A 56514-nucleotide genomic window follows, 5' to 3' on the forward strand; every position below is an offset into this window, starting at 1 on the left:
TCGTCGATCTCGCGCTGGAGCGCGCCTTCGTCTATCGCGAGCACAAGGCCTCCGAGGTGATCGCGCTCGAAGGCGGCGATCTCGACCGCGAGAAGGAAGCCCGCTTCTCGATGCTGGAGAAGCTCGCCGACCACGACGATGCGCTGATGGAGCAGCTGCTCGAGGACATCCAGCCGCCGCGCGATGCCGTGTTCGACGATCTCGCCCGCGAATTGCGCGAGGGACTGATTTGCCCGGTGCTGTTAGGGTCTGCCTTGCGCGAGAACGGCGTGTTGCGCCTGATGAAGGCGCTGCGCCACGAGGCGCCCGGTGTCGCGGAGACCGCAAAACGTCTCGGCGTTCCCGAAACCAAGGATGCACTCGGCTACGTCTTCAAGACACTGCATTCGCAGCATGGCGGAAAGCTGTCGCTGACGCGGCTGCTCGCCGGCCATCTCGACGACGGCGCCACGCTGCAATCGTCCTCCGGCGGTGCAGGGCGCATCTCCGGCATCCTCGCCGTCAACGGCGCCTACGACACCAAGCGTGCCACCGCCGATCTCGGCGACACCGTGGCGCTCGCCAAGCTCGATCCCGTGAAGACCGGCGACACGGTCTCAAATGGCAAGACGCCGCCCGCGGCATTGATCGCAATCGAGCCGACGCCGCCGGTGCTCGCGATCTCGATCGCGGCGACCGATCGCAAGGATGACGTCAAGCTCGGCCAGGCGATGATGCGGCTGCACGAGGAGGATCCGTCGCTTGTCGTCGTGCAGAACGCCAAGACCCACGACACCGTGCTGTGGGGGCAGGGCGAGATGCATCTGCGCGTCGCCGGCGAGCGGCTGCGCGACCGCTTCGGCGTCAAGGTCACCTCGCATCCTCCCGCGATCGGCTATCAGGAGACCATCCGCAAGCCGATCACCCAGCGCGGACGCCACAAGAAGCAGTCCGGTGGCCATGGCCAGTTCGGCGACGTCGTGCTCGACATCAGGCCGTTGCCCCGCGGCGACGGCTTCAAGTTCGCCGAGACGGTGGTGGGGGGCGCGGTGCCGCGCAACTACATCCCGGCGGTGGAGGAAGGCGTCATTGATGGGCTGGCGCGCGGCCCGCTCGGTTTCCCCGTCACCGACGTGCAGGTGACACTGACCGACGGCTCCTATCACAGCGTCGATAGTTCCGACCTCGCCTTCCGCACGGCGGCGCGGATCGGCCTCAACGAGGGCCTGCCGCAATGTCAGCCGGTGCTGCTGGAGCCGATCCACGTGGTCGAGATCGTCTGCCCGACCGACGCCACGGCCAAGATCAACGCGATCCTGTCGGCGCGGCGCGGACAGATCCTCGGCTTCGATACGCGCGACGGCTGGAGCGGCTGGGACTGCGTCCGCGCCATGATGCCGGAAGCCGAGATCGGCGAACTGATCGTGGAGCTGCGCTCGGCCACCGCCGGCGCCGGCAGCTTCACGCGCCAGTTCGACCACATGGCCGAGGTCACCGGCCGCGCCGCCGACCAGATCATCGCCGCGCATCAGCACGCGGCGTGATACGTAAGTCTCCGCTCTCTCACTCCCTCTCCTCGTCCTTATGGGGAGAGGGTGGAGGGCTGTCTCTTCGCGTGCGGCGTTTCATGTAGGTCGCGCCCCATCCACACGTCATTGCGAGCGCAGTGAAGCAATTCAGAGTCGTTCCGCGGAGGGATTCTGGATCGCTTCGCAGAGCCTGTCATCGGGCCGCGCTTCGCGCGGACCCGTTGGCTCGCAATGACGGAGGACGCGCGAGCTCCTTGCGCTTATCCAAGAATGATGTATTTTACATCATTGTATATGTTCTGAACATCATTTATAAGTTCCAATACGTGAGGCCAAGGTGATCACGTCGTTCCAGATGCGGGCGGCCCGCGCGCTGCTCGGCATTGACCAGAAAACCCTGGCCGAGCTTGCCGGCGTTTCGCTGCCGACCATCCAGCGGATGGAGGCCTCTACCGGCAATGTTCGTGGCGTGGTCGAGACCCTGATCAAGGTGGTCGAGGCGTTCGACCGGGCCGGCGTCGAACTGATCGGCGAGCAGGCCCGCAGCGACAGCGGCGGGCGTGGCGTTCGCCTCAAGGAGCCGGGGCCGCCGCGCCGCATCTGAGCATGATCGCTACGGTGATCGTGCCCGGGCAGAATGAACTAGCGCATCGTCGTCGCACGCGCGCGGCACGATGCACCGGAGCATTGTGGGGCAATGACCATCACAAGTGATCAGGCGAGCCGGCTGCACCAGCTGCATCAGCCGACCTTTGCCGAACTGTATCTGCCGAAGCTCGTCACCGTCTGGCGTGAAGGCTACGGTCTCGCCGATTTCCGCGCCGACGTCTTTGCCGGCCTGACGGTTGCGATCGTTGCGCTGCCACTGTCGATGGCGATTGCGATCGCTTCGGGCGTGACGCCGGACCGCGGCCTCTACACGGCTGTGGCCGGCGGCTTCATCGCTTCCCTGCTCGGCGGCAGCCGGTTCCAGATCGGCGGACCTGCCGGTGCGTTCATCGTCTTGGTCGCAGCGACCGCAGAGCGTCACGGCGTCGACGGTGTCATCCTCGCGACCACGATGGCGGGCCTGTTTCTGATCGCCGCGGGCCTGTTGCGGGTCGGCACCTACATCAAGTTCATTCCCTATCCGGTGACGGTCGGCTTCACCGCCGGCATCGCCGTGATCATCTTCGCCAGCCAGCTCCGCGATCTCTCAGGAATCGCGCTCGCGGGAAGGGAGCCCAGCGAGTTCGTGCCGAAACTCCTCGCGCTCGCCCGCGGCCTCAACACCATCAATCCGTCCGCCGTCGCAGTCGCCATCGTCAGCATCGCCATCATCGCCGGCTTGCGCCGCTGGCGGCCGTCCTGGCCCGGCATTCTGATCGCGGTCGTGTTTGCGGCGGTCGCAAGCGGCATGCTGTCGCTCCCGGTCGAGACCATCGGCTCGCGCTTCGGCGGCATTCCGCGCGAGCTGCCCTCCCCAGTGCTGCCGGCGTTCTCGTTGGAGAAGGCACGGGCCGTGCTGCCGGATGCGATCGCCTTCGCGCTGCTGGCGGCCATCGAATCGCTGCTGTCGGCGGTGGTGGCTGACGGCATGACCGGCCGCCGTCACCGGTCCAATTGCGAGCTGGTGGCGCAAGGCGCGGCCAATATCGGCTCGGCGCTGTTCGGCGGCATCTGCGTCACCGGCCTGATCGCACGTACCGCCACCAACATCCGCGCCGGCGCGCGCGGGCCGCTCGCGGGCATGCTGCATTCGGTGTTCCTGCTGCTGTTCATGCTGATCGCGGCGCCGCTGGCGAGCTACATTCCGCTGGCCGCGCTCGCCTCGGTGCTGGTCGTGGTGGCCTGGACCATGGCGGAGAAGCAGGAGTTCGCCACGCTCTTGCGCTCGTCGTGGGGCGATGCCGTGGTGCTGCTCGCGACCTTCCTGCTCACGATCTTCCGCGATCTCACCGAAGGCATCCTGGTCGGCTTCGCGCTCGGCGCGGTGCTGTTCATCCACCGCATGGCCGAGATGACGGGCATCGAGGAGCGCACGCCGCTGGTGGCCGCCGATCGGGCCGATGACAGCAACGGTGCGCGCGTGCCCTACGACCCCGCGCTTGCGATCGACCGCGACGTGCTGGTGTATCGCATCACCGGCGCGTTCTTCTTCGGCGCAGCCTCGGCGATCGGCGGCGTGCTCGACGACATCGCCGACCGGCGCAAGGCCTTCGTGGTCGACTTCGCCGCGGTGCCGTTCCTGGATTCGACCGCGGCCAACGTGCTCGGCCGGGTCGCGGCCAAGGCGCACCGCCAGGGCATCAGGCTGTTCATCACGGGGGCCTCGCCCGCGGTCCGGCGCGCGCTGCTCACCCATGGCGTGAGCCCGCCGCGCGCGCGCTATCGCCAGAGCCTCGAGCGTGCCATCGCCGACATCAAGGGCCGAGCCGCCGATGAGACCGCTGCGAGCTGACGGCGCGCGCTTGACAGCGCGGGCGCGACGCGAAATGGATCGCCTCGGAAACGACCCGAGGGAAAGATGACCGCGCCAAGAACTCCCGCAGCCTGTCTGATCGGATGGCCGGCGGCGCATTCGCGCTCGCCGCTGATTCATCATTACTGGCTGCGCACGCTCGAAATCGAGGGCGGCTATGTCATCGAAGCGGTTCCGCCCGAGGACCTGCGCGATTTCGTGCTGCGGCTGTTGCTGCGCGGCTTCGTCGGTGCCAACGTCACCATCCCGCACAAGGAAGCCGTGCTGGCGCTGTCGACGCCCGATGCGCGCGCCAAGGCGGTCGGCGCCGCCAACACGCTGTGGTTCGCGGATGGCGAGCTGCGCGCGACCAACACCGACGTTGAAGGCTTCGTCAACAATCTCGACGCCAGCGCCTCCGGCTGGGATGCGGCTGAGGAAGCGCTGGTGCTGGGTGCCGGCGGCTCCGCGCGCGCGGTCGTGTTCGGCCTGCTCGAACGCGGCGTCAAGTGCGTGCATGTCGCCAATCGCACCGTCGCGCGGGCCGAGACGCTGGCAAAGCAGTTCGGACCGAACGTGCATCCCGTGACGTGGGACGCGATCGGCGACGTGCTGCCGCAGGCAAAACTTCTCGTGAACACGACATCGCTCGGCATGCACGGGCAGCCTTCACTCGATGTCGATGTCGCACGGCTGCCGCAAGCGGCGGTCGTCGCCGACCTCGTCTATGTTCCCCTGGTGACGCCGCTGCTCGCCGCAGCGAGGGCGCGAGGCCTGAAAACCGCCGACGGGCTCGGCATGCTGCTGCATCAGGCGGTGCGCGGCTTCGAACTGTGGTTCGGCCGCCGGCCTGAGGTCACGGCCGAGCTGCGCGCGTTGGTCGAGGCCGATCTCACGAAGTCTTGAGAGAATAGGGCGCGGCTCTTCGGAGTTCTCCATCCGTGGGGACAATCGGAGACCATCATGCCTGTTCAACGTGCAACTTTCACACGTCCGCTGATCGCCGTCGCGATGGTGGCCGTCTCGACCTACTGCGCCTTCGCCCAGAAGGCGCCGGTGCCGACGCGCGTGCGCGGCACCATCGAAAGCGTCAATGGCGACACCATGCAGGTCAAGTCGCGCAGCGGCGAGGAGGTCAAGCTTCACCTCGCCTCCGACGTGAACGTGTCGGGGATCACCAGGATTTCACTCGCCGACATCAAGCCGGGTTCGTTCATCGGGGCGACCACCGTGCCGGGACCGGACGGCAGCCAGAACGCCGTCGAGGTGCACGTGTTTCCGGAAAGCATGCGCGGCACCGGCGAGGGCTCTCGGCCGTGGGACCTCAAGCCCAACTCCAGCATGACCAATGCGACGGTGGCCGAGAGCGTCGTCGGCAATGACGGTCACACGCTGCTGGTCAAGTACAAGGACGGCGAGAAGAAGGTGTTCGTCGCCGACAACACGACGGTGGTGACATTCGTGCCCGGCGACAAATCCGACCTGAAGGCCGGCGCCAAGGTCATCGCCTTCATGAAGCAATTGCCGGACGGCTCGTTCGAGACCAACCGCGTCAGCGTCGGCCGCGACGGCCTGACGCCGCCGATGTGAGGGCGGGTGGTGTAGCGCGCAGTTGCCTCCACAATCTCCGCTGTCGTCCCGGATCAGCGCTCCGCTCCAGCTAACGCTGCGCGTTATCTGAAGCTGCGCTTGTCCGGGACGACAGTTATCAATGTGGCAGCGTCTCGCCAGGCGTCTCACACCGCAATGACATGATCATCGATCTCGTCGATCCGGTTGACGCCGCACAGGCCCATCGTCGTGAGCAGCTCCTTCTGGATGATCTCGATCGCCTTGGCGACGCCGGCCTGGCCGCCGGCACCTAAGCCATAGGCATAGGCGCGGCCGATCATGCAGGACTTTGCGCCGAGCGCCAGCGCGCGCATCACGTCCTGGCCGGAGCGAATGCCGCCGTCGAACATGATCTCCATCTTGTCACCGACCGCGTCGGCGATCTCGGGCAGCACCTCGATCGAGGACGGGGCGCCATCGAGCTGGCGGCCGCCATGATTGGAGACGACGAGCGCCTGCGCGCCGGTCTTGGCGGCTTCCTCGGCATCCTCGACGTCCAATATGCCCTTGATGATGAGCTTGCCTGGCCAGATGCTGCGGACCCACTCGACGTCCTTCCAGTTCAAGGAGGTATCGAACTGCGAGGCGGTCCACTCGGCGAGTCGGTTGAGATCCTCGGTGTTCTTCACGTGACCTGCGATGTTGCCGAAGGTGCGGCGCTTGCCCCGCAGCACGCCGGAGACCCAGGCCGGCTTGCTGGCGAAGTCCAGGAGCTTCGACAGCGACCACTCGGGCGGCACCGTCATGCCGTTCTTGATGTCGGCATGGCGCTGGCCGATCACCTGCAGGTCGACGGTGAGCACCAGCGCGCTGCACTTGGCGGCCATCGCGCGCTGGATCAGCTCCTTGATGAAGCCGCGGTCCTTCATCACGTAGAGCTGGAACCAGAACGGCTTCTCGACATTGGCGGCGATGTCCTCGATCGAGCAGATCGACATCGTCGACTGCGTGAACGGGATACCGGCGGCCTGGGCGGCACGGCAGGCATGGATCTCGCCGTCGCCGTGCTGCATGCCGAGCAGGCCGACCGGCGCGAGAATCAGCGGCATGGTCGAGGGCTCGCCGAGGATCGTGGTCGAGGTGTCGCGCTTGGAGACGTCGACGAGGATGCGCTGGCGGAACTTGATCGCCTGCATGTCCTCGCGATTGGCGCGCAGCGTTTCCTCGGCATAGGAGCCGCGGTCGCAATAGTCGAAGAACGCCTTCGGCACGCGGCGCTGATGCAGCGTGCGAAGATCGTCGATACAGGTGATGTGCTTCATGTCGTTTCCCCGGCCCGTCTGACGTGGAAGTTCTTGCATCGGAACATTTCGGGGTCATCTAGCATGGTTGGATGCACAGCCAAATCGTTTGCAGCACGTTTTCAAGGAGGGCGCCATGAAGCGGCCGCACGCTGGACCCTCGCCGGAAGAGATCAAGGAGAAGCATGATCTCGAGGAGGCGCTGGAAGAGGGACTGGAAGAGACCTTTCCGGGCTCCGACCCGGTCAATGTCACCCAGCCGGCGCCGAGCCGCGAGGACGGCCATGTGAAGCGCGCCGGGTAGCGCGGGTTCCAGCTGGCGCGGCGTTCCAGTATGAAATATAATGTTAACAAAGCGTTATTGAGCCGTTGCCGCGCCCGGTTCCGTAACGATTGATCATATTTTTTGAAGCCAAGTTAGCTACCATGGCATTATAAGACCCCCAGCACATCAGGGGATGCGGGGCCCGGTCGGGCAGCCCGTGGTTGTAAAGGGGATTCCCTGGTTGTTGCCTTGGGGGACGATATGAGCCGCAAATATTTCGGGACCGACGGGATCCGGGGCCGCGCCAACGGACTGATCACGCCGGAGCTCGCGCTCAAGGTCGGCCAGGCCGCAGGCCTTGCGTTTCAGCGCGGCGACCACCGCCACCGGGTCGTGATCGGCAAGGACACCCGTCTGTCCGGCTACATGATCGAATACGCGATGGTCGCAGGCTTCACCTCGGTCGGCATGGACGTGCTGCTGGTCGGCCCGATGCCGACGCCGGCGGTCGCGATGCTGACCAAGTCGATGCGCGCCGATCTCGGCGTGATGATTTCGGCCTCGCACAATCTGTTCGAGGATAACGGCATCAAGCTGTTCGGGCCGCAGGGCTTCAAGCTCTCCGATGATGTCGAGCGGCAGATCGAGCAGTTGCTCGACGAATCCCTCGACAAGCGGCTGGCGCAGAGCGCGAGCCTCGGCCGCGCGCGCCGTATCGACGGCGTGCACGACCGCTACATCGAATTCGCCAAGCGCACGCTGCCGCGCGATCTGTCGCTGGACGGCTTGCGCGTCGTGATCGATTGCGCCAATGGCGCGGCCTACAAGGTGGTGCCCGAAGCGCTGTGGGAGCTGGGTGCCGACGTGGTGCCGATCGGCGTCGAGCCCGACGGCTTCAACATCAACAAGGAATGCGGCTCGACCTCGCCGGAGGCGCTGTCGAAGAAGGTGCGCGAGATGCGCGCCGACATCGGCATCGCGCTCGACGGCGACGCCGATCGCGTCATCCTGGTCGACGAGCGCGGCCACATCGTCGACGGTGACCAGCTGCTCGCGGTGATCGCGCAGAGCTGGAAGGAAGACGGCCGGCTGTCGCGGCCGGGCATCGTCGCCACCGTGATGTCAAATCTCGGCCTCGAGCGCTTCCTGAACGGGCAGGGGCTCGAGCTCGTGCGCACGCCGGTCGGCGACCGCTACGTGCTCGAGCAGATGCTGAGCGGCGGCTACAATCTCGGCGGCGAGCAGTCCGGCCACATCATCCTGTCCGACTACGCCACCACCGGCGACGGTTTCGTTGCGGCCCTGCAGGTGCTGGCCGTGGTGCAGAAGCTGCGCCGGCCCGTGTCCGAGGTCTGTCACCGCTTCGATCCGCTGCCGCAGATTCTCAAGAACGTTCGTCACAAGGGCGGCAAGCCGCTCGACGATTCCGACGTCAAGTCGGCGATCTCCGACGGCGAGAAGCGCCTCAACGGCCACGGCCGTCTCTTGATCCGCTCCTCCGGCACCGAGCCCGTGATCCGCGTCATGGGCGAGGGCGAGGACCGCATTCTGGTCGAGGACGTCGTCGACACCATCGTCTTGGCGCTGGGACAGGCTGCGGCCTGATTGCTCAACCTCTCCCCGCTCTTCCGCGGGGGAGAGGTCGGATCGCATCGCGATGCGATCCGGGTGAGGGGCGTGGCAGGCTGTCGCCGCACTGAATCTCTATCCGGCGCGCAAGCGACGCGCGCGGTCTCCCCGTCTCGTTCGGACCGGACGTGCGGAGACAGCCCCTCACCCCACCCTCTCCCCGTGAAGGCCCCCGTGAAGGACGGGGCGAGGGAGCCAGAGAGTGGGGGATACCCGCGCATCCCAGCCATTTGCGATTGGCGCTGGTTCCCCCGCCGCCTGCATCGTAATCAGTTCCTCGCGGCAATCTGCCGCGCCGGGATGCTGCCTTGAACAAGCCTGTCGTCGTCTCAGAGGAAACGCTGACCGAGCCCATCGTCGTCAGCGACGTCGCGCCCGCCGCCAAGGCAGCCGCAGGGCCGGCCTACATCGTGCTCGCCGGCATCAGCGTCTCGCACTTCCTCAACGACACCATGCAGTCGCTGATCGCTTCGGTGTATCCGATCCTGAAGGACACCTACGCGCTCGACTTCGCGCAGATCGGCATGATCACGCTGGCCTTCCAGTTCACGGCCTCGCTGCTGCAGCCGGTGGTCGGGCACTACACCGACAAGAAGGCGCAGCCCTATTCGCTGGCGATCGGCATGGCCTCGACGTTCTTCGGCCTCTTGCTGCTCAGCACCGCGCACCAATATCTCGTCATTCTCCTCGCCGCTGCACTGGTCGGCCTCGGCTCGGCAGTGTTTCACCCCGAATCCGCACGCATTGCGCGGCTCGCTTCCGGCGGCCGCTACGGCTTTGCGCAATCGGTGTTCCAGCTCGGCGGCAGCTTCGGCACCTCGATGGGGCCGGTGCTGGCGGCACTGATCGTGGTGCCGTTCGGGCAGGGCAGCATCGCCTGGTTCTCCTCGATCGCGTTCCTCGCGATCCTCATCCTCTGGCGCATCGGCCGCTGGTACGCGCCGCAGATCACGACGAAGAAGGCTGCGCCCGTCCATACCCAGCCCGGCGGGCCGAGCTCACGCCGTGTCGCCGTGGCACTGCTGGTGCTGGTCGCGCTGTTGTTCTCCAAGCAGCTCTACGTCTCGAGCCTGTCTAGCTATTACATCTTCTACCTGATCGACCGTTTCGGCGTGTCGACGCAGGCAGCCCAGATCTATCTCTTCGTTTTTCTTGCAGCGAACGCCGTCGGTGCGTTTCTCGGTGGTCCCTTGGGCGACCGCTTCGGCCGCAAGATCGTGATCTGGATCTCGATCCTCGGTGCGCTGCCTTTCACGCTGGCGCTGCCTTATGCCGGGCTCGGTGCCAGCGCCGTGCTCAGTGTCGCCATCGGCCTGATCATCTCCTCGACGACGTCCTCGATCATCGTGTTCGCGCAGGAGCTGGTGCCGCACCGCTTCGGCATGATCTCCGGCGTGTTCTTCGGTGTCGCCTTCGGCATCGGGGGCCTCGGCGCGGCCGTGCTCGGCAAGCTCGCCGACCACACCTCGATCGAGTTCGTCTACCACGTCTGCGCCTATTTGCCGGCGATCGGGCTGCTCGCCGTGTTCCTGCCGAAACTGCCGCGGCCGCTACGTTAACGCATCCTCTCTTGCCGCTTTGCGGCTTCACACATCGTTAGGGAATGCGGCGAGGGCGTCGCATTTGGCGCGGCATTCTTGCAACGCTCGCGCGACGCGCGCGTGTGGGTAGAGAAAAAATCAACCTTAAAAATTAGGGTTAAGTGGCGCTTAAGCATTTGCTGCCATCGTCCGCGTCGTGAGTTTCCAGAACGTGGGGCCTCTGCATTTTGCCTCACCGGCCAATAAGGACGAAGCCAATGCGTAGCGTTAAGTCTCTCCTTGCCGCGGGTGCGGCAACCCTGATCTCGTCGATGGCGTTCGCCGCCGATATGCCGATCGCCGCGCCCCCTCCCATGTACGCGCCGCCGGCTCCGCCCGCCGATTTCGGCGGCTGGTATCTGCGCGGCGACATCGGCATGACCAACCAGAGCATGAAGAGCCTGCACAGCGCGAGCATCGACAGAGTGAACACCAACTTCCCCGGCTCGCTGCAGAACAACGGCTTCGGCTTCGACAGCTCTCCGCTCTACAAGCTCGGTGTTGGTTATCAGTTCAACAACTGGTTCCGTGCCGATCTCACTGGTGAATATCGTGGCAAGGCGAACCTTCACGGTTCGCAGAACGTCCCAGCGAACTCAGCCTATGCCGCTGCCAATAACCAGTTCTTTGTCGACAATTACTCCGGGAGCAAGTCGGAATGGGTCGTCATGGCCAACGCCTATGTCGATCTCGGTACCTGGTGGTGCGTCACGCCCTATGTCGGTGCCGGTCTCGGCGGCGCGTATAATCGTCTCAGCGGCTTCCGCGATGACGGCGTGATCTCGACGGGCGGCGTTCAGAGCAGCAGCGTCACCTATGCGGGCGATTCCGGCAAATGGAATCTAGCCTGGGCCGTGCACGCCGGCCTTGCCTACAAGGTTACGCCAAACGTGACGCTTGATCTCGCCTATCGCTACATCAATCTGGGCGACGCAGTGACTGGGCCCACTCGCTCTTTCGACGGCGTCACCGTGGTGAACGGCAGCGCCTTTACAGTCAAGGACATCACTTCGCACGATCTGATGCTCGGCGTGCGCTGGAATCTCGATCAGCCGGCGCCGGTCTACCATGCGCCGCTGGTCACCAAGGGCTGAGCGGCAGCCTCATCGCTTAACGTCTCTTAACGGCGCGGGATCATCCCGCGCCGTCTTGCTTTGCGGATTTTTCATGGCTCGACCGCGGCGAAATCGCCGGACGCAACCATTGGTTAAGGTTAACGAGCCATGATCATCAGCGAAAGTTCGAGTCCGATTTGGAGCGTTGCGATGCGCAGGCTTTTGTTGGCAGCGGCGATGTTGGGGATGGTGTCTGCCGCGCACGCGGCCGACATGCCGGACCTGCCGATCCTGCGCGGCGGTTTCACCGACGGCCTGTCGAAGTCCTCCGTCAATTGGGATGGCTTTTACGTCGGTGGTCAGTTCGGCTTTGCCACGACCGAGATCGACTTCAGCCGGGCTCCGAAATCGATGACGGATTTCGTGTTGCGCGACAGCATCCTGCAGGCTCCCGTTGGCGGATGGTCGCTGCTACCGAAGAATCACGTCCAGACGACGGGATTCGGTGCCTTTGTCGGCCGGAATTGGCAATACTACGACGCCGTGATGGGCGTTGAAGCGAACTACAGTTACATGAACAATCTCGCGAGCACGGCGAGCGATTCCATGACGCGGTTGATCCCCGGCGAAGCCGCGCCACCGAATCACACCTATACTTACAACACGACGCTCGGCGGCGGCGCTGCGTTGCAGCTCAAGGACTATGTGACCTTCCGAGGTCGGGTTGGATGGTCCGGTGGAGACTTCATGCCATATGCGTTCGGCGGCCTTGCGATCGGACGTGCTGATGTGTCGAGGTTTGCGACAGTGTCGTATCTGAAATACGACGACTTTACGGACCCGACCACCGGCGCCGCGAGCCGCACGACCGCTGGCCCCTTTTTGATGACGCAGTCCGAGCGGCGCGTGAACAGTTTCATCTATGGCTGGACGGGGGGCATCGGCATCGAATACGCGCTGCTCGACTGTGTGATCCTGCGCGGCGAATGGGAACACGTCGGGTTCTCGAACGCCAAGAATATCTCGGTCAACTTGAACAATTTTCGTTTGGGCGCCGGCTACAAGTTCTAGACCGGCGGTCGTAGTCGTTGACACGGCCGCTTCGTCCTGATGCTCTGTCGCTCAATAGCGGGGCGGCAGCGATGAAGATCTACGGCGATAGCAATTCCGGCAATTGTCTGAAGGTGAAGTGGGTCTGCGACAAGCTCGCGCTGCCCTACCAGTGGATCGAGGTCGACACGAGCAAGGGCGAGACGCGCACGCCGCAATTCCTGAAGATGAACGGCGCCGGCCAGGTGCCGACCGTCGCATTCGACGACGGCCGCACGCTGGCACAGTCCAACGCCATCATCCGCTATCTCGCCCGCGACAGCGTCCTCATTCCGCGTGATCCCTTCGCTGCGGCGAAGATGGACGAATGGCTGTTCTGGGAACAGTACAGCCACGAGCCCTATATCGCGGTGTGCCGTTTCCTCATCGTCTATCTCGGCAAGGACGTCGCCGAGCTCGATCCTGAAAAGGTCAAGCGCGGCTATGCGGCGCTGGACCGCATGGAGCAGCATCTCTCCACCAGCCGCTTGTTCGCCGGCAATGAGGTTTCGCTCGCCGACGTGTCGCTGCTCGCCTATACCCGCCTCGCGCATGAAGGCGGCTTCGATCTTGGCCGTCATGCGTCCGTCCGCCGCTGGATCGGCGAAGTCGAAGCGTTTCTCGGCCTTTCGCCGGTGCGCTGAATCCGGAGTTGCCTGACATGAACGACGAAGCCGTCTGCATCCGTCCCGCGCGCCGCGAGGACGTCGCCGCGATCGTGGCGATGCTCGCCGACGATCATCTCGGCCGCGCGCGCGAGCGCGTGGAGAATCCGTTGCCCGCCGCCTATTACGACGCATTCGCGCGCGTCGAGCGCGATCCGAATCTGACGCTCGTGGTTGCCGAGAGCGCGGGCAGGGTGGTCGGCTGCCTGCAACTCGCGATCCTGCCGGGCATCAGCTCGCAAGGCGGCGTGCGCGGCCTGCTCGAGGACGTTCGCGTTGCCTCCGATTGTCGCAGCCGCGGCATCGGCGAGCAGCTGGTGCAATGGGCGGTGACGGAAGCAAAGGCGCGCGGCTGCAATCTGGTCGAACTGCTCACGCATCAGACGCGAATCGATGCGCAGCGCTTCTACAAACGGCTGGGATTCACCGCCAGTCACGTCGGCATGACTGTCCGCTTTTGAGGCAGCGCGACGCGAGCGCTGTGCGATCAGCGAAATCGAGCCTCGCATTCGTTCATCTTAAGAGCTGATAAACTACCCGGCGGTCGTTCACGTTCCCATGGGAACGAACGGTGCTACGGCAGCCTCTGACACCGAACTCGGTCGGTTCGCGGATTTCGATGACAAGCTATTCAATGATCAAGGTCGGCAACGACTACGTCGTGCAGGCCAATGACAAATGCATTTTGAAGGTCGGCAGCCGTCGCAGGGCCGCGCAATTGATCAGCGATGCCACGGACATGCTGAATGCGCTGGCCGTGGTGGAATCCCCAAATACCGTGCCCGAGACGCCATCACCGGCGCGTGAGGCCCCGGAACTTCCTTGACTGCCCTTCACGTTTCCCGTATCAGCCGCGGCGGGACACCTCCCCCCAACGGGAGGCTTACTATCTGGAAGGGTAGATCATGACTGTAGCGAAGCCCGCTTCGCGGCCGACTGTGCCGCATTTCTCCTCCGGCCCCTGCGCCAAGCGCCCCGGCTGGAATGCCCAAAATCTCAAGGACGCAGCGCTCGGTCGCTCGCATCGCGCGAAGATCGGCAAGACCAAGCTCAAGCTAGCCATCGACCTGACGCGCGAGGTGCTCGAGGTTCCCGCCGATTACCGCATCGGCATCGTGCCGGCCTCCGATACCGGCGCGGTCGAGATGGCGCTGTGGTCGCTGCTGGGTGCGCGGCCCGTCACCACGCTCGCCTGGGAATCCTTCGGCGAGGGCTGGGTCAGCGACATCGTCAAGGAATTGAAGCTGAAGGACGTCACCAAGCTCAACGCGGGCTATGGCGAGATCCCTGATCTCTCCAAGGTCGATCCCAAGAGCGACGTCGTCTTCACCTGGAACGGCACCACCTCGGGCGTGCGCGTGCCGAACGCCGACTGGATCAGCGCGAGCCGCGAAGGCCTGACCATCTGCGACGCGACCTCGGCTGCGTTTGCGCAAGCTCTCGACTGGTCCAAGCTCGACGTCGTTACCTTCTCCTGGCAGAAGGCGCTCGGCGGCGAAGCCGCGCACGGCATGCTGATCCTCTCGCCGCGTGCCGTTGAGAGGCTGGAGACCTACAAGCCGGCCTGGCCGCTGCCAAAAATCTTCCGCCTGACCAAGAGCGGCAAGCTCAACGAAGGCATCTTCGTCGGCGAGACCATCAACACGCCGTCGATGCTCTGCGTCGAGGATTATCTCGACGCGCTGAACTGGGCCAAGTCGATCGGCGGCCTCAAGGCGCTGATCGCGCGTGCCGACGCCAACACCAAGGTGCTCGCCGACTGGAAGGCGAAGACGCCGTGGATCGACTTCCTGGCCAAGGACGCTGCGATCCGCTCCAACACCTCGGTGTGCCTGAAGTTCACCGATCCCGCGATCACCTCGCTTCCGGCGGACGCGCAGGCCGACTTCTGCAAGAAGCTGGTGGCGCTGGTCGAGAAGGAAGGCGCCGGCTACGACTTCGCCTATTACCGCGATGCGCCGGCGGGCCTGCGCATCTGGTGCGGCGCCACGGTGGAGGCGAAGGACGTCGAGCTGCTGACGCAGTGGATCGACTGGGCCTTTGCCGAGACCAAGGCACAGCTCGCAAAGGCGGCTTGACCAAACCATCTTCGTCATGGCCGGGCTTGACCCGGCCATCCATCAATCGATGATGGATCCGCGGGTCGAGCCCGCGGATGACATTCCGTAAATGCAGCACGCACCACGGATCATCCCCATGACCATACCCAAAGTTCTCATTTCCGACGCGCTCTCGCCCGCTGCCGTGCAGATCTTCAAGGACCGCGGCGTCGAGGTCGACTTCCAGCCCAATCTCGGCAAGGACAAGGACAAGCTCGCCGAGATCATCGGCAATTACGACGGGCTTGCGATCCGCTCCGCGACCAAGGCGACCGCCAAGATCATCGAGAAGGCGACCAGGCTGAAGGTGATCGGCCGCGCCGGCATCGGCGTCGACAACGTCGAGATCCCCGCCGCCACGGCCAAGGGCATCATCGTGATGAACACGCCGTTCGGCAATTCGATCACGACCGCCGAGCACGCCATCACCCTGATGCTGGCGCTGGCTCGCGAGATCCCGCAGGCGGACGCCTCGACCCAGGCCGGCAAGTGGGAGAAGAACCGCTTCATGGGCGTCGAAATCACCGGCAAGGTGCTCGGCGTCGTCGGTTGCGGCAACATCGGTTCGATCGTCGCCGACCGCGCGCTCGGCCTGCGCATGAAGGTGATCGCGTTCGATCCGTTCCTGTCGCCGGAACGCGCCAAGGACATCGGCGTCGAGAAGGTCGAGCTCGACGACCTCTTGAAGCGCGCCGATTTCATCACGTTACACACGCCGCTGACCGAGAAGACCAAGAACATCATCGATGCGGCTGCGATCGCCAAGATGAAGAAGGGCGTCCGCCTGATCAACTGCGCCCGTGGCGGTCTCGTCGACGAGCAGGCGGTGGTCGATGCGCTCAACTCCAAGCATATCGCCGGCGCCGCCTTCGACGTCTTCGTCGAGGAGCCCGCTACCAGGAACGTGCTGTTCGGCCATCCCAATGTGATCTGCACGCCGCATCTCGGCGCGTCCACCACCGAAGCCCAGGAGAACGTTGCGCTCCAGGTTGCCGAGCAGATGTCGGATTATCTCCTGACCGGCGCGATCTCGAATGCCGTCAACTTTCCCTCGATCACGGCCGAAGAAGCTCCGAAGCTGAAGCCGTTCATCGCGCTTGCCGAGAAGCTCGGCTCCTTCGCCGGCCAGCTCACCGAGACCGGCATCCTCAAGGTCGAGATCACCTATGAGGGCCATGTCGCCGAGATGAAGATCAAGGCGATCACCTCCGCGGTGCTGTCGGGCCTGTTGCGGCCGATGCTGGGCGAGGTCAACGTCGTCTCGGCGCCGGTCGTCGCCAAGGAGCGCGGCATGGTGGTGGACGAGATCGTGCGCGCCGCCCAGAGCGACTATGAGAGCCTGATCACCGTGACCGTCGCGACCGAACGCCAGGAGCGCTCGGTCTCCGGCACCGTCTATCACGACGGCAAGCCACGCCTCGTCGACGTCAAGGGCATCCGCGTCGATGCCGAGTTCGGCAAGTCGATGATCTACATCACCAACGAGGACAAGCCGGGCTTCATCGGCAAGTTCGCAAGCCTGCTCGGCGATGCCAAGATCAACATCGCCACCTTCCATCTCGGCCGCGTCGCGCCCGGCAGCGATGCCATTGCGCTGGTCGAGGTCGACGGCGCCGTGCCGGCCGACGTGCTCGCCAAGGTGCAGGCCCTGCCGCAGGTCAAGCAGGTCAAGGCGCTGTCGTTCTGATTTTCACCTCTCCCGTAGGGAGAGGTGACAGGGCAAGTCGACAGAGCCAGATTAATCACGCCCGTCACCATATATTCCGACCCACGGAACAACGCCGCCTCCCTCACTGGAGGCGGCGTTTTTATTTTCCCCGCGCCTGCCGAACTGTGTACCAATGGCGCCCAGAACGCCTCGTAGCTATGCTCCGTTCCAAATCGTTCGAAAAGGGAGAAAACAATGCGTGAAGCCGTCATCGTTTCCTATGCGCGCACGGGTCTCGCCAAATCCGGCCGCGGCGGGTTCAACATCACACCGCCGATGTCGCTCGCGGCCCACGCCATCAAGCATGCTGTGAGCCGCGCCGGCGTCGAGAAGGACTATGTCGAGGACTGCTATCTCGGCAATTGCGCCCATGGCGCGCCGAACATCGGCCGCCAGGCGGCGCTGCTTGCGGGCTTGCCGAAGACCACCGCCGGCGTCTCGGTGAACCGCTTCTGCTCCTCGGGTCTGCAGACCATCGCGATGGCGGCCAACTCGATCCGCTCCGACGGGGCCGACTGCATCGTCGCCGGCGGCGTCGAAAGCATCTCGATCCCGGGCGGCGGCTCGCCGAAGGAATCGATCGATCCTGAGCTGCTCAAGGTCGCTCCCGACATCTTCATGGCGATGATCGACACCGCCGACATCGTCGCCGAGCGCTACAAGCTCAGCCGCGAATACCAGGACGAGTACTCGCTGGAATCGCAGCGCCGCATGGCCGCGGCGCAGCAGGCCGGCAAGTTCAAGGACGAGATCGTCCCGATGAAGACCAAGATGAAGGTCGTCGACAAGCAGACCAAGGCCGAGAGCATCGTCGACTACGTCGTCGATCGCGACGAGTGCAACCGGCCCGACACCACGATGGAAGGGTTGGCAAAACTCGAGCCGGTGAAGGGCCCGGGCAAGTACGTTACCGCCGGCAATGCCAGCCAGCTCTCGGACGGCGCCGCCGCCGTGGTGCTGATGGAAGCCAAGGATGCCGAGAAGCGCGGCCTCAAGCCGCTCGGCCGCTTCGTCGCCTGGGCGACCGCCGGCTGCGAGCCCGACGAGATGGGCATCGGCCCGGTGTTCGCGATTCCGAAGCTCTTGAAGCGTACCGGCCTCAAGATCGACGACATCGATCTGTGGGAGCTCAACGAGGCCTTCGCCAGCCAGTGCCTATATTGCCGCGACAAGCTCGAGATCGATCCCGCCAAGTACAACGTCAACGGCGGCTCGATCGCGATCGGCCATCCCTTCGGCATGACCGGCGCCCGTCTCACCGGCCATCTGCTGCAGGAAGGCGCGCGCCGCAAGGCCAAGTGGGGCGTGGTGACGATGTGCATCGGCGGCGGCCAGGGCGGCGCCGGCCTGTTCGAGATCTATCACTGAGATCGTCGCAAGGAACACGAAAAGGGCACGGCACGGCAAGTGCCGTGCCCTTTTGTTTGAACCACCGTGCCGCAAAGCTGGTCTGCAACCGAAGCCTTATTCGTCGAGCGCAGGAAATCTTTGGCTGGCCGCGCGTTATGCGCGACGGGGCAGATGGAGGAGAACGCTCATGCGCTCAACAATGGCAGCAATCCTGACGACGATCCCGCTCCTGGCGGCGCCGGCGATCGCGCAGCAGACAACGCCGAACCCGAACATGCAGAGTGAGGCGGACAAGGGCATCAAAACGGAAAACTCCGGCGCTTCGGGATATGTCGGAGAGCAGGATAAGCCGGGCACGGCCGCAACCATGCCGGGCGATCGCAACCGTGCCGACAGTGGTGTTGCCACGTCCCCGAGCGCGCAGAATTCAGGCGCGGGCATCGCGGGAGCACCCGGCAACAAGAGCGGTCCGCCCGCCCAGAAGGGAACAGTCGGATCGGCCTCCCCAAATCTTTCGGTCCAGGAGCAGGACCCTTCGAACGTCAAGGGCATGCCGGGCAACAAGAGTGGTCCGCCCGCGAAGCGATAGGTGATCGCAGCAGAGCCCGGTTCTGGAACCAGCTCCTGCGCAGGAGCTTTGCTTCACCTCTCCTGAAGCGAGAGGCCGGGGGGCGCGACACGCTCTAAGTCTTCGCCAGCGCCGGTGCGAACACGACCTCGATCAGCGTGCCATGACCGGCGCTCTTGATGTTGAAGCGGGCGCGGTTGGCTTCGACCAGCGCTTTCGTCAGCGACAGGCTGAGCGCGGAATTGTCGGCGGCATCGCCGGGCGGCGGGGTGCGGAACGGCTCCATTGCGGCGGCGACCTCGCGCTCGGTGAGGCCGTGGCCGGTGTCGCGGATGCGCAGCGCGATCTCGCCGCGGTCGGTGAGTGCCGTCGAGACGATGACCTGGCCGCCGGCGGTCGCAAGCCGGATCGAGTTCGAGATCAGGTTCATGGTGATCTGCCGCATCGCGCGCGCGTCCGCGTTCACCTGCGGCAGCGCATGCCCGAGCGAGGTGCGGATGATGATGCGCTCGCGATTGGCCTGCGGCTGCATCACCGTGACGCAGGCCTCGACCAGGTCGTTGAGATTGAGGTTGGCGAAATTGAGATCGAGCTTGCCGGTCTCGATCCGCGACAGCTCCAGCAAATCGTCGATGATGGTGATGACGCGCTCGCCGGAAGCGCGGATGTCCTTCATGTATTCACCATAGCGCTCGTTGCCGAGCGCGCCGAAGCGTTCGGAGATCATCACCTCGGCAAAGCCGATGATGGCGTTGAGCGGCGTGCGGATCTCGTGGCTGATCCGCGCCAGCATGTCGGCCTTGGCATTGGCTGCGCCGTCGACGAGGCGGCGGGCCTGGATCAATTCGCTCTCGCCCTTCTTGCTCTGCGAGAGGTCGCGGAACACGGCGAAGAAGTTCGGCCCGTCCGGCCGCGTGCGGCCCATGATCATGGCGAGCGGAATCACGCCGCCCTTCTTCTCGCGTCCCAGCACCTCGCGGCCGTGGTCGAGCAGGCTGGAGATGTCCTGGCTCTTCAGGCTTCCCAGATAGTCGGCGACGATCTGCTGGCTCTCGGGCGCGAACAGCGTCAGCAAATTCTGCTCGAGCAGCGCTTGCCCGTCATAGCCGAACAACGCTTCCGCGCTGCGGTTGCAGGCGTGGATGTTGCCTTCGGCATCGAACATGACGATGCCCTCGGCGGTGGTGTCGAGGATGGCGGCGAGATCCTCGGCATCGGCATCGCCGGCCGCGGGCTCCACGTCCGCCGCGTAGGAGTCCGCGACAACGGAGTCGGCCACCAGGGTCTCTGTGACGGCAGCCGCCGCGGTGATGGGGGCCGCCTGCGGCCCTGCGCAGATCAGCGCATGCGCGCTCTCGCCGTCCCAGTCGATCGTGTGCAGATGCGCATTTGTCGTCGCCAGCGGCGCTTGCCCGTTCGCGACCGTCGCGCTGATCGCAACCGGCGTGCCGCCTTGCGAGGTGCTGCTCGCCGATGACACGCCAGGCTCGACATAGAGCGCGTCAAGTCCGCCTGCATCCTCCAGCGCGTTCAGGCTGGCATAGCCCATGCGCGCGAGGAAGGCGGGATTGGCGTAGAGCAGGCGGTCGAGCCGATAGATCAGGATGCCCGTCGGCAGGAGGTCGAGCAGCATGCGGTCGCGCGCGCTGGCGCCGCTCGCCGGCGGTGCCGGCTCGGCCAGCCATTCGGCTGCAGCCTGCAGCGGCTCCGGCGGTTCGGCCGAGATCTCCGCCGCCGGCTCGGCCGTATCCGCCGCGATGGTCTCGCGCTCGCGTTCGAGCCGCTCGGACAATTGCCGAGCGAGCTCGTTGAACGCGCTGTTCTCGACCGGCGTCAGCGTCGGGGCGCGCGTATCTCCGGGCGGGCGGAACGGCACGACATTGGGAGGCGTTTCCACGGGCGTGTCCAGATCGGTTGGGTGTGAAGTCGCGTCGCTTGTGGGCTCTGGCAGGTCGGGCTCGGCTGTCGGCTCGGGTGGCTCGACTGGCGGCGCCGCCGCCGCTGCTTCGGGCTCTGCTTCGGATTTGGGCTTAGGTTCGACGACGTCAGCGGAGCGGCCCTGCTGCGCCGGCGGCGCGCCGAGCGGCTCGAAGCGCCTGAGCGCCTCGAGCCGGTTGAGGCCGTCGAGATCGCGGCAGACGCCGAATCCTTTGAAGCCCGCAAAGTTGTGCTCGCGATCGTAGACCGGCAGGCCCGCAAGCTCGACCGGAATGTGCTCGCCGCCATCGGCCGGCCAGCTCACGGTGATGCCGGCCCAGGTGTCGTGGCTCTCGAGCGCCTTTGCCACGCGCCCGTCCGGATCGAGCGAGAATTGCTCGGCGATCTCGCGCCAGGGGCGGCCGAAGCCGGCGGCCGTGCGCGCGCCGATCAGGCGGATGAATTCATCGGAGAGAAGCACAAAGCGGCCCTCTGCATCCGACTGCCAGAGGAAGCGCAGCGGATGCTGACGCGGTGCGGGCGGCTCTTGCTGGCCCGAGGCCCCTTGGCCCGACGGCGGCTCGACCATGCCGACAGTGATCGGCGTAGCCTGCGCCGACACAAGGGCCGAGCAGTGGTTTTCAACCGGAGTTTTGGCCGCGGCCTCACTCCTCTGGTCGGGCACCGGCGCCTCCACGGCCGCTTCGGCCGGTTCGGACGCGGGCGTCATCGGCTCGGCTGTTTCGTTTGCGTCGACCGGCTCCGCGAAGGCGTCGAACAATGCGATGCCGCCCGGCTCCTCCAGCGATGACGGCTCGCCCGTCACCGCGGCCTCCCGCGGTGCGGATTCAACCGGCGCTTCGGCGACGGCATTCGTCGTGTTCTCCGGCGCGACCGCTGCGGGCGCCTTGTGCGCGGCACCGGGCTCGATCAGCGCGACCAGCCCGACATCGGCCCCGGTGCCGACCCGCTGCAGCACCATCTGGCCGATCCCGATCGGCGTCGCGGCGCGGCCGGTTGTCAGCGCATCGCTGCGGGCCCGATCGAGGCCGGCCTCAAAGAGATCGCGAAAGCCGAGCAGGGAGCGGGCTGCCTCGCTCGCTCCGACGAACAATCCATCCGGCGCGAACGCCGCCATCGGCACATTGGCGCCCGCAACGAGGCGATGCAGCCGCTCCACCAGCGGCATCGGGCGCAGCGTCGGGTCCATCGCGGTGATGAGCACGGCATGGCCGCCATCGGCGAAGTCGAGCCGCGCGCAGGCGCAGGTCATCAGTGTGCCGAGCCGGGCGCCGAAGCCGCGCAGCCGCTCGAGCCGCACCGCGCCGTTCGCCGGCAGCTGGTGCGCGAGCCTGATAACCTGACGGCGATGGCTATCCGCCGGGCCGAACACCTTGTCCGCAAGGCCTGCGCTATTCGCCGCGCCGAACAGTCTTGCGCCGACTGGATTGGCCCACAGCACGCGCGCGCCGTCGATCGACCACAGCCAGGCCGGCAAAGGAGAGGTCGCATGCACGGCCAGCCGCGGATCGCCTACCCCTCGCAACTGGAAATCCGAACGCGTCATAAGGCCGGCTGTCGCTCACGCATCAGGGCGGCCGCCGGGAATGGCAGCCTTAAGAAAGGGTTAGTATCGCCCGGAAGGCGCGGGCAGGTCCACGGCCGCAAGCCCGCAAGAGCCCCCCAAGCGGCGATAACCTTAATGCGCCCAGACCCGCAAGCCGCAGCCAGCTTCATCCAAGGGATTCGCCAAGGGATTCGCGTCTTCAGGCTGGCTTGCCAAGAGATGTGCCTTCACGCGGCATCGCAGCTGCCCATCCTCCTCTGGAGGGCCTGGAGGGGGAGGATCGGTTCGCATGCAGCGAAACGGAGAGCGAACCGAGGTGGGGTGACAGTCTCTCCCCGCAGGCGATCCTCATGTGGACAGATCAGCCCGCCGCGCCTCGCATGGCTGACCCGTAGCGAGCCGACCCTCCTCCCCAACGGTGGGCAAAAGGCGGCCAAGCAGGCACCGCACTACCTCAACCCGCGGTTCCCCCGCCTTGGAACTTCACCCTCTACGAGATTACTTTCGCAACGCATCCTCAGGACGATTGCGATGCACAATGTTGACATGATAGGCAGCCATAGTGCTGGGCGCTGGGCGAGCCATCTCGTTTGTTTCGCGTTTCCAGTCTTACGTTCCCGCTCAATGCCAGGGTCCACAATCGGGGCCGGCGGGCGCGCCAGAAGGCTCACTCCACTTTTTCAATTTGCGTGAGGGACCAACATGACAGGTGCGACTGATCCGTTTTCTGCCTCGATCATCCCGTTCGAGGTTCCTGAGCAGATGCGTGCGTTCGCCGAGAAGGGCGCGGCGCAGGCCCGCGAGAACTACGCCAAGTTCAAGGACGCCGCCGAAACCCACAACGGCACCGTCGAGGCCGTGTTCACCTGCGCCAGCAAAGGCGCGAGCGAGTACACCGCCAAGCTGGTCGAGTTCATGAAGGCCAACTCCAACGCCCAGCTCGACTTCGCCCAGCAGCTGTTCGGCGCCAAGTCGCCGTCGGAAGCCTTGGAGCTGTGGACCGGCCACGCCCGCAAGCAGCTCGAGACCTTCCAGTCCCAGGCCAAGGAGCTGGTCGAGCTCACCCAGCGCGTCGCCGCCGAGACCGCCGAGCCGATCAAGGCGAGCGCCTCGAAGTTCTACCAGCCCGCCGCCTGAGCGGTGAGGCCGGTTTGAGCTAAGAAACCCGGGCCGAAAGGCCCGGGTTTTTTTCACCTCTCCTGCTTGCACATGTAGGAATCCGGGAAGGTCGTCATGCCGGGACAAGCCCGGCCATGACGATGTGGAAGCTTCAGCGCCCTAAGCGCCAGCGTCATATGCGCTGCCCTGCCGCAAGCGAGAGAGGGGGGCGCAACCCTCGACGCCCGCCACCGCGTCCGATTTCCTCGCACCGAAGGTGATTTCCGCCGGTTTTTCACCCCATTGCGGCCTTGCCAAAAACCCCCGTTGCACCTAGTTTCCGCCCCGTCCAGCCCCCTCGGTGACCGGCCCAATCAGGGCGTCCCAAGGCGCGGCTCGCCAGGATGCAGTTGTAGCTCAGTTGGTTAGAGCGCCTGTCTGTGGAACAGGAGGTCGGTGGTTCGAGCCCACCCAACTGTACCAATGTTCTCAGCCTAAATCGGGTTGGTTCAAAAGGTCGCGTAGCTACCAATTAGAGCATGTTGTTTTTGGCTGGAATCGGGATTCCCACCGGGAGCGATTTCTGATTCAACATCCATGCTGGAGGGCGGAGGCCGGCATGGATGACGCGACCCTATTCGGAAGACATCCGGGAACGGGCTTTGGCGCGAGCTGACGCGGGAGAAACAGTTCGTTCGATTGCCGAGGCGCTCCAGATCAGCGCCTCCTGCGTGAGGAAGTGGAAGAATCTGAGACGGGATACCGGAGGCCTGTCACCTGGCCAAATCGGCGGCCACAAGAAGCGGGTTCTGTCGGATGCCAACGCCGACTGGCTGCGCAAACGCATTCGCTCGGGGCCATTCACTTTGCGCAAGCTGACGCAGGAACTGGCTGCACGCGGGATCAAGACAGACGTGCGGGCGGTGTGGACTTTTGTTCACACCGAAGGGCTCAGCTTCAAAAAAACGATTCTACCAGCCGAGCAGGATCGTCCCGACGTCGCCCGTAAGCGGACCCGCTGGAAAGCACATCAAGGCAGGATCGACGTCGCGCGGTTGGTGTTTATCGACGAGACGTGGATCAAAACCAATATGGCACCACTGCGCGGCTGGGGGCATTGCGGGCAGCGCCTCCAAGCCTCTGCACCTTTCGGCCATTGGAAGACAATGACCTTCATCGCGGCGCTGCGTCACGATCGGATCAGCGCGCCTTGGGTGATTGATGGTCCCATCAATGGTGAGCTCTTCACGCTGTACGTCGAGAAGGTGTTGGCACCCACCCTCGCACCGGGTGAGATCGTCGTTCTCGACAATCTTGGCAGCCACAAGGGCAAAGCGGCTCGCCAAGCCATCCGCGCCAGAGGCGCCCACCGCATCTTCTTGCCGCCCTACAGCCCGGACCTCAATCCGATCGAGCAGGTCTTCGCCAAACTCAAACATCTCATGCGAGCTGCCGAGCCCCGTGACGTGGAGGCAACCTGGAGAAAGGTTGGTGAACTCCTCGATCTCTTCTCCAAGGAGGAGTGCACCAACTACTTCAAAAACTCAGGCTATGTTTCCGTATAAAAACATCATGCTCTAGCTATCACGCGGGGACGATGAACGACGAAAGTGACGCTGTGCTTGTCGATATTTGCGACAACGACAACACCTATGCTCGCAGCATCATTCAAGCTGCGGGCCGCGATGAGGCCATAGCCAAGGCTGAAGAGTGGGCGCGGGTGAGGTCCCAAGAGACCGGGAAGCCCTTGTTGATCGGCAAGCGCCCCGGCCATCCCGGTAGTGTCCACAGCAAAGTGTTCGGTCCACCGACGCGACGCCATAGTTCTCGAGAGAGGCAAGGTCGAAGCGGCGCCGGACGACCTTTATGTCGATTGTACCGCGAAAGCATTCAGGAAACGCCCGTCGGTTTCGGTCTTTGATGCGGAAGAGATCACGCGCCAGCAGGTGCGCCCGGGACGTCTCAGTTTGAGTGCGGCCTTGATTGCGCATGTGGAAGCATCTTATGGCGATGACGCGATCAAGAATGACTTATGTGCGCCAATTCCGTCAGTAGAGCTCGCGGCAGATTATTTGAGCACGATGCTGGACACTTTGCGAAATGAACGGCGATGGGGGCCGATAAGGAGCTGCGTCGTTGGATCGACCAGCATAGGTTATCCGGCACTGGTTTTCCGGACACCGGCGTAAGGTCAAGTCCCGAAGGAGTACGTATCCTCGAGCGTCTGCGCGAGGCCCGTCCACGCGCTGTAGCAAACCTGACACGCCTTATCGCCGAGCTCGACTCGATGCACCAGGCTTCGTGACAGGTGCGCACGAAGATCTGCTCGTGGCCCATCGCTTCCGTTAGCGCGTCGCGGCGAGATGTCCGGAGTCGGGGGTAAACCGGAAGCACCCGACCGCTGGTCAGAACGGCGCTTTTGACCCTGAGCCGACTTGGTGGCTCACTCGATAATGCGTTCGGCGCGGTGGCACTCGGGGTCTCGATCGGGTCGTTGTTTTGGGGCTTGCTGACGGGCGCTGCTCTGACGGCGCTGGTGGCCGCGTATGCCTCAACTCTCGTCTTCATCAAGATCATCGGGGGTCTCTATCTCTTGTGGCTCGGTTTCAGGGCTTTTCGATCGGCCGCTTGTCCAAGACCGATCGAGACCCGGGATCACCTTGGGCCGCAATCGGCCTTTCCGTTCTTCATGCGCGGACTGATCGCGCAGATGACGAATCCAAAAGCCGCCTTGGCATGGATCGCACTCATGTCGCTCGGCCTCCAGGCCGATCCACCCTGGTGGGTGATTGCGGTGATCATTGCGGGTACGACGTTTCTCTCCGTCGTTGGCCACCTTCTCTATGCGCTCGCCTTCTCCACCGAGCGCATCGTGCTCATTTACCGGAGGGCGCGCCGCTCAATCGACTTAGCGCTGGGCACCTTCTTCTGCTTTGCCGGCATCAAATTGCTAACGAGTCGCACGTGACCGTTGCCTCCACCAAGCCCGACGATCTTGTTGGTGCGTGAACATTTTGAAATCTGAAGACATCGGGCGGCTCGAGGGGCGACTCTGACGTCGAGCCACATCGTTACATGGGCACATCTTCGCTGCGCCGGAGCCGTCCACACACGAGTTCTGTGCGTCAAGTTCAGCAAAATTGATCATGGGGTCCGGCCGAGCCATCCCCTCGGAGCCGCCGTCGCTCGCTTGCCCAAAAGCGCAGCGCTGGCGAGCGACGGCGGCGGAGAGGGGTGGCGTGCATCCCCTTGGTGGGCCTGAGCATCGTCAGGCCGCCTGGCGTAACGCCTCCTTCTTGTGTTCCTTGAGCAGGTCCATGTTGAGATAGCGATGATCCTCGAGCCAGGTCTCGTGACGCTCGACGGTCAAGGCGCGCACCAGCCGCAAGCAGCTCTCGGCATTGGGGAAGATCCGCACCACGTAGGTGCGCCGCCGGATCTCCTCGTTGAGTCTCTCCAGCATATTGGTCGACTTCATGTGTTTGCGGTGCGCCAGCGGCAGGCGGAAGTAGGTGAGCGTCTCCTCGATGTTCTCTTCCACCCAGCCGGTGAGCTTGGGGTACTTGCCGCCCCATTTGCCGAGCCAGGCGGCCAGATCGCGCCGGACCTCCGAGAGGTCGCGCCGGTCGTACATCCATCTGAGCTCCAGCAGGCAATCGTCATCGACCTTCCGAGGCACATAGTCGAGCGCGTTCCTGAGGAAGTGCACATAACAGCGCTGCCAGAACACGCCGGTGAGAACTTCGGGAATGGCCTTCTTCAAGCCCGGATGATCATCGGAAACGACGAACTCGACGCCATGCAGGCCGCGGGCCTTCAGGCCTTCCAAAACTCCTTCCAGCTCGATCGGCTCTCCCGGTTGGCGAGATCAACCGCGAGCACCTGACGCCGGCCCTCCCAGTCGACCCCGATCGCGATCAGCACCGCCTGGCTCGCGATGATGCCATCGTCCCTGACGCGCTCGTAACGGGCGTCCAGGATCAGATAAGGGAACGGCTCCTTGAGCTTGCGCTCGCAGAACGCCTTCAGCGACGCATCCAGCCGCTTGTTGATCGCGCTGATCGCCGAGGCCGAGAAGGCATGGCCCACCAGCTCCTCGGTGACCTGCTTCACCTTCCGGGTCGAGACCCCTTGCACGTACATCTCGGCCAAGGCCGCTACCAGCGCCTTCTCCGAGCGCTGGTAGCGCTCGAACAGCTCGGTCGAGAACCGTCCCTGCCTGTCCTGCGGCACCTTCGGCTCGATCTTGCCGACCCGGGTGATCAGCGAGCGGGAATAGTAGCCGGAGCGATAGCCAAGCCGCCCCTCGCTGCGCTCCCCTTTCTCCGCACCCAGCGTCTCCGTCATCTCGGCTTCGAGAATGTCCTGCACCGCACCCTGGATCAGCGGCTTCAGGAACTCCTTGTCCGACCTCAACAACTCTTTGACTGCAGAGACATCCGTCCTAATCTTCGTCACGGTCATGGCGGGTCCAAGCTCCTCTACGAGCGGTGATCTTCGCAATCACCGGACTTACCATGACCGCTTCAGCCTCTCAGCTTTTGCAGAACCTCCCGCACACTACCCACACACGGCCCATCTGCGGAGTTGCGCTGTGTCTGCCGGAGGTCCGCTCACAACTCCAGAGCGGGCCAGATTTGCTCAACCTGAATACTTCGCATTTTGCCCCTGAACGGACCTCGACGGTCCACCCGCCGGGCCACTACCCTCAAGCCCAACGGTATCGTCAACCCAACGGAACCATCGGCACGGCGGGCAATTCAACCGCCAGTGGCCCCTTTTGACTTGAGAATGCAAAGATGAGGAGGACAACATGCCGAACGCGTATTGGATCGGGCGCATCGATGTGATCAAACCCGAATACACCAAAGCCTACGGCCCCGCCCTCACGGCGGTGCTCCGCAAATACGGTGCGAAATTCCGGGTGCGCGGCGGCACCTTCGAGGCGGTGGAGGGCAAGTCGCGCGAGCGTAACATCGTGATCGAGTTCAAGGACTACGAAACCGCGCTCGCCTGCTACCGCTCACCTGAATACACCAAGGCGAGGGAACTGCGCGCCGGCGCCGTGGACATCGACATCATCGTGATCGAAGGCTACGACGGCCCGCAGCCCACGGATTGAACCCCGCTTTGGCGGCGCGCACCACGCAGCCTGATTTTGCCTCGTAGGTCGTTAGCACCACCGAAAGTCTCCTTCTGGCCCGTGACTGACCTGCGCGGCAATGTCCGCTTCCGAGAGGTGACCCGACCAAGGGCATGCTGGCTGCCGAGGGCAGTCTTTTGACCCAACGCGGAAATCACAACCCGTTTCATTCATCGTTTAGCACGCCGATCTTTTCGGTTGATCGACCGATGCTGCGCAACCTACCATTGGGCGTGCCCGGTGTTCAAAGCTGGCCTGGGCGGAGCAAAATGAGCACAGCAATGAAAGGCCGTTTGATCGGCTTGGTCGTGATCGACTGGTAATACTCGTTATGTACCTGTTCGGCACCACCAACCCGGCGGTTTTTGCTGTGGTGACGATTGGTGTGCCCGCACTAGCTCTGACGGTTGCTCTGCCCATGGCGTTGTGGATCAGGTCCAATCGTTCTTCAACTCAAACTAGGCCACCTTCAAGTTCAAACTAGGCCGCCATGTCCGCTTGTGGCCCGAGGCTGACTAACGCGACGCTCGTCCAAGCGTCGGCTCTTAAGTGCAGACCGGACGTGGCGTGCAAGGAACCGGACCGCCGATAGCCTTGGGAAAATGGCCGGACCTCAACGAACTTGGCGACGCGCCATCGTCAAGGCTCATATGTGAAATAACGATACGAGCGCCTCGTCCGGGCGACCAAGCACAAAGGAGGAAACCCCATGAGCGCGATCTGGCCGGAAATCCCCTTCGAGACATGGCGCGAAACCTGTTCTGCGCTTCATTTGTATTGCCAAGTTGCCGGCAAGTATCGGCTCGCGAGGACGCCGTGGATCAACCATTCATGGCACGCGACTTTCTACGTGAATGCTCGCGGGCTCACGACTTCACTGGTTCCAGACGCCTCAGGTATCGAGATCACCTTCGATCTCTCCCGCCATATCGTGATCGCAGAGGCCTCTGACGGGCGCAGGGTTGAAATGGCGCTCGGGCCGATGTCCGTTGCCGACTTCCACACCAGGTTCTGTGAGCTGGTGGGACGTCTCGGCGGCACACCGGAATTCGACGGCCGGCCCAATGAAGTCCCTGATCCAATCGCTTTTCAGGACGACCGTCAGATCCGCCCCTATGATGCAGACGCCGCCACGCGGTTCTTCAGGGCCCTGGTTGCAATCGACGGTGTTTTTCATCGGTTTCGGACGGGCTTCACCGGAAAGGTCAGTCCAGTCCATCTCTTTTGGGGCAGCTTCGATCTCGCGGTGACGCGCTTCTCCGGACGTCCTGCTCCGCTTCACCCGGGGGGCGTACCGGGTTTACCTGATGAAGTGACGCGCGAGGCGTACAGTGATGAAGTCTCATCCGCCGGCTTCTGGCCGGGCGGAGGCGGCACAGACTTTGCGGCTTTCTACTCCTATGCCTATCCCACTCCGAACGGCTTTGCCGACGAACAGATTTTGCCGACGGGCGCATATTTCGATCGGAAGCTCGGAGAATATCTCCTGGCCTACGACATTGTGAGGAAGTCAAGCGATCCAGAGGGGACGCTCATGTCGTTTCTGGAAAGCACCTATCGTGCGGCAGCGGATCTCGGAGGCTGGGATCGTGCCGCGCTCGAATGTCCGATTGGTCACCCCCTTCGGCCCCGCCCTCTCAACAGGAAGAGGTGAAGTTCACCAGCCTTCCCGTTGTTCAGGCAGAGCACCTTAAGCGCGACGTCGAGCCACTATGCTATGCCGGCGGGGCTGCTCGTCCCATCGACGGTAGGCGCCGCCCGACTCGGATCTGCCTTGGTGTTCGCTTTCAACGCGCCGCTTGCGATCCAATCGGTCGGATCCAAAACCGAAGAAGAATGCCGCCCAGCAAGGAGCAGAGCGCCGCCACTTGCAACACTATGCGTAGCGCGCGTTCGAACGCGGCCGTTGCGGCTTCGGTGATGCCGGCTTGTCCGGCCAGTATTGCATTCAGCGCTTCGTTGGCTTGTGCCCGCGGCGCACCGGCAAGATGATACGAAAAGCTGGCAAACAAAACGGCGCCAAGCGCCGCGACTGCAAAGAGACCTGCCACCCGGGCGACCGCGTTGTTGACGCCCGAAGCGAGTCCTGCGTGGGCGTCACCCACCGACGACATTACCATCGACGTCAGCGGCGGGACCGTGATGGTCATACCGATGCCAAATACGCAGATCGCCGGAAACGCTCCGGCCCAGTAGGATTGTCGGAAATCGGCAAAAGCCAGCAGCGCCAGACCGCAGCCTGCGATGACGGGCCCGAAGGTGAGCGACTGCTGCGGCCCGAAACGGTCGGAAAGCATGCCGGCGAATTGCGCGCCGAAACCCATGATGAGAGCAAATGGAAGCAGTGCTGCACCGGCCTGTGTCGCGGAGTAGCCGCCGAGCCGGATCAAGCCAAACGGCAGATAATACAGCGCACCGCCTAGCGCAAAATAAAGCAACAGCGTCAATGCGTTGGCTGCGGCAAAACTGCGCGAACCGTACAGCGATAGCGGCATCATTGCTCGTGCGCCGAGCCGGGCTTCGATTGCGAGAAATAACAAGAGCAATAGAAATCCCGATCCGAGCGCGCCGACTACGGTTCTGTCAGAAAATCCCGAGGCCGGAATGGCGTTAAGCCCCCAGGTGATCGAGGCGAGAGCGGCGGCGATGGTGGCCGCTCCGGTCCAGTCCAACGATTTTGCGCTGTCATTTCGGCTTTCGCCTGCGAAGCTCGCAAGTCCCGCCGCGACGGCCGCCAGCGGCACATTGAGCAGAAAAATCGCGCGCCACGACACCTGATCGACGAGCCAGCCGCCCAATACCGGGCCGACGGCGGCGGTCAGCGCGCCGACACCAGCCCATACTCCGATCGCATGATTGCGCTCGTGCTCGTCAAAAGTCGCTCCCAACATCGCGAGGCTCGCCGGGATGAGGAACGCGGCGCCAACCCCTTGAATTGCGCGGCTTGCGACTAGCACCGTGATGTTGGGGGACAGGCCGCACGTAATAGAGGCCAAGGTGAATATCGTAATGCCGAAAACAAAGATGCGTCGACGGCCGTAAAGATCGGCAGCCGCCCCTCCAACCAGCACCGTAGCGCTTAGCAGCAGCAGGTAAGCATTAACGATCCATTGGGTCGCGGCCACGCTTGCATGCACGACGTGCTGAATCGTCGGCAGGGCGATATTTACGACAGACCCATCGACCAATGCCATGCTCGACCCGAATATGGTCGCCGCCAGCGTCAGCCGCTTGCGTCTTTGCGACGGTGCCGCGTCAAAAGCTGGTGTCACCCGGATAACGTTGGCGTCGCAGGGAGATTGCATGAAACCAATCATTTGGGGGGCTCGAGAAGCGTGGCTGTCGCGGTCAGCGTGCGCCTCGAGGGTACCGTTGGCAACCGCCGGTTTCGCCCATTTCGCCGGGTCGCTCAGACGGAGGTCGGCTCCTGGCCCTTTGGCGACGAGACGGGAGCGGTGCGCGGGGACGGCCAGGTACGCCCGCGTTGGTCGCAGCGAGACCATCGTCACGTTTCCTTTGCGAGACCGAGCTCGCTGAGGATGGCTTCGTTGTGCTGACCGACATCAGGCACCGGGTCCATCCGCGGCGCTACGTCGGGAATGGTGAGGGCGGGCAGGAAGCTCATCACCGGCCCGCAGGGCGATCCCACGCTCTGCACCCGCGAGCGCGCATGGAGTTGCTCATGCTGCAGGAAGGCCTCGACCGAGTTCAGATGCGCGTTGGCGATCGCGGCTTCATCGAGCAGCCGCAGCACCTCCTCGCTGGTCATCGCGGCAAAACGCTGCTCGATATGCGCCTGCAGATCGTCGCGGTTCTGCATGCGCAGCGGATTGGTGCGGAAGCTCGGATGGTCGGCGAAGCCGGCGTCGCCAAGCACCGGCACAGCGACCGCCATTCCCGGTCGTTCTGGATGCCGAAGAAGATCGTGGTGCCGTCACCCACGCGGAACGGGCCGTAGGGCGCGATCGTCGCATGCTTCGCGCCGGTGCGCGGCAGCGGCCGGCCGGTACTCATCGTGTAGAAGGCGGGATAGCTCATCCAGTCCGTGATGGAATCGAACAGCGAGGCCTGGAAGGCCGTGCCCTTGCCGGTTCGCTCCCGGCGATACAGCGCCATCAGCACGCCGTTGAGAATGTACATCCCCGTGGCGATATCGACCACGGAAAGCCCCACCTTGGCCGGCTCCGCCTCGGTGCCGTTGACGGCGAGCACGCCGGCCTCGCACTGGACCAGCAGATCATAGGCCTTCTTGTTGCTGTAGGGGCCGCCGCTGCCATAGCCCGAGACGTCGCAGGCGATGAGGCGCGGAAATCTTCGCACGAGCGATGCGGCATCGAGGTCGAGCCGCTCCGCAGCACCAGGCGCGAGATTCTGGATGAACACATCCGCCCGCGGCAGCAGGGCGTCGAGCACCTTGCGGCCGCTCTCGCTCTTGATGTCGATGGCGAGGCTTTGCTTGGAACGATTGGTCCAGACGAACTGGCTCGACATGCCGTTCATCACATGATCGTAGTCCCGGCAGAAATCGCCGCCGCCCGGCCGCTCGATCTTGATCACCCGTGCGCCCCAATCCGCCAGATGCCGGCTGGCCAGCGGCGCTGCGATCGCCTGCTCCAGCGAGACCACCGTCACGCCCGACAGCGGCAGCTCCGCCTCATTCCCCTCCATGCGATCGCCTCCACTCCCGCTCAAGCTCTTGATCAGCGCAGGAGACAAGCCGACCACCCACGCGCATTCTTTGATGCTGCCATCATGCTCCTGTTTTGCCCGACGAGTCAAACTCGACTTCGCAAAATCCTAAGGCATGAAATGCGTAAGGATTGCCATGACTTGGCTACTGTGCATGGGGTTGTTTTCGCAGTTTTGTCTTGAACGGCCTGTCCCCACCCTCAGGTGTCATCTCCCGCGAAAGCGGGGGATCCGGTACGCCGCGGCGTCCCTGTTGCCGAGACCGCACACGTGCCGGCTTTCGCGTCTCCCCTCGGTTGCCAATGAACCGCCGTTCACCCACTATTCGCACTGACTCGTCATGTGGGGGGGATCGATGCCGGCATTTCGCTTGAAGAAGTCATTGGCCATTGCGAGCCTCTCGCTTGCCTTGGCCGTCCTGGCGCTGCCGCGCTCAGGTTTCGCCTACACCCAGGAGCAGCAGCAGGCCTGCACGCCGGATGCGATGCGGCTGTGCAGCGAGTTCGTTCCGAACGTCGATGCCATCACCGCCTGCATGATCAAGAAGAAGGCGCAGCTCTCGCCGCAATGCCGGGTGTTCTTCCGCGCCGGCCCCGAGCCGCGCGAGTTGCGCGCCGGCAAGCCGACCCACATCGCGCCGAGGACCGCGAAGAAGACCAAACCGGCCTCGAAGAAGAAGAAATCCAGCGAAGGCTAAAATCCCGAGCGAAGCGCGTGCCTGTTTTGAAACCCGACAGGCCTGGGAACCGCGCCATCGCATATCCGGCTCGCTCCGGCCGTGACATCAGCTTCGCGACAGCGGACTCGTTTTGTTCGCGCGTCGCCGCACAGGCTTGCGGCCATTACGGGCGCCTCTGACGGAAAAGAGCCGCCCCGAGGTTTGCGCGGCAAGGTTGTGTTGTCCCGTCCGCTGCTCAAGAAACGCACGCTTGCCCGCGCGCGAAGCGTTTTGCAGCAGTTTGTGTGTGACGTCACAGCAAGCAGTGTGACTCAAAAGCCAACACGCCTCGTTATTTCGTGGCGCCAACGCAACCCTCGATACATTTTTCTTTCGCGAATCACTGCGCTGATTCATTTTCGCGGCCTGGGGTCAATCTGGAGGCCGAAGGTATGAACGTAATTGTTTTTGCATCGCGTAAAGGCGGCTCGGGCAAGAGTACCCTGGCTGCACATCTCGCCGCGCAGATCAAGGCGAGCAAGCAGGTCATGCTGGTGGACGCAGATCCGCAGGGCTCGCTCACGCTGTGGCACAAGCTGCGTGGCACCAACGAGCCGCCGATCAAGGCTGCCGTGAACTCCGTCAGCGGCATCGTCTCCGCTGCCAAGCGCGACGGTTATGAATGGGTGTTGATCGACACGCCGCCGAACCTGTCGGCCGTCGTCGACGACGCGATCCGTAACGCGACGATGGTGATCATTCCGGCGCGTCCCGGCGTGTTCGACGTCAACGCGGTGCAGGAAACCATCCAGATGTGCCGCGCCGCGCGCAAGCCCTACGCGGTCGTGCTCAACGGTGCGCCGGCGCGCCGTGACGAGGTCGAAAGCCCGATCGTCACCATCGCCCGCGAAGCGCTGGCGAAATTCCGCGCTCCGGTGTGGGGCGGCCAGATCACCAACCGTTCGGATTTGCTGATGGCGCTCAGCCACGGCGAAGGCGCGCGCGAGTATCAGGCCGAGAGCCGTGCGGCTCAGGAAATCGCAAGGCTTTGGGCGGCGATCGAGCGTTCGGTGAAGGCTATTCGCGGCACGGCGTCGGCGTCCGGCGCAATGCACAAGCAGGCCGCTTAATTTTCATTGGTCATTTCGTGGATACGAAAAACGCGCGGGTCGAGCCGCGCGTTTTGCGTTTCTGCCTTCACCTGTCATTTCGGAGCACCCGAAGGGCGAAGCCGGAATCTCGAGATTCCCCGGTGCGCAATTGTGCACCTGCGGTCTGGCGCTATCGCGCCATCCGGAAATGACGAAATGAATCTTACGCCACCAACAGCATGTAGAACACGATCACCGGCGACAAGGTGAGGATCACCGACCAGATGCCGGTCGCCCAGAGAATGTCCTCGGTGGTAAAGCCCTGCTGTCCAGCGTCGCAATGCGACGCCAGTTCATTATGACTATTCACAAACGCCTCCGCGATTTCTTCGCTTATGGCGTCCACGCTAGCCGGGATGTTTTAACATTCCGGGTCGCTGCGACCAGCGCATTTGAGCACGGCCGTGACCCACGGGTTAACCATCCCGCGCCCGCTCGCGTCAGCCGATCAGCCAGACGCGAAACAGCAGCACCGGTATCAGGCCGAGCATCACCGCCCAGAACCCGAATGACGACACCATCAGAATGCCCTGCAAGAGATCGGCCGGCGCGAATTGCCGCGCGGCCGTCGGCCGGATGCGATGCCCCATGATCATTCCCCTCTCCGAGGTCCTTTGCGGAGACGATAGGCCCGATTGCGTAAACGAGCCGTGGATGCGCGATGCGGCGGCTGCGAATGCGGTTGGGATGCTGTTAACCACGGTCGCCTCTTACCCTTCCCTGGAGGGGCCCTCCAGGGAAGGGGATGGAAGCCGCTACGCCGCGACTTTCCTCCGTCGCTCGATTTCGCGATCGATCGCCGCCGCGAGCTCGCTGCTCACTTCCACCATCGGCAGGCGCACTTCGGGGCTGTCGATCAGGCCGCTGCGCCACAGCCAGTACTTCGCCGGCGCGGGGCTCGGCTCGGTGAACAACAGCCGCGTCAGCTCGGCGACCTCGTGCCAGCGCGCCTGCGCCGCATCGTGGTTGCCGCGCTTCAGCTCGGCATACACGGCTGCAAATATCGCGGTCTCGACATGGGCCGACAGCAGGATGCCGCCGTCGGCGCCGTCAATGAGCGCCTCGAGATAGTTGGCGTCCTCGCCGGTGAGCACACGAAAGTCCTTCGGCCGGTCGCGCAGCAGCGCGATCGACTGCTCGCGGCTGGCGCCGCAATCCTTCAAGCCGACGATGTTCTTGTGCTCGGCGAGCCGCAGCATGGTCTGGTTGGTGATGTTGACCGCGCAGCGATAGGGGATGTTGTAGAGCGCGATCGGCCATGCAGCGTGGTCGGCGAGCGCCTCGAAATGCGCCAGCAGCCCGCGCTGCGACGGCCGCACGTAATAGGGGCTGGCGATCAGGTAACCATCGATCGGCCAGTCCGCGGTCTCGTCGAGGCGCTCCTGCAGCCGCGAGGTGTCCGCGCCCGAGAGCCCGAGGCAGATCGGCAGGCTGCGGCCGCCGGCCGCCATCTCGTCGCGCACCACGGCGACGAGACGTTCGAACTCGGCGCCGCGCAGTGTCATGCCTTCGCCGGAGGTCGCCCCCAGGATGAAGCCGTCAACGGCCTGTCCGCCGTAATGCCGCGTCAGTCGCCGCAGTGACCTGTCGTCCAGTGCGCCGCCCTGAAACGGCGTCACCAGCGGCAGCCATAGCCCATGCAAATGATCTCGTAGTCCGGTCATGTTCCATCTCCTTCTCGGGAAAAAGCCTGAGACGGAGGCACATGAAAAAACCCCGTCCAGGCGGCGGGGTTTTCGGGATTTGTTCGCAATGACGACGTCAGCCTAGTGCGCGCAGAAATCCGAGGCCCCGGGATGGGGGCCTTTTTTCGAGATGACTGCGCACGACTTCGTGATCATTTGCAAATGATGCGGGGTATGCCTGGAACTGTCAATACACGCGGAGCGCGAAGCCACATTTTGACGAAAAAAAGCCGGACCCGAGGGCCCGGCTTAGGTATTGGCCACGTGAGGCCGACACAATCACCTTCCAAGAGGGATTACTGAACTCCCGCGCCACTGGAGGAGGGGGACAAATGCGCAACGCGAAGGCTCAGCGTGCAAACATTATGGGCTTGCCAAGCGCCATGCAGCAACAGCCGAGGCCGCATGTCAGTCATGCGGAAATCAGGACGGCCAGCGCTGTGCCTTGCTCACCACGAAGTCGCGGAACACCTGCACGCGCGCGACCGTCTTCAACTCCTCGGGATAGACGAAGTAAGTGTCGAGCTGGATCGAATCCGACTCGCCGAATAGCTGCACGAGCTTGCTCTGCTCCTCGACGAGGTAGTCGGGCAGGGCGGCGATGCCGAGTCCCTGCTGGCAGGCGCGCACGAGTCCGAGGATGTTGTTGACCTTGAAATAGGCTTCGCGCGGACCCGACCCGTTGCGACCGGCTTCGATCAGCCAGTTGCGGTTCTGCAGATGCGGCGCGAAGTTGCCGTCGGCAAGCGTGATGATGCGGTGGGAGTCGAGCTCCTCCAGCGTGCGTGGCGTGCCGAAGCGCTTGATGTATTCCGGCGAGCAATAGGCGTGAAAGCCCATTGCGAACAGCTTGCGCTGGATGAGATCGGGCTGCGTCGGCTTGCGGGTGCGGATCGCGACGTCGGCCTCGCGCATCGATAGATCGAGCTCCTCGTCGGTGACGATCAACGAGATCCGGATCTCCGGATAGAGCGCGGTGAACTCGCCGAGCCGCGGGATCAGCCAGTTGATGCCGACGCCGGGCGTGGTGGTGATCTTGAGGTCGCCGCTCGGCCGCTCGCGGCTGTCGGTCAGCTTGGCGCGCGCCGCCTGCAGCTGCATGAACACGTCGTGCGCGGTGCGGAACAAGAGGTCGCCCTGTTCGGTGAGGATCAGGCCGCGGGCGTGGCGGTGAAACAGCGAGACCGAAAGCTCCTGCTCCAGCGCCGAGACCTGGCGGGAGACCGCCGATTGCGACAGACCAAGCTGCTCGCCAGCATGCGTGAAGCTGCCCGCTTCCGCCGCCGCGTGAAACACCTTCAGCTTGTCCCAGTCCATATCCGTGAATCCGTCGCGTGTTCGAGGCATGATCTTCATTCCGCTGCCGCGCGCTCGCTGGCGCGAAGGGCCAAGAAACGTTCGGCTTCGAGTGCGGCCATGCAGCCGAGGCCGGCGGCCGTCACGGCCTGGCGATAGGTCTCGTCGGCGACGTCGCCGGCGGCAAACAAGCCGGGCACCGACGTGGCGGTCGAGTTCGGGGCGACCTCGACATAGCCCGACGGTTTGAGCTTGACCTGGCCCTTGACGAGCTCGGTTGCCGGTGCGTGGCCGATGGCGATGAAGATGCCGTCGGCCTTCACGTTCGTGAGCGCGCCGGTCCTGACGTTCTTGAGCCGGACATGGGTGACTTTGTTGGGGTTCTCGGTGCCGCAGATCTCGTCGACGGCGGAGTCCCAGATCACCTTGATCTTCGGATGCTTGAACAGGCGTTCCTGCAGGATGCGCTCGGCACGGAAGTGATCGCGACGATGCACGATGGTGACCTGCGAAGCATGGTTGGTGAGGTACAGGGCTTCCTCGACCGCGGTGTTGCCGCCGCCGACCACGATGACTTCCTTGCCACGGTAGAAGAAGCCGTCGCAGGTGGCGCAGGCCGACACGCCGCCGCCCTGGAACTTCGCTTCGGAGGGCAGCCCAAGCCAGCGTGCTTGCGCTCCCGTGGCGAGGATCACGGTGTCGGCGAGATAGACGTCGCCGCTGTCGCAGGTGAGACGGAACGGCCGTTGCGCAGTCTCCAGCTTGGTGACCAGGTCGGTGACGATCTTGGTGCCGACATGGACCGCCTGCTTCTCCATCTGCTCCATCAGCCAGGGGCCCTGGATCACGTCGGCGAAGCCCGGATAGTTCTCGACGTCCGTGGTGATGGTGAGCTGGCCGCCGGGCTGGATGCCCTGGATCAGGATCGGCTCGAGCATCGCGCGCGCGGCGTAGATCGCGGCGGTGTAGCCGGCGGGGCCAGAGCCAATAATGACGACCTTTGCATGAACAGGAGCGGACATTTCGATGGACGCCTTTCACGGGGGATTTGCAGCGCGGGCGCGGAACGTGCCGGGAGGCCTCGCGGAGGCGCTGAAATATCAGAGCCAATCTAAGCTTTCTGATGAGCCATGCAAGAATTGCATTCCCTCACGGCGGATTTTTCCAACAGGGAACAAAAGCCGATCGGGCCGCGCGCGCAATAAAATTGCGTCGACAGTGCGGACTGGGCTATGAGGATTTCGACAAATCACCCAATACCCCGTAAGGGGCAGGAGTTCCAATCACGTGTCGCGGAACCTAGACGAGATCGACCTGAAAATTCTCGCCGAGATTCAGGCCGACGGTCGAATCACGAATGTCGAGCTGGCCAAGCGCGTCGGCATCTCGCCGCCCCCCTGCCTGCGCCGCGTCCGCGCGCTGGAGGAGGAGGGCTACATCCACGGCTATCGGGGCCTTTTGGATGCCCGCAAGCTCGGCTTCGACGTCACCGTGTTCGCGGCCGTGCACCTGTCCAGCCAGGCCGAGGCCGATTTGCGCGCGTTCGAGGAGTTCGTCCGCGCCGAGCCCCTGGTGCGGGAATGCTGGATGCTGTCGGGCGAGGTCGATTTCATCCTGAAATGCGTCGCCCCCGACATGGCGACCTTCCAGGATTTCGTCACCCACCTCACTGCAGCGCCCCATGTGCGCAACGTGCGCACCTCGCTGGTACTGCACAATTCGAAATACGAGGCGGCGGTGCCGCTGGAGGTGAAGGGGCGGAGGTAGATCGCTCATTCCGTCATCCTGATGAGGCTCGCCGAAGAGGCGGGCACCTCAGAGTGACGGTGATGGAGTTGGGTCCGCTGCTTCCACATCGACAGTGCGAGCGCAGCGAAACAATCCAGAGTCTTTCCGCAGCGGCAGTCTGGATTTGCTTCGCTGCGCCCGCACAATGTCGGATGGCGAGAGCCAGCGTTCACCCATGCCAACAACACGCAAAAACAAAAAGGCCGCGCCACGCGCGGCCTTTTCGAAACATCATTACACGGTGGCGGCAAATGCTTACCGCCACTCCACCTTGGTGATCTCGTAGGCCTTGGCGCCGCCGGGCGTATTGACCTCGACGGAAGCGCCCTTCTTCTTGCCGATCAGTGCGCGCGCGAGCGGCGAGGTGATGGAGATGCGGCCCTTCTTGGCGTCGGCCTCGACCTCGCCGACGATCTGCCACACCGTCTTCTTCTCGGTGTCCTCATCGACCAGCGTCACGGTGGCGCCGAACTTGATGGTGTCGCCGGACAGTTTCGAGATGTCGATGATGTCGGCGCGCGCAAGCTTGTCCTCGAGCTCGGCGATGCGGCCCTCATTGTGGGACTGCTCTTCCTTCGCGGCATGATACTCCGCGTTCTCCGACAGGTCTCCGTGCGAGCGCGCCTCGGCGATGTGCTCGATGATCCGCGGACGGTCCACGGACTGGCGGTGCTTCAATTCTTCCCCGAGCGCGACAAAGCCGGCCTGGGTCATCGGAACCTTTTCCATCTCTTCTCTCGTCCTTCAGCTGCGCGCCCCGGAAAGATGCGGGGCGCGGCAACCTTGATTCGTCGGTATTCCCGGGGCTGAACACGCGCCCGCCGGGATCTCTCATGTGGTCTGGCGCCGGAACAGAACAACCACATGGCCGGACGGTTCCTCCGGCCATTGTAGCTTCATTGCCAATCACTTAGCGGCGGGTTCGCCGCCGCTCGCGATCAGGTTTCCGAAAAGTAGCTCTGCAGGGTACGAACCTCAAGGTCCCCGCCCAGATAGGCGCGGATGCCCTGCGCGGCCGCCACGGCCCCGGAAAGAGTGGTGTAATATGGCACTTTATGCAAGAGGGCCGCGCGCCGCAGCGAACGGCTGTCCGCCAGCGCCTGCGGGCCTTCGGTGGTGTTGAAGACGAGCTGGACGTCGCCATTGGTGATGGCATCGACGATGTGCGGCCGCCCCTCCAGCACCTTGTTCACCTTCTCGGTCGGAATGCCCTGGTCGGTCAGGAAGCGCGCGGTGCCCGACGTCGCCAGCACCTTGAAGCCGAGCGAGTGCAATTCGCGAACGGCGTCGGCGATGCGCGTCTTGTCGCTTTCGCGCACCGAGACGAACACCGTGCCCTTGCGCGGCACCCTGGTGCCGCCGCCGAGTTGGCTCTTGGCGAAGGCGACCGCGAACGAGCGGTCGATGCCCATGACCTCGCCGGTCGAGCGCATCTCGGGGCCGAGCACGGTATCGACGCCGGGGAACCGGGCGAACGGAAATACCGATTCCTTGACGCCGACGTGCTTGAGCGCCGCCTTCTTCAGCTTGAAGTCGGCGAGCTTCTCGCCCGCCATGATGCGCGCGGCGATCTTGGCGACCGGCATGCCGATCACCTTGGCCACGAACGGCACGGTGCGCGAAGCGCGCGGATTGACCTCGAGCACGTAGATCTCGCCGTCCTTGATGGCGTATTGCACGTTCATCAGGCCAATGACGTCGAGGCCGAGCGCGAGCTCGCGAGTCTGCCGCTCCAGCTCTTCGATCATCTTCGCATCGAGCGAGTGCGGCGGAAGCGAGCAGGCGCTATCGCCGGAATGGATGCCGGCTTCCTCGATGTGCTCCATGATGCCGACGATGAACGTGTCCCTGCCGTCGCAGAGGCAGTCGACGTCGACTTCGGTTGCATCAGACAGATAACGATCGAACAGCAGCGGGTTCTTGCCGAGCACGGTGTTGATCTGCCCGGTCTTGTCGTTCGGATAGCGCGCCTTGACGTCGGCCGGCACCAGCTCCGGCAGCGTGCCGAGCAGATAGTCGTTGAGCTGGTTCTCCTCGCGGATGATCTGCATGGCGCGGCCGCCGAGCACGTAGGACGGGCGCACCACGAGCGGCAGGCCGAGATCGGCGGAGACGAGGCGAGCCTGCTCGACCGAATAGGCGATGCCGTTCTTCGGCTGCTTGAGCCTGAGCTTGTCGAGCACGCGCTTGAAGCGGTCGCGGTCCTCGGCAAGGTCGATGGCGTCCGGCGAGGTGCCGAGGATCGGCACTTCGGCGGCTTCCAGCGCGTGCGCCAGCTTCAGCGGGGTCTGACCGCCGAACTGCACGATGACGCCGTGTAGCGTGCCCTTGCTGCGCTCCGTCGCGATGATCTCGAGCACATCCTCGGAGGTGAGCGGCTCGAAATAGAGCCGGTCAGCCGTATCGTAGTCGGTCGACACCGTCTCCGGGTTGCAGTTGACCATGATGGATTCGTAGCCGGCATCGTGCAGGGCGAAGCAGGCATGACAGCAGCAATAGTCGAACTCGATGCCCTGGCCGATGCGGTTCGGCCCGCCGCCGAGAATGATGACCTTCTTCTTGTCGGATGGCGTGCTCTCGTCCGCCAGTGCTCCCGCAAACGGCGCCTCGTAGGTCGAGTACATGTAGGCGGTCGGCGAGGCGAACTCGGCCGCGCAGGTATCGATGCGCTTGTAGACGGGGCGAACGCCGAGCGCATGGCGCTTCGCCTTGACCTCGGCCTCTGTCGTCTCGGCGAGCACGGCGAGCCGCGCGTCGGAGAAGCCCATGGCCTTCAGCGTGCGCATGCCGAAGGCGTTGCCGGGCAGGCCGTTCTTCCTGACCTTCTCCTCCATGTCGACGATGCCGCGCATCTCGCCGAGGAACCACGGATCGATCTTGCAGGAGTTGAAGATGTCTTCGTTCGACCAGCCGAGCCGCATGGCCTGGGCGACCTGAAGAATGCGGTTCGGCGTCGGCGTGCCGAGCGCGGCGCGGATCGCATTCTTGTCGTCGTCGCGGCCGAGGCCCTCGATCTCGATCTCGTCGAGGCCGGTCAATCCGGTCTCGAGCCCGCGCAGCGCCTTCTGCAGGCTTTCCTGGAAAGTGCGGCCGATCGCCATGACTTCGCCGACCGACTTCATCGACGTGGTCAGCGTGGCCGAGGCGCCCGGGAATTTCTCGAAGGCGAAGCGCGGCACCTTGGTGACGACGTAATCGATCGTCGGCTCGAACGAGGCCGGCGTGGCGCCGCCGGTGATGTCGTTGGCGATCTCATCGAGCGTGTAGCCGACCGCGAGCTTGGCGGCGACCTTTGCGATCGGAAAGCCGGTGGCCTTCGAGGCCAGCGCGGACGAGCGCGACACGCGCGGATTCATCTCGATAACGACCATGCGGCCATCTTCGGGATTGACGCCGAACTGCACGTTGGAGCCGCCGGTCTCGACCCCGATCTCGCGCAGCACCGCGATCGAGGCGTCGCGCATGATCTGGTATTCCTTGTCGGTCAGCGTCAGCGCCGGCGCCACCGTGATGGAGTCGCCGGTGTGCACGCCCATCGGATCGAGGTTCTCGATCGAGCAGACGATGATGCAATTGTCGTTCTTGTCGCGCACCACCTCCATCTCGTACTCTTTCCAGCCGAGCACGGATTCCTCGATCAGCACTTCGTTGGTCGGAGACGCATCGAGACCGCGCTCGATGATGTCGAGGAACTCTTCCTTGTTGTAGGCGATGCCGCCGCCGGTGCCGCCCATGGTGAAGGACGGGCGGATGATCGCGGGCAGGCCGATCTCGGATAGCGCCATCATCGCCTGCCCAAGCGCGTACTCCTGATAGCGCTTGCGGCGGTCGCCTTCGCCGAGAGTCCATTGCCGGTCGAGCTCTTCGAGCGCCGCGCCCGACAGTTTCTCGCGTTCGGCGAGATATTTGTCGCGGAACGACTTCTTCAGCTCGGAGGCGTTGGCGAGCCGCGACTTCGGCGTCTGCAGCCCGATCTTCTCCATGGCGTTGCGGAACAGCTGGCGGTCTTCGGCCTTGTCGATGGCATCGGCGGTGGCGCCGATCATCTCGACGTCGAACTTCTCCAGCGTGCCCTGCCGGCGCAGCGACAGCGCGCAGTTCAGCGCGGTCTGGCCGCCCATGGTCGGCAGCAGCGCGAAGCCGCCGGGAATGACGTGACGTTCCTTCTCGATGATCTTGGCGACGATCTCGGGCGTGATCGGCTCGATATAGGTCGCATCGGCCAGCTCCGGGTCGGTCATGATGGTGGCCGGGTTGGAATTGACGAGGACGATGCGATAGCCCTCTTCCTTCAGCGTCTTCACCGCCTGAGTGCCCGAATAGTCGAACTCGCAGGCCTGGCCGATCACGATGGGACCGGCGCCGATGATCAGGATGGTGGTGATGTCTGTACGTTTGGGCATCAACTCTCGCCGAAGTGGAATTTGGGCACAAAAAAAGGGCGCGCCTGCTGCGCGTCCCTTTGGCCGAGAGCGCGGTGGTCTCCCTCGCGCGCGGGTGGGTCTTAGACCAGTTTTCGGGGCGGCGAAACCCCGAAAAACGCCCATCAACCGGCAATTTTGACCGGTTTTGGCCGCGCCTGCCAGCCACGGGCAAGGTGCACCAGAAGCGAGGCCGCAACGCTCGATCCGCCGATCCAGCCGAGGTCTGTCGGCGACAGGGTGGCCAGCACAGCGCCGCCCAGCGCTCCGCCGATGGCGAAGCCGAGATACATGGATGAGGCGTTGAGCGAGAGCGCGATCGTCGAAGCCTGCGGCTCGATCCGGATGATGCTGGCGAGCTGGGCGGGATAGAACGCCCAGCCCGAGAGCCCCCAGAGGAAGATCGCCCCGAGCACCGCGTAATGCGCCTGTGCGGGCATCAGCTTCAGGACCAGCGAATGCAGGATCAGGGCGCCCGCCATGCCGGCGAGCCCGAGGCCCGCGGTCACGAGCGTGCCGAGCCGGTCGGCCAGGACGCCGCCAAGCATGTTCCCGATTGCCGCCGCGCCGCCAAACACCAGCAGCGCCAAGCTGATTTGCGAGGCGCCGAAGCCGAGGCCGCGCAGCGGGACCGCGAAATAGGTGAACACTGTGAAGCCGCCCAGCGCCCACAATGTCGTGATCAGCAGCGCAACCACAACGTGACCGTGGCGCGCCACCGCCAACCGTTCGCTGAGCGAGGCCGTATTGCGCGGCAGGCCTTTAGGCAGGCCGAGCAACAGGCCGGCGAGCGCGACCGCGCCGATCAGGGCGACCATGGCAAAGGTCGCGCGCCAGCCGAGCAGGCTGCCGACGAGATTGCCGAAGGGCACGCCGACCACGGTCGCAACCGTGAGCCCCGCGGTGACGAGCGCCACCGCGCGGCCACGCCGTTCGGGCGCGGCAACCGCCACGGACACCGCAAGCGCCGTGGGCATGCACAGCCCCGAGCCCAGCGCCATCAGCATCCGCGAGGCCAGCAGCAGGGCGTAGTTGGATGCCACCATCGCCGCGAGGTTACCGGCGATGAAGGTCGTCAGTGCGAGGGCCAGGACGGTGCGGCGGTCGATATTGTTCAGCGCCACGGCGAGGATGGGCGAGCCCACCGCATAGGTGAGGGCGTAGGCGGTGACCAATTGGCCCGCGGCCGAGACCGAAATCGAAAGGTCGGTGGCGATTGCCGGCAAAAGTCCTGCAATGACAAACCCTTCAGTGCCGATCGCAAAGGCCGCCAGGGCCAGCCAGAACACGCTCATTGGAGAAATCCCCATGTTCAAGGTTTATTGAACTATTGGATGTTATGGTTCCGAGAGTCAATTGGTTCAAGAACTATTGAACATTGTCGCCGCTTCATTATGATCCGGGCATGAGCCGCACGCCACTTCATCCGACCCGCGAGCAGATCGAGCTGCCGATGGTGCTGGATTGCTTGAGCGATCCGATCCGGCTCGCCATCGTCTACCAGCTTGCCCAGCAAGAACGTGTCAGCAGCGAACTCTGTTGCGGCGATTTCAGCGGGCTTGGTGGCAAGTCGAACCTCGCCTACCACTTCGCCAAGCTGCGCGAATGCGGATTGATGCAGACGCGCGTGGCGGGCACCAATCGATTCATGCGGCTGCGACGTGAGGATCTGGAGGCGCGCTTCCCAGGCCTGCTCGATGCCGTGCTCAGTTCGGCGGCCAGGGATGCGGACCGGCTTCCGCTCGTGTCCGGCTGCGAATTGGTCGAGGGTGACCGAAAATGAGACGGTTGCTCGTGGGGTGCTGATTTGCCCGGCGTGCGTTTAGCCGGCAGTCCGTCTTCGCTTTTGCTCCGCTCCAGCTACGGCGGACACGCTTCGCCCCTGCGTGGCTGCGCCACGCGTAACCCCGCAAGCGTGGAGACCCGGCCTGGATTTGAACCAGGATGAAGAGCGATGCACCGCTCCCGCGTAGACGCTTCCGCCACCGGGCCGCGGCGATAATGACCGATCGGAATGCGAGAGGCCACCTCGGCCGATCGTTATGCTTAACGAATCAAAGGCGGTCGCGCGATGAAGGTCATGCGCCAGCGGTTATGGCCGATGTTGCTGTGGGCGCGCTGGACCGCGAAGCCCGCCGCCTTCAGCTTGGCGGTGATCTCGTCCTCGCTGTAGCGCTGCAGCCCGATGCGCGTGCGCAGATGACGGTAATCAGACAGTGCGGTGCTGATCAGCCCGAGCAGCGCGTCCTTGAGGAAGCCGTGACGCAGACCGAAGCCGAGCAGCGCCATCACGTCCCTGACCATGCCGACATTGGGCTGGAGGATATCGCCAAGCACCAGCTTGCCGGACGGCTTCAGGATACGGCGGATGTTGAGGAGGGCGGCATCGAGCTCCTCCGGCGTCATGTATTGCGCGACCGAGTTCATCACGACGAGGTCGATCGACTTGTCCTGCATCTTGCGGACGTCATCGAGCGAGCGGACGCGGATCTTGGTGTTCGGGGCGAACCGCGCGATCAGCCGGCCGCGCACGCCGGGCGCGGGCTCGGCGAGGATCAGCTTGGCGCAGGCGGCAGCCACCTGGTTCGCCGACAGCGCCTCGCCGCAGGCATAGTCCAGCACCGTCGCCTCGGGCGAGGGGATGTAGCCGATGATGTCTCGCGCAATGATCTGGAAGTGCAAATCGCGATGCAGCTTGCTGACATAGATCGTGTGCGTCGAGTCGTAATAATCGATCCAATCGTCCATGGTATTCGAACGTCCCGGCCAAATGGTTCCTGCTCAGGAACCGACGCTGCCTGCCTTGCGTTAGGGGTGCGACGGCGCGCCGTCAATGTCCGCGTCCTAACAGGAAGGTCTCCCGTGAGCAAAACGAACAAGGTCTCGCCCGATCTCGACACCCCTACCGATCTGTCGTCCGAAGGAGTCAAGAAGGTCTCGGAAGCGCTCAACGTGCTTCTGGCCGACGCGTTCGCGCTTTATCTCAAGACCAAGAATTTCCACTGGCACATCAGCGGCCGGCATTTCCGCGACTATCATTTGCTGCTCGACGAGCAGTCCGACCAGATCTTCGCCACCACCGACCAGCTTGCCGAGCGCGTCCGCAAGGTCGGCGGCACCACGCTGAAGTCGATCGGCCAGGTCGCAAAGCTCCAGACCATCAAGGACAACAACGAGGACTATGTCCCGCCGCGGGAGATGCTGCGCGAGCTGATGCAGGACAACAAGCACGTCGCAGCCGCGATGCGCAAGGCGCACGAAGTCTGCGACGAGGCCGGCGACGTCGCCAGCGCCAGCATCCTCGAGGTCTTCATCGACGAGACCGAGCGCCGCACCTGGTTCCTGTTCGAGGCGACCCGGCAGGAAGGCAGCAACGCGGCGTAGCGCACGGTGTCGTAGCAACCATTAGATTCGCCCGATCGCTGAGGGTAGCATGACGCCGTGCTTGCGGCCCTCAAGGCGTGGCCTGGCGGCAGCGGAGATGGAGTTGAGGCCAGGGCGACGGCCAGCCTTTGACGGCCGCGGCGCGCGGCGTCTTTGTGACGGCAGGTCGGGACGAAGAAACGGTGCTTCGGCCGAACAAAGAAACGCCATCAGGTAGCCGGAGCCCTCGCGATCTCGGGCGGTTTTGTCTGCCAAGGCGTGCCGCGGGCGACCACTGTGTTGGCGAAGATTAATAGCTTTCTGGCGCAAGCGATCAATGCGCGCTTGTGTTCCTTGCCTGCTCCCATCAGCCTTCCATAGAGCGTGATGAGCTGCGGATTCCAGCGAAATGACGCCGGCAGCGCCGCAGTAAAGAGCGCACGTCGCAGCCGTTCACGCCCGCCGGCGATGTGACGAACGCCGGTGCGATCGCCGCTGTCGTCATCGTAAGGGGCAATGCCAGCCAGCGCGGCCGCTTGCTCGCGCGTGATCTGACCGATCTCGGGCATCCGCACCAGAATGACCATGGCGGTCTTTAGCCCGATACCATCGATGCTGTTGATCAAGTCGAGCCGCTCGGCAAGATCGCGATGCTCACGGATTGCGGCGGCCAGTGCCTTCAGTTCGACCTTCTCGCGCTTGGCCAGGCGAGCGATATCCTCCTTCCACAGCTTCTGGAGCCGCATATTGCGGCAGCTCTCGATCCGGTTCTTCAGCCGAGCAATGTCCTCGGTGATCTGGTCGATCATCGTCAGGTGCTCGGCAAATGGCAGCAAGCGGGGATCCGGAGCTGCGTGGATCTTCTTGACCGCGGCGGTGCAGGCCGCAATCAGCGCGGCATCGATCTTGTCGTTCTTGGCGCGCTGCAGCTGGAACACGGCATAAGCGCGCACCTGGGCCGGCTGAAATACGACGACCACAAACCGCTGGCGCCGCAACTCGGCGACGACAGCCTGCTCATAGCCGCCGCTCGCCTCGATCCCGACCCGTTTGACCTTGTGGCGCTGCAACCATTCCACCAGCACTTTATAGCCATCCGGCGTGTTATCGGCCTGAAGCCGCTCCAAACTGCCATCAAGTGCCACATCGAGCTTACGTTTACCGGTATCGATCCCGGCACAGATCGTGATACGCTTGGCCATCTTCGTCGACCCTCCCTTGTGTGTGCGAACCTAAAGTTCGTTCAACCATCCGGGTCCCGATGAAGTACCGATCGCGATCCTGCTACGAAAGGCAGCCCTCAAGGCTTCGGTGGGCATCGATCCGATCGATCGGCAGCCCAGCTCGGGCGGCCACCCGAGCTGGGCCATTCCTCACGGAACGAGGCCATTCTAGTCCGGTGCGCTAAAACAAGGGCGGGCAAAGGCGCGCTCTTCGCGCCGTGCCCACCATCTATCCTTCGCGGCTCAAATCGATTGGTGGGCACGCTTCGCTTTGCCGACCACCACGGTACTGCGCGTGTAGCTATCGCCACAACCGCATCAGCGCGCCATCCTTCCCGGTCACGGGATCAGCGGGCGGCAGCGCGACTTGCGGAATCGTCTTCAGCGCTTTCGCATGGTTCTCCGGCGTAACCCGTGTGATCTCCATCTTGCTGCCTGGCGGATAGGCGCCGATCACGCAGAAATCATTGCTGGCCTTGATGCATTGGTGTCCGGTGCCGGCGGGCAGGATCGCGACGTCACCGGCCTTGATCTGAAGCTCCTGGCCATGATCGCCGCCGAAACGGACGCGGGCGCTGCCGCGCGCGACGCCGAGCACCTCATGAACCGTCGAGTGATAGTGCAGATAGTCGTAGACGCCGTTGCGCCATGTCCCGCCCCAGCCGTTCTGTTCGAACAGGTTTTCGATGGTCTCTTCGGGACGCTTCGGATCGAGCTTCACCGCGTCCTGGTAGACCAGGAACGGAAGGATGTTGTTCGGCACGAGCCCGTCATCCTCGAAAACGATGGCGAGCGGCTCGGCCTTGTCGCGGAGGACGGACATGGCAGGCTCCTGCTGCAAGGTGCCAAGACAACATTTCACCTTGTCAGGGCGTTCCTTGGCAGGCCTCGTGTCCCGGCCCGGGGCACGAGAGCCGTAGCGAGTCTTACGCGCTCTTCTTCTGCCGCATCAGGTCGGCGAAGCGCTGGAAGAGATAATGCGAGTCGCGCGGGCCGGGCGATGCTTCGGGGTGGTACTGCACCGAGAACACCGGCTTGCCGTCGAGCTGGATGCCGCAATTGGAGCCGTCGAACAGCGAGACGTGGGTCTGCCTCGCGCCCCTTGGCAGCGTGGTCTCGTCCACGGCGAAGCCGTGGTTCATCGAGGTGATCTCGACCTTGCCGGTGGTCTCGTCTTTGACGGGATGATTGGCGCCATGATGGCCCTGATGCATCTTCTTGGTTCTAGCGCCGACGGCGAGGCCCAGCATCTGGTGGCCGAGGCAGATGCCGAAGGTCGGCGTGCCCGACTTGATCACGTCCTGAATGACTGGCACCGCGTACTTGCCGGTCGCGGCCGGATCGCCCGGACCGTTGGACAGGAACACGCCGTCCGGCTTCATCGCCAGGATGTCTTCGGAGGACGTTGTCGCCGGCACCACTGTTACCTTGCAGCCGACGCCGGCGAGCAGGCGCAGGATGTTGCGCTTGATGCCGTAATCGATGGCGACGACGTTGAACTCCGGCTTCTCCTGCCGGCCAAAACCCTTGTCCCATAGCCACGGCGTCTCGTCCCAGGTGAAGCGCTGGCCGCTCGTGACCATCGGCACGAGGTCCATACCCTCGAGGCCCGGCCATTCGCGCGCCTCTTCCTTAAGACCATGCAGATCGAACTCGCCGGTCCGGGAATGCGCGATCACGGCGTTGGGCATGCCCTTGGAGCGGATCAGCGCGGTCAGCGCGCGGGTGTCGATGCCGGAGAGGCCGATGATGCCGCGCGCCTTCAGCCATTGGTCGAGATGCTTGGTGGCGCGATAGTTCGAGGGATCGGTGATCGCGGTGCGCAGGATCACGCCGCGCGCGCCGGGCGTCGCGGCCATGTTAACCGTCTCGATATCGTCTTCGTTGGTGCCGACATTGCCGATATGCGGGAACGTGAAGGTGATGAGCTGTCCGGCATAGGAAGGATCGGTCAGGATCTCCTCGTACCCGGTCATCGCGGTGTTGAAGCAGACCTCACCGACGGCGTGGCCTTCGGCGCCGAGACCAAAGCCCTCGAGCACCGTGCCGTCGGCAAGCACGAGGAGCGCGGTCGGTTTATGGTCCGGCCAGGCGGGATCGTTGTCATGTTGTGTCATGAGCCCGCTTCATAAGCCCCCCGGACGTGCCCGTCAAAGCGGGAGAGGGCCGATTCACATGCGTTTTTGCATATTTGACAGCTCTTCTCGCGCACTTAAGCTCGGCCGCACAATTTCCGGCAGTTTGAGGGGCTTGCGAGGCAATAATGGATCAGACCACCCCGCTTCTGCTGGTTCCGGGGCTGGCCTCCTCGGCCCGGATCTATGCCCCGGTCCTCCCCGCCTTGTGGCGGCTCGGCCCGGTGATGATTGCCAACCATATCCGCGACGACAGCATGGCGGCGATCGCCGCCCGGGTGTTGAGTGAGGCGCCGCCGCGCTTCGCACTCGGCGGTCATTCCATGGGCGGCTACATCGCGCTCGAGATCATGCGCCAGGCGCCCGAGCGGGTGGCAAAACTCGCGCTGATCAACACCCAGGCCGGCCCCGACACGCCGGAGGCGACCGCGCGCCGCCGCGGCCTGATGGAGCGCGCGAAACGCGGCGAGCTCCGCGCCATCCGCGAGGAGAGCTTTCCGGAGCTCGTGCATCCGTCGCGGCGCGATGATGCCGCTATCCTGAAGCTCGTGCATGCGCAGGACGAGGACGTCGGCGTCGAAGGCTATCTGCGGCAGCAGACCGCGATCATCGCGCGGGTGGATTCACGCCCGACGCTGGCGACGATCAGATGCCCGACGCTGGTGCTGACGGGCGATCAGGACAACACCATCCCCAACGCCTTCTCGAAGGAGATGGCCGAGGCCATCGCAGGCGCAAAGCTCGTGATCCTCGATCGCTGCGGACACCTGCCGCAGCCGGAACAGCCGGAAGCCACTGCGCGCGCCCTCACCGAATGGCTCGCGAGCTAGGTTGTGCGGAGGCCGCAAACGGCCTAGATCAGGCGTCGTATACTCGAAGGGATCACGACCATGCTGCGCGACGACATCAACAATGCGGTCAAGGAGGCCATGAAGGCCAAGGACGAGCGCAAGCTGTCCACGCTGCGCATGGTCAATTCGACCATCAAGAATGCCGACATCGACGCCCGCGGCAGCGGCAAGCCGCCGTTGTCGGACGCCGACATCCTCGCCGTGCTGCAGAAGATGATCAAGCAGCGCCAGGAGGCGGTCGAGCTCTACGACAAGGGCGGCCGCGCCGAGCTTGCCGCGCAGGAGCGCGAGGAGATCGCGGTGATCTCGGCATACCTGCCGAAGCAGATGTCGGACGACGAGGTGAAGAAGGCGATCGCGGATGCGATCACTGAAACCGGTGCGGCCGGTATGAAGGACATGGGCAAGGTGATCGCGGTGCTGCGCACGAAGTACGCGGGACAGATGGATTTCGGCAAGGCCAGCGGCCTGGTGAAGGCTGCCCTGTCAGGCTAGCAGGAAGGGCCCTGGATGTTTCGTGTCACTGCGGACAGTCTGGAGGCCTATCTCGCTTTCGATCCCAATCGCACGGCGGATCTCGAAAAGCTGCACGCGCTGATGCGCAGGGCTGCCGTCGCTGAACTTCAAGGCGTTCACCGATCTGAATGCTTCGGCCGTGTCGGCGCTGTTTGCGGAGGCTGCCGACATCTTCAAGGCGGACAAAACGAATCCCACGCGCTACATGCAAGGGAACTGAGATCGCGCCTGCGCCCAGCTGAAGGGAGCTCCCGGCCCACGCTGTCCGAGGCGGTGCTTTAGCCCCCGCGCTTTTCGCTAGGCTTCGATGCTCTCTCCGCGCAAAATGGAGTGAAACACGAGGGACGGAATGCTCACCGAAGCCGCAACTTACGACGAGCTCTATCGCAACTTCCGCTGGGACATCCCGGCGCGGTTCAACATGGCGGAGGCGTGCTGCGACCGCCATGCCGACGGCACGGGCCGCCTGGCTCTGATCTATGTCGACGAGAACGGCGCCACCACGCGCACCTCGTTCGACGAGGTCGCGGAGATGTCGCGCCGCTTCGCCAATGTGCTGAAGACGGATGGGCTTGTCCGTGGCGACCGCGTCGCGGTGTTCCTGTCGCAGTCCCTGGAATTGCCGATCGCGCACATGGCGGCGTTCCGCTCCGGGCTGATCTCGATCCCGCTGTTTGCGCTGTTCGGCGAGGACGCGCTGGAATTCCGCCTGTCGAATTCGCAGGCGAGAGCGATCATCACCGATGAGGCGGGCTGGGAGAAGCTCACCAAGATCCGCGACCGGCTGCCCTATTTGCAGGACATCTATGTCACGAGTGGCGCCGTCCACGCCGGTGCAAAGCCGTTCTGGTCAGCGATCGAAACCGCATCCGAGGATTTTGCAAACGTCGACACCTCGGCGGACGATCCCGCGCTGATCATCTACACCTCGGGCACGACGGGCAACCCGAAGGGCGCGCTGCATGCGCACCGCGTCGTGCTCGGCCATCTGCCGAATGTGGAGATGTGTCACAACTTTCTGCCACGCCCCGGCGATCTCATGTGGACGCCGGCGGACTGGGCCTGGATCGGCGGCCTCATCAACGGCCTGCTGGCGTTCTGGTATCACGGCATACCGCTGGTCGGCCATCGCGCGCGAAAATTCGAGCCGCAGGCGGCGATGCAGATGATGGCCGACCTCGGCGTCCGCAACGTCTTCCTGCCGCCGACTGCGTTGAAGCTGATGCGGCAGGCCGGCGTGAAACATCAAGGCGTCAAGCTGCGCAGCATCTTCACCGGCGGCGAGTCGCTCGGCGGCGAGCTGCTCGGCTGGGTGCGCGAGACTTTTGGTGTCGACGCACATGAGGTGTTCGGTCAGACCGAATGCAACCTCGTGATCGGCAGCAACTCCAATCTGTTTCCGATCCGCCCCGGCGCGATGGGCAAGGCGACGCCGGGTTTCGACGTCCGCATCGTCAACGACAAGGGCGAGGAACTGCCGCGCGGCCAGCGCGGCATCATCGGCGTGCGCCAGCCATGCCCGGTCACCATGCTCGAATACTGGCGCAATCCGGAGGCGACGGCGAAGAAATATGCCGGCGAGTTCCTGCTCACCGGCGATCTCGGCGTGCAGGATGAGGACGGCTATTTCTGGTATGTCAGCCGCGAGGACGACGTCATCACCACCGCCGGTTATCGCGTCGGCCCGTCCGAGATCGAGCACACGCTGATGAAGCATCCGTCGGTGGCGATGGCGGCGGTGGTCGGTATTCCCGATCCGATCCGCACGGAATCGATCAAGGCCTGGGTCGTGCTGCGTCCCGGCTTTACCGGCAGCGATGCGCTCGCGCGCGAGATCCAGGAGTTCGTCAAGGTGCAGCTCGCCGCCCACGAATATCCGCGCTTCGTGGAGTTCGCCGAGACGTTGCCGATGACGGCGACCGGCAAGGTGTTGCGGCGCGAGCTGCGGGCGAGGGGCTAGCTTCCGACGATGGCCAAGACGTCTCAAGCCGCGGGGCTTCACCGTGCGTCGCTTGCGAAGCTGCACGAGCTCGATGCGGCACTCGAGCTGATGTATTACGGCTGGCGCGGGATGACGCTGGAAGCCGACGCATATCTTGCCAAGCAGGGTCTGTCGCGCCCGCATCATCGTATCCTCTATGTGGTGGCGCGCCGGCCCGATATCTCGATCGGCTCGCTGGTCGAGGTCCTCGGCATTTCCAAGCAGGCTCTGAACCGGCCGCTCAATCTGCTCTTGGAGCGCAAGCTCCTGACGTCGAAGCGCTCGCCGGAGCAGCACCGCTCGAAACTGCTGCGCCTGACCGAAGCGGGGCGGCGCATCGAGCAGCGCGCCTCCGACCACGAGCGCCAGGTCTTGCGCGCGGCGTTCGATCGCGTCGGGGCGTCCGGTGCGGCTGGCTGGATGGGGGTGATGGAGGCGATCGCCGACAACAGCTGAACGAAATCTCAAGTCAACATAGTTGACATGAGGCGCGGGCTTTGCCACCTTCCCGGCCACGAGCCAGGGGAGGATCCGCATCATGAGCGGACAAGCAATGGATCGCGCGGCCGCCGAACGCTTCGTCGCGGCATGGTGCGCGAATTGGTGCAGGGTCGATATCGACGCGGTGGTCGCGCATTTCGCCGACGATGCGCAGATGCGCAGCCCTCTCGCTCTCACCCTGACGGGTTCTCCGACCGTCACCGGCGCTGAGGCTATCCGCGCCTACTGGCGGAAAGCCTATGGCCACATCGAAAGTGCCGACCTGAAGATCCTGAGCTGGAGCTGGGACGAGGCGATCGCGCGACTGACGGTGTGGTGGCAGCTGGGCGACACCCGCGCCAGCGAGTTCATGGACTTCGACGACGCGGGCCGCGTCGTACGCAGCGAAGCCTTTTACGGAAAATGACGATGCACCTTTCTGATTTCATCCTGCTTCTCAACACGCTCTGGTTCGTCGGCGCCTTCATCCAGTTCAGCATCGCGCAAACCAACACGTTGAAGATCCTGCTGCCGCGGGAAGAGCGTCGCAATCCGATTGCGCCGACCCTGGCGGCGAGCGTTGCGTTCCTGGGCGCGATGAATCTGCCGATCGGGCTGCTGTCGCTCTATCTCCTGGCCGCCCGTCCGTCCTTCTTCCAGCCGGCCGAAGCGCAGCTCGCGCTGTTCCTGTTCTTCGCCGCCTGCCATTTCAGCCAGTTCGCCTACAATGTTCCCGTGCTGATGCGTGGAGGCCGCGTCGGAGTGGCTTACTGGCCCGTGCTGAAGGGCCCGATGCTCCGGATCTTCGTCATCGACGCGGCTCTGTTCGCGGCCAATCTCGGCGTGGCGCTTCAGCTGCTGTCGCGCGCTTGATAGGCGCCGCACGTTTGACATGGAGATGGCCGCGCCTACGGCGTCTTGATCCCGATCGCCTTCAGCGCGTCGAGCATTCGCTGCGGCGGGCCCATTTTCACCACCAGTGGCTGGCCGGTCTCGAGCAGGCTCTTGAGGCTGGACAGGATCGCCGGCCAGCCCTGGCGTCCGCCGGCAAGGATGTCGTCGCTGAGCGGGCGATCATGGCCTTCGCTCATGGTGAGCCGGACCGCATCGCCGACCTGCTCGATCTCGTAGGTGACGAGCGTGGGGCCGAGCTTCTCGATCAGGTCCGGCCAGTTGACGTTGAACGTCACCGAGAGCTTTCGCGGCGGGTCGTAGGCGAGAACCTCGCCGCTGATGTGCAGCGCGCCGTCAGGCGTGCGCACGATGAACGAGCCGCCAAGGCGCGGCTCGACCGCGACGGTGTTGCCGAAGAAATACTGCCTGCTGAACTCGGCCGAGGTCAGCGCTTCCCACACCTTCTCCGGCGTCGAAGCGATGTAGATGGTGTAGACCGTGAGCGGCTTGAATTGATCGAGCTTCATTTTGCATCGAATCCCTTGTTCAGGGCTGCGCGTGGAATGCCGAGCAACTTGCCGGTCTCGAGCAGGCTCTTGAGCTGGGACAGGATCGCCGGCCAGCCATTGGAGACGGCGCCGAGATATTTGCCGCCCTCGACGAAGCCGTCATGCAGCACGGTCAAACGCACGAGCGAGCCGAACGGTTCGATGGTGAAGACGACGCGCGAGGTCGGCTCGCCGCGAAGCTCCTCGTACTTGTGGTGCTTGAAGCTGTAGGACAGACGCCGCGGCGGATCGGCTTCGAGGATCTCGCCGGAATCGGTGACCTCGCCGTCGAGCAGAAGCGC

General features: G+C 64.0%; 52 protein-coding genes, 1 tRNA gene and 2 pseudogenes (2 of these 55 only partly in view). 36 read left to right on the top strand and 19 right to left on the bottom strand.

What is annotated here, in order from left to right:
- From P6U27_RS05735 to P6U27_RS05755, 5 genes are all read left to right on the top strand, one after another.
- Positions 1-1523 carry the 3' portion of an elongation factor G gene (locus P6U27_RS05735; RefSeq protein ID WP_129142545.1) on the top strand. Its footprint begins 526 nt before the window's first position, so only the last 1523 of its 2049 coding nucleotides appear in the window; its start codon lies beyond the left edge, outside the window; it ends in the stop codon at positions 1521-1523.
- 322 nt (positions 1524-1845) lie between these two features.
- A complete protein-coding gene (locus P6U27_RS05740) occupies positions 1846-2112 on the top strand; it encodes a helix-turn-helix domain-containing protein (protein WP_129146196.1) in 267 nt (88 codons plus the stop codon).
- Positions 2113-2205: 93 nt separating this feature from the next.
- Positions 2206-3948 (top strand): SulP family inorganic anion transporter, encoded by a 1743-nt coding sequence (locus P6U27_RS05745; RefSeq protein WP_122401036.1) that lies wholly within the window; start codon positions 2206-2208, stop codon positions 3946-3948.
- Between the two features lie 66 nt (positions 3949-4014).
- Positions 4015-4854 (top strand): shikimate dehydrogenase, encoded by an 840-nt coding sequence (locus P6U27_RS05750; RefSeq protein ID WP_122401037.1) that lies wholly within the window; start codon positions 4015-4017, stop codon positions 4852-4854.
- Positions 4855-4911: 57 nt separating this feature from the next.
- Positions 4912-5538: a hypothetical protein gene (locus P6U27_RS05755; protein WP_122401038.1), complete on the top strand. Its 627-nt coding sequence runs from the start codon at positions 4912-4914 to the stop codon at positions 5536-5538.
- Positions 5539-5684: 146 nt separating this feature from the next.
- Here the strand turns inward: P6U27_RS05755 and P6U27_RS05760 are convergent, their stop codons facing one another.
- A complete protein-coding gene (locus tag P6U27_RS05760) occupies positions 5685-6821 on the bottom strand; it encodes an alpha-hydroxy acid oxidase (protein ID WP_122401039.1) in 1137 nt (378 codons plus the stop codon).
- A gap of 115 nt (positions 6822-6936) precedes the next feature.
- On the opposite strand from P6U27_RS05760, the gene P6U27_RS05765 reads away from it, so the two are divergent.
- From P6U27_RS05765 to P6U27_RS05820, 12 genes are all read left to right on the top strand, one after another.
- On the top strand, positions 6937-7104 hold the full coding sequence (locus P6U27_RS05765) for a hypothetical protein (RefSeq protein WP_164937260.1): 168 nt from the start codon (positions 6937-6939) through the stop codon (positions 7102-7104).
- 222 nt (positions 7105-7326) lie between these two features.
- Positions 7327-8670 carry a phosphoglucosamine mutase gene (gene glmM, locus P6U27_RS05770; RefSeq protein ID WP_122401041.1) on the top strand — a complete coding sequence of 448 codons (1344 nt, stop codon included), beginning with the start codon at positions 7327-7329 and terminating at the stop codon, positions 8668-8670.
- 332 nt (positions 8671-9002) lie between these two features.
- A complete protein-coding gene (locus tag P6U27_RS05775) occupies positions 9003-10253 on the top strand; it encodes an MFS transporter (RefSeq protein WP_162500128.1) in 1251 nt (416 codons plus the stop codon).
- Positions 10254-10492: 239 nt separating this feature from the next.
- Positions 10493-11368 (top strand): outer membrane protein, encoded by an 876-nt coding sequence (locus tag P6U27_RS05780; protein WP_122401043.1) that lies wholly within the window; start codon positions 10493-10495, stop codon positions 11366-11368.
- A gap of 129 nt (positions 11369-11497) precedes the next feature.
- Entirely contained in the window at positions 11498-12400 is a 903-nt protein-coding gene (locus P6U27_RS05785; protein ID WP_244607863.1) for an outer membrane protein, read from the top strand.
- 71 nt (positions 12401-12471) lie between these two features.
- Positions 12472-13062 (top strand): glutathione S-transferase family protein, encoded by a 591-nt coding sequence (locus P6U27_RS05790; protein WP_122401044.1) that lies wholly within the window; start codon positions 12472-12474, stop codon positions 13060-13062.
- A 17-nt stretch (positions 13063-13079) separates the two neighbouring features.
- The gene (locus tag P6U27_RS05795) at positions 13080-13544 is read left to right on the top strand and encodes a GNAT family N-acetyltransferase (RefSeq protein WP_122401045.1); all 465 of its coding nucleotides are present in this window, start codon (positions 13080-13082) and stop codon (positions 13542-13544) included.
- 173 nt (positions 13545-13717) lie between these two features.
- Positions 13718-13909 (top strand): hypothetical protein, encoded by a 192-nt coding sequence (locus tag P6U27_RS05800; protein ID WP_244607864.1) that lies wholly within the window; start codon positions 13718-13720, stop codon positions 13907-13909.
- A gap of 79 nt (positions 13910-13988) precedes the next feature.
- A complete protein-coding gene (locus P6U27_RS05805) occupies positions 13989-15161 on the top strand; it encodes a phosphoserine transaminase (protein ID WP_122401047.1) in 1173 nt (390 codons plus the stop codon).
- Between the two features lie 118 nt (positions 15162-15279).
- Positions 15280-16869 (top strand): phosphoglycerate dehydrogenase, encoded by a 1590-nt coding sequence (gene serA / locus P6U27_RS05810; protein ID WP_122401048.1) that lies wholly within the window; start codon positions 15280-15282, stop codon positions 16867-16869.
- Between the two features lie 216 nt (positions 16870-17085).
- Positions 17086-18258 (top strand): acetyl-CoA C-acyltransferase, encoded by a 1173-nt coding sequence (locus tag P6U27_RS05815; RefSeq protein ID WP_122401049.1) that lies wholly within the window; start codon positions 17086-17088, stop codon positions 18256-18258.
- Positions 18259-18607: 349 nt separating this feature from the next.
- On the top strand, positions 18608-18829 hold the full coding sequence (locus P6U27_RS05820; protein ID WP_376707306.1) for a hypothetical protein: 222 nt from the start codon (positions 18608-18610) through the stop codon (positions 18827-18829).
- A gap of 94 nt (positions 18830-18923) precedes the next feature.
- Here the strand turns inward: P6U27_RS05820 and P6U27_RS05825 are convergent, their stop codons facing one another.
- The gene (locus tag P6U27_RS05825) at positions 18924-22292 is read right to left on the bottom strand and encodes a PAS domain S-box protein (protein ID WP_129146193.1); all 3369 of its coding nucleotides are present in this window, start codon (positions 22290-22292) and stop codon (positions 18924-18926) included.
- 702 nt (positions 22293-22994) lie between these two features.
- On the opposite strand from P6U27_RS05825, the gene P6U27_RS05830 reads away from it, so the two are divergent.
- The 5 genes from P6U27_RS05830 to P6U27_RS05850 all read left to right on the top strand — a co-directional run bounded on the left by P6U27_RS05830 (position 22995) and on the right by P6U27_RS05850 (position 26358).
- The gene (locus P6U27_RS05830; RefSeq protein ID WP_122401052.1) at positions 22995-23429 is read left to right on the top strand and encodes a phasin; all 435 of its coding nucleotides are present in this window, start codon (positions 22995-22997) and stop codon (positions 23427-23429) included.
- Between the two features lie 367 nt (positions 23430-23796).
- Positions 23797-23873 (top strand) — tRNA-His (locus tag P6U27_RS05835).
- A gap of 140 nt (positions 23874-24013) precedes the next feature.
- Complete coding sequence (locus P6U27_RS05840) at positions 24014-24955, top strand: IS630 family transposase (protein ID WP_407193729.1); 942 nt, start codon at positions 24014-24016, stop codon at positions 24953-24955.
- Between the two features lie 32 nt (positions 24956-24987).
- Positions 24988-25311, top strand: a complete 324-nt coding sequence (locus P6U27_RS05845) for a hypothetical protein (RefSeq protein WP_129146192.1) — start codon at positions 24988-24990, stop codon at positions 25309-25311.
- Between the two features lie 546 nt (positions 25312-25857).
- Positions 25858-26358: a LysE family translocator gene (locus tag P6U27_RS05850; protein WP_245509748.1), complete on the top strand. Its 501-nt coding sequence runs from the start codon at positions 25858-25860 to the stop codon at positions 26356-26358.
- A gap of 300 nt (positions 26359-26658) precedes the next feature.
- Here P6U27_RS05850 and P6U27_RS05855 read toward each other — a convergent pair.
- Positions 26659-27854, bottom strand: a pseudogene (locus tag P6U27_RS05855) (IS256 family transposase).
- 349 nt (positions 27855-28203) lie between these two features.
- On the opposite strand from P6U27_RS05855, the gene P6U27_RS05860 reads away from it, so the two are divergent.
- The 3 genes from P6U27_RS05860 (at position 28204) to P6U27_RS05870 (ending at position 30187) form a co-directional block, all read left to right on the top strand.
- Entirely contained in the window at positions 28204-28512 is a 309-nt protein-coding gene (locus tag P6U27_RS05860; protein ID WP_129142538.1) for a DUF1330 domain-containing protein, read from the top strand.
- A gap of 134 nt (positions 28513-28646) precedes the next feature.
- A complete protein-coding gene (locus P6U27_RS05865; protein WP_245163395.1) occupies positions 28647-28856 on the top strand; it encodes a hypothetical protein in 210 nt (69 codons plus the stop codon).
- A gap of 386 nt (positions 28857-29242) precedes the next feature.
- Complete coding sequence (locus tag P6U27_RS05870) at positions 29243-30187, top strand: DUF5996 family protein (RefSeq protein ID WP_122401054.1); 945 nt, start codon at positions 29243-29245, stop codon at positions 30185-30187.
- A gap of 133 nt (positions 30188-30320) precedes the next feature.
- Here P6U27_RS05870 and P6U27_RS05875 read toward each other — a convergent pair whose 3' ends face one another.
- Together P6U27_RS05875 and P6U27_RS05880 are read right to left on the bottom strand one after the other, a co-directional pair.
- Positions 30321-31850, bottom strand: a complete 1530-nt coding sequence (locus P6U27_RS05875; protein ID WP_407193730.1) for an MFS transporter — start codon at positions 31848-31850, stop codon at positions 30321-30323.
- Positions 31851-32038: 188 nt separating this feature from the next.
- Positions 32039-33201 (bottom strand): annotated as a pseudogene (locus P6U27_RS05880) (CaiB/BaiF CoA transferase family protein).
- Positions 33202-33577: 376 nt separating this feature from the next.
- Between P6U27_RS05880 and P6U27_RS05885 the strand changes: the two are divergent.
- Both P6U27_RS05885 and P6U27_RS05890 read left to right on the top strand, forming a co-directional pair.
- Positions 33578-33919, top strand: coding sequence for a hypothetical protein (locus tag P6U27_RS05885; protein ID WP_407193731.1), 342 nt, complete (start codon positions 33578-33580; stop codon positions 33917-33919).
- A gap of 413 nt (positions 33920-34332) precedes the next feature.
- Positions 34333-35010 (top strand): ParA family protein, encoded by a 678-nt coding sequence (locus tag P6U27_RS05890; RefSeq protein WP_122401057.1) that lies wholly within the window; start codon positions 34333-34335, stop codon positions 35008-35010.
- A gap of 184 nt (positions 35011-35194) precedes the next feature.
- Here the strand turns inward: P6U27_RS05890 and P6U27_RS05895 are convergent, their stop codons facing one another.
- The 5 genes from P6U27_RS05895 to trxB form a co-directional block, all read right to left on the bottom strand.
- On the bottom strand, positions 35195-35341 hold the full coding sequence (locus P6U27_RS05895) for a hypothetical protein (RefSeq protein ID WP_164936746.1): 147 nt from the start codon (positions 35339-35341) through the stop codon (positions 35195-35197).
- Positions 35342-35471: 130 nt separating this feature from the next.
- Positions 35472-35627 carry a hypothetical protein gene (locus P6U27_RS05900; RefSeq protein WP_160118751.1) on the bottom strand — a complete coding sequence of 52 codons (156 nt, stop codon included), beginning with the start codon at positions 35625-35627 and terminating at the stop codon, positions 35472-35474.
- Between the two features lie 159 nt (positions 35628-35786).
- Positions 35787-36695: a 4-hydroxy-tetrahydrodipicolinate synthase gene (locus tag P6U27_RS05905; RefSeq protein ID WP_122401059.1), complete on the bottom strand. Its 909-nt coding sequence runs from the start codon at positions 36693-36695 to the stop codon at positions 35787-35789.
- A gap of 444 nt (positions 36696-37139) precedes the next feature.
- Positions 37140-38063 (bottom strand): LysR family transcriptional regulator, encoded by a 924-nt coding sequence (locus P6U27_RS05910; protein WP_162500129.1) that lies wholly within the window; start codon positions 38061-38063, stop codon positions 37140-37142.
- Positions 38064-38068: 5 nt separating this feature from the next.
- Positions 38069-39034 (bottom strand): thioredoxin-disulfide reductase, encoded by a 966-nt coding sequence (gene trxB, locus P6U27_RS05915; RefSeq protein WP_122401061.1) that lies wholly within the window; start codon positions 39032-39034, stop codon positions 38069-38071.
- A 265-nt stretch (positions 39035-39299) separates the two neighbouring features.
- Between trxB and P6U27_RS05920 the strand changes: the two genes are divergently transcribed.
- Positions 39300-39779 (top strand): Lrp/AsnC family transcriptional regulator, encoded by a 480-nt coding sequence (locus tag P6U27_RS05920; protein WP_122401062.1) that lies wholly within the window; start codon positions 39300-39302, stop codon positions 39777-39779.
- 276 nt (positions 39780-40055) lie between these two features.
- Here P6U27_RS05920 and greA read toward each other — a convergent pair whose 3' ends face one another.
- From greA to P6U27_RS05935, 3 genes are all read right to left on the bottom strand, one after another.
- Positions 40056-40529, bottom strand: coding sequence for a transcription elongation factor GreA (gene greA / locus P6U27_RS05925; RefSeq protein WP_129142536.1), 474 nt, complete (start codon positions 40527-40529; stop codon positions 40056-40058).
- 209 nt (positions 40530-40738) lie between these two features.
- Positions 40739-44203 (bottom strand): carbamoyl-phosphate synthase large subunit, encoded by a 3465-nt coding sequence (carB, locus tag P6U27_RS05930; RefSeq protein ID WP_129142535.1) that lies wholly within the window; start codon positions 44201-44203, stop codon positions 40739-40741.
- Positions 44204-44346: 143 nt separating this feature from the next.
- Positions 44347-45516 (bottom strand): MFS transporter, encoded by a 1170-nt coding sequence (locus P6U27_RS05935; RefSeq protein WP_122401064.1) that lies wholly within the window; start codon positions 45514-45516, stop codon positions 44347-44349.
- Between the two features lie 110 nt (positions 45517-45626).
- Here P6U27_RS05935 and P6U27_RS05940 point away from each other — a divergent pair, with 110 nt between their 5' ends.
- The gene (locus P6U27_RS05940; protein WP_122401065.1) at positions 45627-46004 is read left to right on the top strand and encodes a helix-turn-helix transcriptional regulator; all 378 of its coding nucleotides are present in this window, start codon (positions 45627-45629) and stop codon (positions 46002-46004) included.
- 263 nt (positions 46005-46267) lie between these two features.
- On the opposite strand, the gene P6U27_RS05945 is transcribed toward P6U27_RS05940, so the two are convergent.
- Positions 46268-46969: a class I SAM-dependent methyltransferase gene (locus tag P6U27_RS05945; protein ID WP_122401066.1), complete on the bottom strand. Its 702-nt coding sequence runs from the start codon at positions 46967-46969 to the stop codon at positions 46268-46270.
- Between the two features lie 114 nt (positions 46970-47083).
- Between P6U27_RS05945 and P6U27_RS05950 the strand changes: the two genes are divergently transcribed.
- A complete protein-coding gene (locus tag P6U27_RS05950) occupies positions 47084-47605 on the top strand; it encodes a Dps family protein (protein WP_122401067.1) in 522 nt (173 codons plus the stop codon).
- A 209-nt stretch (positions 47606-47814) separates the two neighbouring features.
- On the opposite strand, the gene P6U27_RS05955 is transcribed toward P6U27_RS05950, so the two are convergent.
- The 3 genes from P6U27_RS05955 to carA all read right to left on the bottom strand — a co-directional run bounded on the left by P6U27_RS05955 (position 47815) and on the right by carA (position 50924).
- On the bottom strand, positions 47815-48786 hold the full coding sequence (locus P6U27_RS05955) for an IS110 family transposase (protein WP_122400484.1): 972 nt from the start codon (positions 48784-48786) through the stop codon (positions 47815-47817).
- A 322-nt stretch (positions 48787-49108) separates the two neighbouring features.
- On the bottom strand, positions 49109-49630 hold the full coding sequence (locus tag P6U27_RS05960) for a cupin domain-containing protein (protein ID WP_122401069.1): 522 nt from the start codon (positions 49628-49630) through the stop codon (positions 49109-49111).
- 103 nt (positions 49631-49733) lie between these two features.
- The gene (gene carA, locus P6U27_RS05965) at positions 49734-50924 is read right to left on the bottom strand and encodes a glutamine-hydrolyzing carbamoyl-phosphate synthase small subunit (RefSeq protein WP_122401070.1); all 1191 of its coding nucleotides are present in this window, start codon (positions 50922-50924) and stop codon (positions 49734-49736) included.
- Between the two features lie 146 nt (positions 50925-51070).
- Between carA and P6U27_RS05970 the strand changes: the two genes are divergently transcribed.
- The 6 genes from P6U27_RS05970 to P6U27_RS05995 all read left to right on the top strand — a co-directional run bounded on the left by P6U27_RS05970 (position 51071) and on the right by P6U27_RS05995 (position 55643).
- The gene (locus tag P6U27_RS05970) at positions 51071-51772 is read left to right on the top strand and encodes an alpha/beta fold hydrolase (protein ID WP_122401071.1); all 702 of its coding nucleotides are present in this window, start codon (positions 51071-51073) and stop codon (positions 51770-51772) included.
- A gap of 60 nt (positions 51773-51832) precedes the next feature.
- Positions 51833-52288, top strand: coding sequence for a GatB/YqeY domain-containing protein (locus tag P6U27_RS05975; protein ID WP_122401072.1), 456 nt, complete (start codon positions 51833-51835; stop codon positions 52286-52288).
- Between the two features lie 370 nt (positions 52289-52658).
- A complete protein-coding gene (locus P6U27_RS05980) occupies positions 52659-54269 on the top strand; it encodes an acyl-CoA synthetase (RefSeq protein ID WP_209296295.1) in 1611 nt (536 codons plus the stop codon).
- 9 nt (positions 54270-54278) lie between these two features.
- A complete protein-coding gene (locus tag P6U27_RS05985; protein WP_122401075.1) occupies positions 54279-54746 on the top strand; it encodes a MarR family transcriptional regulator in 468 nt (155 codons plus the stop codon).
- A gap of 82 nt (positions 54747-54828) precedes the next feature.
- Positions 54829-55197: a nuclear transport factor 2 family protein gene (locus P6U27_RS05990; RefSeq protein ID WP_122401076.1), complete on the top strand. Its 369-nt coding sequence runs from the start codon at positions 54829-54831 to the stop codon at positions 55195-55197.
- A gap of 2 nt (positions 55198-55199) precedes the next feature.
- Positions 55200-55643, top strand: coding sequence for a hypothetical protein (locus P6U27_RS05995; protein ID WP_122401077.1), 444 nt, complete (start codon positions 55200-55202; stop codon positions 55641-55643).
- Between the two features lie 35 nt (positions 55644-55678).
- Here P6U27_RS05995 and P6U27_RS06000 read toward each other — a convergent pair whose 3' ends face one another.
- Together P6U27_RS06000 and P6U27_RS06005 are read right to left on the bottom strand one after the other, a co-directional pair.
- Entirely contained in the window at positions 55679-56191 is a 513-nt protein-coding gene (locus P6U27_RS06000; RefSeq protein WP_129142534.1) for an SRPBCC family protein, read from the bottom strand.
- Positions 56188-56514, bottom strand: partial view of an SRPBCC family protein gene (locus P6U27_RS06005; RefSeq protein ID WP_122406395.1) — the 3' portion only. It continues 144 nt past the right edge of the window; the window shows 327 of its 471 coding nt (coding positions 145-471); the start codon falls outside the window, past its right edge; it ends in the stop codon at positions 56188-56190. The genes P6U27_RS06000 and P6U27_RS06005 overlap by 4 nt, the downstream gene beginning before the upstream one ends.

Source organism: Bradyrhizobium sp. STM 3566, assembly GCF_045571445.1.
Taxonomy (GTDB): domain Bacteria; phylum Pseudomonadota; class Alphaproteobacteria; order Rhizobiales; family Xanthobacteraceae; genus Bradyrhizobium; species Bradyrhizobium vignae.

Coding starts and splice junctions, on each gene's coding strand:
- glmM (WP_122401041.1), top strand. CDS start 7,327: ATGAGCCGCAAATATTTCGGGACCGACGGGATCCGGGGCCGCGCCAAC.
- P6U27_RS05830 (WP_122401052.1), top strand. CDS start 22,995: ATGACAGGTGCGACTGATCCGTTTTCTGCCTCGATCATCCCGTTCGAG.
- carA (WP_122401070.1), bottom strand. CDS start 50,924: ATGACACAACATGACAACGATCCCGCCTGGCCGGACCATAAACCGACC.
- P6U27_RS05905 (WP_122401059.1), bottom strand. CDS start 36,695: ATGACCGGACTACGAGATCATTTGCATGGGCTATGGCTGCCGCTGGTG.
- P6U27_RS05945 (WP_122401066.1), bottom strand. CDS start 46,969: ATGGACGATTGGATCGATTATTACGACTCGACGCACACGATCTATGTC.
- P6U27_RS05765 (WP_164937260.1), top strand. CDS start 6,937: ATGAAGCGGCCGCACGCTGGACCCTCGCCGGAAGAGATCAAGGAGAAG.
- P6U27_RS05910 (WP_162500129.1), bottom strand. CDS start 38,063: ATGCCTCGAACACGCGACGGATTCACGGATATGGACTGGGACAAGCTG.
- P6U27_RS05980 (WP_209296295.1), top strand. CDS start 52,659: ATGCTCACCGAAGCCGCAACTTACGACGAGCTCTATCGCAACTTCCGC.
- P6U27_RS05875 (WP_407193730.1), bottom strand. CDS start 31,850: ATGATTGGTTTCATGCAATCTCCCTGCGACGCCAACGTTATCCGGGTG.
- P6U27_RS05790 (WP_122401044.1), top strand. CDS start 12,472: ATGAAGATCTACGGCGATAGCAATTCCGGCAATTGTCTGAAGGTGAAG.
- P6U27_RS05990 (WP_122401076.1), top strand. CDS start 54,829: ATGAGCGGACAAGCAATGGATCGCGCGGCCGCCGAACGCTTCGTCGCG.
- P6U27_RS05760 (WP_122401039.1), bottom strand. CDS start 6,821: ATGAAGCACATCACCTGTATCGACGATCTTCGCACGCTGCATCAGCGC.
- P6U27_RS05825 (WP_129146193.1), bottom strand. CDS start 22,292: ATGACGCGTTCGGATTTCCAGTTGCGAGGGGTAGGCGATCCGCGGCTG.
- trxB (WP_122401061.1), bottom strand. CDS start 39,034: ATGTCCGCTCCTGTTCATGCAAAGGTCGTCATTATTGGCTCTGGCCCC.
- P6U27_RS05870 (WP_122401054.1), top strand. CDS start 29,243: ATGAGCGCGATCTGGCCGGAAATCCCCTTCGAGACATGGCGCGAAACC.
- P6U27_RS05995 (WP_122401077.1), top strand. CDS start 55,200: ATGCACCTTTCTGATTTCATCCTGCTTCTCAACACGCTCTGGTTCGTC.
- P6U27_RS05845 (WP_129146192.1), top strand. CDS start 24,988: ATGAACGACGAAAGTGACGCTGTGCTTGTCGATATTTGCGACAACGAC.
- P6U27_RS05975 (WP_122401072.1), top strand. CDS start 51,833: ATGCTGCGCGACGACATCAACAATGCGGTCAAGGAGGCCATGAAGGCC.
- P6U27_RS05970 (WP_122401071.1), top strand. CDS start 51,071: ATGGATCAGACCACCCCGCTTCTGCTGGTTCCGGGGCTGGCCTCCTCG.
- P6U27_RS05985 (WP_122401075.1), top strand. CDS start 54,279: ATGGCCAAGACGTCTCAAGCCGCGGGGCTTCACCGTGCGTCGCTTGCG.
- P6U27_RS05840 (WP_407193729.1), top strand. CDS start 24,014: ATGACGCGACCCTATTCGGAAGACATCCGGGAACGGGCTTTGGCGCGA.
- P6U27_RS05745 (WP_122401036.1), top strand. CDS start 2,206: ATGACCATCACAAGTGATCAGGCGAGCCGGCTGCACCAGCTGCATCAG.
- P6U27_RS05885 (WP_407193731.1), top strand. CDS start 33,578: ATGCCGGCATTTCGCTTGAAGAAGTCATTGGCCATTGCGAGCCTCTCG.
- carB (WP_129142535.1), bottom strand. CDS start 44,203: ATGCCCAAACGTACAGACATCACCACCATCCTGATCATCGGCGCCGGT.
- P6U27_RS05805 (WP_122401047.1), top strand. CDS start 13,989: ATGACTGTAGCGAAGCCCGCTTCGCGGCCGACTGTGCCGCATTTCTCC.
- P6U27_RS05960 (WP_122401069.1), bottom strand. CDS start 49,630: ATGTCCGTCCTCCGCGACAAGGCCGAGCCGCTCGCCATCGTTTTCGAG.
- P6U27_RS05785 (WP_244607863.1), top strand. CDS start 11,498: ATGATCATCAGCGAAAGTTCGAGTCCGATTTGGAGCGTTGCGATGCGC.
- P6U27_RS05940 (WP_122401065.1), top strand. CDS start 45,627: ATGAGCCGCACGCCACTTCATCCGACCCGCGAGCAGATCGAGCTGCCG.
- P6U27_RS05815 (WP_122401049.1), top strand. CDS start 17,086: ATGCGTGAAGCCGTCATCGTTTCCTATGCGCGCACGGGTCTCGCCAAA.
- P6U27_RS05755 (WP_122401038.1), top strand. CDS start 4,912: ATGCCTGTTCAACGTGCAACTTTCACACGTCCGCTGATCGCCGTCGCG.
- greA (WP_129142536.1), bottom strand. CDS start 40,529: ATGGAAAAGGTTCCGATGACCCAGGCCGGCTTTGTCGCGCTCGGGGAA.
- P6U27_RS05780 (WP_122401043.1), top strand. CDS start 10,493: ATGCGTAGCGTTAAGTCTCTCCTTGCCGCGGGTGCGGCAACCCTGATC.
- P6U27_RS05955 (WP_122400484.1), bottom strand. CDS start 48,786: ATGGCCAAGCGTATCACGATCTGTGCCGGGATCGATACCGGTAAACGT.
- P6U27_RS05860 (WP_129142538.1), top strand. CDS start 28,204: ATGCCGAACGCGTATTGGATCGGGCGCATCGATGTGATCAAACCCGAA.
- serA (WP_122401048.1), top strand. CDS start 15,280: ATGACCATACCCAAAGTTCTCATTTCCGACGCGCTCTCGCCCGCTGCC.
- P6U27_RS06000 (WP_129142534.1), bottom strand. CDS start 56,191: ATGAAGCTCGATCAATTCAAGCCGCTCACGGTCTACACCATCTACATC.
- P6U27_RS05820 (WP_376707306.1), top strand. CDS start 18,608: ATGCCGGGCGATCGCAACCGTGCCGACAGTGGTGTTGCCACGTCCCCG.
- P6U27_RS05865 (WP_245163395.1), top strand. CDS start 28,647: ATGCTGGCTGCCGAGGGCAGTCTTTTGACCCAACGCGGAAATCACAAC.
- P6U27_RS05900 (WP_160118751.1), bottom strand. CDS start 35,627: ATGATCATGGGGCATCGCATCCGGCCGACGGCCGCGCGGCAATTCGCG.
- P6U27_RS05795 (WP_122401045.1), top strand. CDS start 13,080: ATGAACGACGAAGCCGTCTGCATCCGTCCCGCGCGCCGCGAGGACGTC.
- P6U27_RS05750 (WP_122401037.1), top strand. CDS start 4,015: ATGACCGCGCCAAGAACTCCCGCAGCCTGTCTGATCGGATGGCCGGCG.
- P6U27_RS05800 (WP_244607864.1), top strand. CDS start 13,718: ATGATCAAGGTCGGCAACGACTACGTCGTGCAGGCCAATGACAAATGC.
- P6U27_RS05890 (WP_122401057.1), top strand. CDS start 34,333: ATGAACGTAATTGTTTTTGCATCGCGTAAAGGCGGCTCGGGCAAGAGT.
- P6U27_RS05935 (WP_122401064.1), bottom strand. CDS start 45,516: ATGAGCGTGTTCTGGCTGGCCCTGGCGGCCTTTGCGATCGGCACTGAA.